This window comes from Cellulophaga sp. HaHaR_3_176, assembly GCF_019021925.1.
In the GTDB taxonomy this organism is placed as follows: domain Bacteria; phylum Bacteroidota; class Bacteroidia; order Flavobacteriales; family Flavobacteriaceae; genus Cellulophaga.
Window position 1 is genome coordinate 1,818,775 of the sequence record NZ_CP058990.1, and the last position, 57,671, is coordinate 1,876,445.

The 57,671-nt window shown below is 30.5% G+C and carries 62 protein-coding genes (1 of these 62 running past the window's edge); 44 read left to right on the plus strand and 18 right to left on the minus strand.

What is annotated here, in order from left to right; translation table 11 throughout:
• The 4 genes from H0I23_RS07900 to H0I23_RS07915 form a co-directional block, all read right to left on the minus strand.
• Nucleotides 1–993, minus strand: the start of a protein-coding gene (locus tag H0I23_RS07900; RefSeq protein ID WP_216785916.1) for a TonB-dependent receptor domain-containing protein. The gene continues 1,239 nt to the left of window position 1, outside the view; 993 of the gene's 2,232 nt are visible here — the first part of the coding sequence; its start codon is at nucleotides 991–993; the stop codon falls past the left edge of the window.
• A 19-nt stretch (nucleotides 994–1,012) separates the two neighbouring features.
• A complete protein-coding gene (locus tag H0I23_RS07905) occupies nucleotides 1,013–2,296 on the minus strand; it encodes a lipopolysaccharide assembly protein LapB (protein ID WP_216785917.1) in 1,284 nt (427 codons plus the stop codon).
• Between the two features lie 110 nt (nucleotides 2,297–2,406).
• Complete coding sequence (locus H0I23_RS07910; RefSeq protein ID WP_216785918.1) at nucleotides 2,407–3,096, minus strand: DUF4331 domain-containing protein; 690 nt, start codon at nucleotides 3,094–3,096, stop codon at nucleotides 2,407–2,409.
• Between the two features lie 28 nt (nucleotides 3,097–3,124).
• Nucleotides 3,125–3,802, minus strand: a complete 678-nt coding sequence (locus tag H0I23_RS07915) for a DUF4331 family protein (RefSeq protein ID WP_216785919.1) — start codon at nucleotides 3,800–3,802, stop codon at nucleotides 3,125–3,127.
• Nucleotides 3,803–3,978: 176 nt separating this feature from the next.
• Between H0I23_RS07915 and H0I23_RS07920 the strand changes: the two genes are divergently transcribed.
• Nucleotides 3,979–5,166: an LETM1-related biofilm-associated protein gene (locus H0I23_RS07920; protein ID WP_216785920.1), complete on the plus strand. Its 1,188-nt coding sequence runs from the start codon at nucleotides 3,979–3,981 to the stop codon at nucleotides 5,164–5,166.
• Nucleotides 5,167–5,259: 93 nt separating this feature from the next.
• On the opposite strand, the gene H0I23_RS07925 is transcribed toward H0I23_RS07920, so the two are convergent.
• The 5 genes from H0I23_RS07925 to H0I23_RS07945 form a co-directional block, all read right to left on the minus strand.
• Entirely contained in the window at nucleotides 5,260–6,015 is a 756-nt protein-coding gene (locus tag H0I23_RS07925; protein ID WP_216785921.1) for a LytTR family DNA-binding domain-containing protein, read from the minus strand.
• A 69-nt stretch (nucleotides 6,016–6,084) separates the two neighbouring features.
• The gene (locus H0I23_RS07930) at nucleotides 6,085–6,402 is read right to left on the minus strand and encodes a 2TM domain-containing protein (protein ID WP_216785922.1); all 318 of its coding nucleotides are present in this window, start codon (nucleotides 6,400–6,402) and stop codon (nucleotides 6,085–6,087) included.
• A complete protein-coding gene (locus H0I23_RS07935) occupies nucleotides 6,380–6,712 on the minus strand; it encodes a 2TM domain-containing protein (protein ID WP_216785923.1) in 333 nt (110 codons plus the stop codon). The genes H0I23_RS07930 and H0I23_RS07935 overlap by 23 nt, the downstream gene beginning before the upstream one ends.
• Before the next feature lie 25 nt (nucleotides 6,713–6,737).
• Complete coding sequence (locus tag H0I23_RS07940; RefSeq protein ID WP_216785924.1) at nucleotides 6,738–7,040, minus strand: 2TM domain-containing protein; 303 nt, start codon at nucleotides 7,038–7,040, stop codon at nucleotides 6,738–6,740.
• Between the two features lie 109 nt (nucleotides 7,041–7,149).
• Entirely contained in the window at nucleotides 7,150–8,481 is a 1,332-nt protein-coding gene (locus H0I23_RS07945; protein WP_216785925.1) for a 2TM domain-containing protein, read from the minus strand.
• Nucleotides 8,482–8,872: 391 nt separating this feature from the next.
• Between H0I23_RS07945 and H0I23_RS07950 the strand changes: the two genes are divergently transcribed.
• Both H0I23_RS07950 and H0I23_RS07955 read left to right on the plus strand, forming a co-directional pair.
• A complete protein-coding gene (locus tag H0I23_RS07950; protein ID WP_216785926.1) occupies nucleotides 8,873–10,450 on the plus strand; it encodes a sensor histidine kinase in 1,578 nt (525 codons plus the stop codon).
• A gap of 1 nt (nucleotide 10,451) precedes the next feature.
• A complete protein-coding gene (locus H0I23_RS07955) occupies nucleotides 10,452–10,856 on the plus strand; it encodes a response regulator (RefSeq protein WP_216785927.1) in 405 nt (134 codons plus the stop codon).
• A gap of 1 nt (nucleotide 10,857) precedes the next feature.
• Here H0I23_RS07955 and H0I23_RS07960 read toward each other — a convergent pair whose 3' ends face one another.
• Nucleotides 10,858–11,319: an Lrp/AsnC family transcriptional regulator gene (locus tag H0I23_RS07960; protein ID WP_216785928.1), complete on the minus strand. Its 462-nt coding sequence runs from the start codon at nucleotides 11,317–11,319 to the stop codon at nucleotides 10,858–10,860.
• Nucleotides 11,320–11,487: 168 nt separating this feature from the next.
• On the opposite strand from H0I23_RS07960, the gene metE reads away from it, so the two are divergent.
• The 10 genes from metE (at nucleotide 11,488) to map (ending at nucleotide 21,597) form a co-directional block, all read left to right on the plus strand.
• The gene (gene metE, locus H0I23_RS07965; RefSeq protein ID WP_216785929.1) at nucleotides 11,488–13,812 is read left to right on the plus strand and encodes a 5-methyltetrahydropteroyltriglutamate--homocysteine S-methyltransferase; all 2,325 of its coding nucleotides are present in this window, start codon (nucleotides 11,488–11,490) and stop codon (nucleotides 13,810–13,812) included.
• Between the two features lie 102 nt (nucleotides 13,813–13,914).
• A complete protein-coding gene (locus H0I23_RS07970) occupies nucleotides 13,915–15,468 on the plus strand; it encodes an NAD(P)/FAD-dependent oxidoreductase (protein WP_216785930.1) in 1,554 nt (517 codons plus the stop codon).
• 10 nt (nucleotides 15,469–15,478) lie between these two features.
• Nucleotides 15,479–15,805 carry a multidrug efflux SMR transporter gene (locus H0I23_RS07975; protein ID WP_216785931.1) on the plus strand — a complete coding sequence of 109 codons (327 nt, stop codon included), beginning with the start codon at nucleotides 15,479–15,481 and terminating at the stop codon, nucleotides 15,803–15,805.
• Nucleotides 15,806–15,952: 147 nt separating this feature from the next.
• A complete protein-coding gene (locus H0I23_RS07980) occupies nucleotides 15,953–16,699 on the plus strand; it encodes a hypothetical protein (protein WP_178984702.1) in 747 nt (248 codons plus the stop codon).
• A 165-nt stretch (nucleotides 16,700–16,864) separates the two neighbouring features.
• The gene (locus H0I23_RS07985; protein WP_254073593.1) at nucleotides 16,865–17,260 is read left to right on the plus strand and encodes a transposase; all 396 of its coding nucleotides are present in this window, start codon (nucleotides 16,865–16,867) and stop codon (nucleotides 17,258–17,260) included.
• Nucleotides 17,260–18,117: an IS3 family transposase gene (locus H0I23_RS07990; RefSeq protein WP_216783348.1), complete on the plus strand. Its 858-nt coding sequence runs from the start codon at nucleotides 17,260–17,262 to the stop codon at nucleotides 18,115–18,117. Before H0I23_RS07985 ends, H0I23_RS07990 begins: the two co-directional genes overlap by 1 nt.
• A 68-nt stretch (nucleotides 18,118–18,185) precedes the next feature.
• Nucleotides 18,186–18,848 carry a hypothetical protein gene (locus H0I23_RS07995; protein ID WP_216785932.1) on the plus strand — a complete coding sequence of 221 codons (663 nt, stop codon included), beginning with the start codon at nucleotides 18,186–18,188 and terminating at the stop codon, nucleotides 18,846–18,848.
• Between the two features lie 91 nt (nucleotides 18,849–18,939).
• Nucleotides 18,940–19,368: a hypothetical protein gene (locus tag H0I23_RS08000; RefSeq protein ID WP_216785933.1), complete on the plus strand. Its 429-nt coding sequence runs from the start codon at nucleotides 18,940–18,942 to the stop codon at nucleotides 19,366–19,368.
• A gap of 340 nt (nucleotides 19,369–19,708) precedes the next feature.
• Nucleotides 19,709–20,716 (plus strand): alpha/beta hydrolase, encoded by a 1,008-nt coding sequence (locus tag H0I23_RS08005; protein ID WP_216785934.1) that lies wholly within the window; start codon nucleotides 19,709–19,711, stop codon nucleotides 20,714–20,716.
• Between the two features lie 116 nt (nucleotides 20,717–20,832).
• Complete coding sequence (gene map / locus H0I23_RS08010) at nucleotides 20,833–21,597, plus strand: type I methionyl aminopeptidase (RefSeq protein WP_216785935.1); 765 nt, start codon at nucleotides 20,833–20,835, stop codon at nucleotides 21,595–21,597.
• A gap of 121 nt (nucleotides 21,598–21,718) precedes the next feature.
• Here the strand turns inward: map and H0I23_RS08015 are convergent, their stop codons facing one another.
• A complete protein-coding gene (locus H0I23_RS08015; RefSeq protein WP_371736672.1) occupies nucleotides 21,719–22,051 on the minus strand; it encodes a Fur family transcriptional regulator in 333 nt (110 codons plus the stop codon).
• A 62-nt stretch (nucleotides 22,052–22,113) separates the two neighbouring features.
• Here H0I23_RS08015 and H0I23_RS08020 point away from each other — a divergent pair, with 62 nt between their 5' ends.
• Nucleotides 22,114–23,115, plus strand: coding sequence for an NAD(P)/FAD-dependent oxidoreductase (locus tag H0I23_RS08020; protein WP_216785936.1), 1,002 nt, complete (start codon nucleotides 22,114–22,116; stop codon nucleotides 23,113–23,115).
• A gap of 276 nt (nucleotides 23,116–23,391) precedes the next feature.
• On the opposite strand, the gene H0I23_RS08025 is transcribed toward H0I23_RS08020, so the two are convergent.
• Nucleotides 23,392–24,603 (minus strand): hypothetical protein, encoded by a 1,212-nt coding sequence (locus tag H0I23_RS08025; RefSeq protein WP_216785937.1) that lies wholly within the window; start codon nucleotides 24,601–24,603, stop codon nucleotides 23,392–23,394.
• A 423-nt stretch (nucleotides 24,604–25,026) separates the two neighbouring features.
• Between H0I23_RS08025 and H0I23_RS08030 the strand changes: the two genes are divergently transcribed.
• The 3 genes from H0I23_RS08030 (at nucleotide 25,027) to H0I23_RS08040 (ending at nucleotide 27,019) form a co-directional block, all read left to right on the plus strand.
• Nucleotides 25,027–25,902, plus strand: coding sequence for an SH3 domain-containing protein (locus tag H0I23_RS08030; protein WP_216785938.1), 876 nt, complete (start codon nucleotides 25,027–25,029; stop codon nucleotides 25,900–25,902).
• Between the two features lie 101 nt (nucleotides 25,903–26,003).
• A complete protein-coding gene (locus H0I23_RS08035; RefSeq protein WP_216785939.1) occupies nucleotides 26,004–26,408 on the plus strand; it encodes a hypothetical protein in 405 nt (134 codons plus the stop codon).
• 23 nt (nucleotides 26,409–26,431) lie between these two features.
• Nucleotides 26,432–27,019 carry a DUF1287 domain-containing protein gene (locus H0I23_RS08040; RefSeq protein ID WP_216785940.1) on the plus strand — a complete coding sequence of 196 codons (588 nt, stop codon included), beginning with the start codon at nucleotides 26,432–26,434 and terminating at the stop codon, nucleotides 27,017–27,019.
• Nucleotides 27,020–27,104: 85 nt separating this feature from the next.
• Here H0I23_RS08040 and H0I23_RS08045 read toward each other — a convergent pair whose 3' ends face one another.
• Complete coding sequence (locus H0I23_RS08045) at nucleotides 27,105–27,848, minus strand: helix-turn-helix domain-containing protein (RefSeq protein ID WP_216785941.1); 744 nt, start codon at nucleotides 27,846–27,848, stop codon at nucleotides 27,105–27,107.
• Nucleotides 27,849–28,004: 156 nt separating this feature from the next.
• On the opposite strand from H0I23_RS08045, the gene H0I23_RS08050 reads away from it, so the two are divergent.
• The 13 genes from H0I23_RS08050 to H0I23_RS08110 all read left to right on the plus strand — a co-directional run bounded on the left by H0I23_RS08050 (nucleotide 28,005) and on the right by H0I23_RS08110 (nucleotide 39,777).
• Nucleotides 28,005–28,400 carry a YbjN domain-containing protein gene (locus H0I23_RS08050; RefSeq protein ID WP_216785942.1) on the plus strand — a complete coding sequence of 132 codons (396 nt, stop codon included), beginning with the start codon at nucleotides 28,005–28,007 and terminating at the stop codon, nucleotides 28,398–28,400.
• A gap of 26 nt (nucleotides 28,401–28,426) precedes the next feature.
• Nucleotides 28,427–29,125: a PspA/IM30 family protein gene (locus H0I23_RS08055; RefSeq protein ID WP_216785943.1), complete on the plus strand. Its 699-nt coding sequence runs from the start codon at nucleotides 28,427–28,429 to the stop codon at nucleotides 29,123–29,125.
• Nucleotides 29,126–29,267: 142 nt separating this feature from the next.
• Nucleotides 29,268–31,964: a DEAD/DEAH box helicase gene (locus H0I23_RS08060; RefSeq protein ID WP_216785944.1), complete on the plus strand. Its 2,697-nt coding sequence runs from the start codon at nucleotides 29,268–29,270 to the stop codon at nucleotides 31,962–31,964.
• Nucleotides 31,965–31,967: 3 nt separating this feature from the next.
• Nucleotides 31,968–32,519, plus strand: a complete 552-nt coding sequence (locus H0I23_RS08065) for a DUF4178 domain-containing protein (protein WP_216785945.1) — start codon at nucleotides 31,968–31,970, stop codon at nucleotides 32,517–32,519.
• 29 nt (nucleotides 32,520–32,548) lie between these two features.
• Nucleotides 32,549–33,346: a hypothetical protein gene (locus tag H0I23_RS08070; RefSeq protein WP_216785946.1), complete on the plus strand. Its 798-nt coding sequence runs from the start codon at nucleotides 32,549–32,551 to the stop codon at nucleotides 33,344–33,346.
• 25 nt (nucleotides 33,347–33,371) lie between these two features.
• Nucleotides 33,372–34,241 (plus strand): DUF350 domain-containing protein, encoded by an 870-nt coding sequence (locus H0I23_RS08075; protein ID WP_216785947.1) that lies wholly within the window; start codon nucleotides 33,372–33,374, stop codon nucleotides 34,239–34,241.
• Nucleotides 34,229–35,785 (plus strand): polyamine aminopropyltransferase, encoded by a 1,557-nt coding sequence (locus H0I23_RS08080; RefSeq protein ID WP_216785948.1) that lies wholly within the window; start codon nucleotides 34,229–34,231, stop codon nucleotides 35,783–35,785. The genes H0I23_RS08075 and H0I23_RS08080 overlap by 13 nt, the downstream gene beginning before the upstream one ends.
• Nucleotides 35,786–35,787: 2 nt before the next feature.
• Nucleotides 35,788–36,093: an S-adenosylmethionine decarboxylase gene (speD, locus tag H0I23_RS08085; protein ID WP_216785949.1), complete on the plus strand. Its 306-nt coding sequence runs from the start codon at nucleotides 35,788–35,790 to the stop codon at nucleotides 36,091–36,093.
• 42 nt (nucleotides 36,094–36,135) lie between these two features.
• Nucleotides 36,136–36,900, plus strand: coding sequence for an ion transporter (locus tag H0I23_RS08090; protein WP_216785950.1), 765 nt, complete (start codon nucleotides 36,136–36,138; stop codon nucleotides 36,898–36,900).
• Nucleotides 36,897–37,460: a rhomboid family intramembrane serine protease gene (locus H0I23_RS08095; RefSeq protein ID WP_216785951.1), complete on the plus strand. Its 564-nt coding sequence runs from the start codon at nucleotides 36,897–36,899 to the stop codon at nucleotides 37,458–37,460. Before H0I23_RS08090 ends, H0I23_RS08095 begins: the two co-directional genes overlap by 4 nt.
• Before the next feature lie 34 nt (nucleotides 37,461–37,494).
• Nucleotides 37,495–38,295, plus strand: coding sequence for a hypothetical protein (locus H0I23_RS08100; RefSeq protein WP_216785952.1), 801 nt, complete (start codon nucleotides 37,495–37,497; stop codon nucleotides 38,293–38,295).
• A 48-nt stretch (nucleotides 38,296–38,343) separates the two neighbouring features.
• Entirely contained in the window at nucleotides 38,344–39,051 is a 708-nt protein-coding gene (locus tag H0I23_RS08105) for a ZIP family metal transporter (protein WP_216785953.1), read from the plus strand.
• 174 nt (nucleotides 39,052–39,225) lie between these two features.
• On the plus strand, nucleotides 39,226–39,777 hold the full coding sequence (locus H0I23_RS08110; RefSeq protein WP_254073671.1) for a DUF2459 domain-containing protein: 552 nt from the start codon (nucleotides 39,226–39,228) through the stop codon (nucleotides 39,775–39,777).
• Between the two features lie 74 nt (nucleotides 39,778–39,851).
• Here H0I23_RS08110 and H0I23_RS08115 read toward each other — a convergent pair whose 3' ends face one another.
• Nucleotides 39,852–40,466, minus strand: a complete 615-nt coding sequence (locus tag H0I23_RS08115) for an FMN-dependent NADH-azoreductase (protein ID WP_216785955.1) — start codon at nucleotides 40,464–40,466, stop codon at nucleotides 39,852–39,854.
• A gap of 142 nt (nucleotides 40,467–40,608) precedes the next feature.
• On the opposite strand from H0I23_RS08115, the gene H0I23_RS08120 reads away from it, so the two are divergent.
• From H0I23_RS08120 to H0I23_RS08135, 4 genes are all read left to right on the plus strand, one after another.
• Nucleotides 40,609–40,974, plus strand: coding sequence for a helix-turn-helix domain-containing protein (locus H0I23_RS08120; RefSeq protein WP_216785956.1), 366 nt, complete (start codon nucleotides 40,609–40,611; stop codon nucleotides 40,972–40,974).
• Nucleotides 40,975–41,040: 66 nt separating this feature from the next.
• Nucleotides 41,041–41,445, plus strand: coding sequence for a hypothetical protein (locus H0I23_RS08125; protein ID WP_216785957.1), 405 nt, complete (start codon nucleotides 41,041–41,043; stop codon nucleotides 41,443–41,445).
• A 123-nt stretch (nucleotides 41,446–41,568) separates the two neighbouring features.
• Nucleotides 41,569–42,300, plus strand: coding sequence for a 23S rRNA pseudouridine(2604) synthase RluF (gene rluF / locus H0I23_RS08130; RefSeq protein ID WP_216785958.1), 732 nt, complete (start codon nucleotides 41,569–41,571; stop codon nucleotides 42,298–42,300).
• Between the two features lie 188 nt (nucleotides 42,301–42,488).
• Complete coding sequence (locus H0I23_RS08135; RefSeq protein WP_216785959.1) at nucleotides 42,489–43,763, plus strand: DEAD/DEAH box helicase; 1,275 nt, start codon at nucleotides 42,489–42,491, stop codon at nucleotides 43,761–43,763.
• 46 nt (nucleotides 43,764–43,809) lie between these two features.
• On the opposite strand, the gene H0I23_RS08140 is transcribed toward H0I23_RS08135, so the two are convergent.
• The gene (locus H0I23_RS08140; protein WP_216785960.1) at nucleotides 43,810–44,640 is read right to left on the minus strand and encodes an alpha/beta fold hydrolase; all 831 of its coding nucleotides are present in this window, start codon (nucleotides 44,638–44,640) and stop codon (nucleotides 43,810–43,812) included.
• Between the two features lie 109 nt (nucleotides 44,641–44,749).
• Nucleotides 44,750–45,133 carry a hypothetical protein gene (locus H0I23_RS08145; protein ID WP_216785961.1) on the minus strand — a complete coding sequence of 128 codons (384 nt, stop codon included), beginning with the start codon at nucleotides 45,131–45,133 and terminating at the stop codon, nucleotides 44,750–44,752.
• 118 nt (nucleotides 45,134–45,251) lie between these two features.
• Between H0I23_RS08145 and xerA the strand changes: the two genes are divergently transcribed.
• The 9 genes from xerA (at nucleotide 45,252) to H0I23_RS08190 (ending at nucleotide 53,559) form a co-directional block, all read left to right on the plus strand.
• Complete coding sequence (gene xerA / locus H0I23_RS08150) at nucleotides 45,252–46,325, plus strand: site-specific tyrosine recombinase/integron integrase (RefSeq protein WP_254073672.1); 1,074 nt, start codon at nucleotides 45,252–45,254, stop codon at nucleotides 46,323–46,325.
• A 76-nt stretch (nucleotides 46,326–46,401) separates the two neighbouring features.
• Nucleotides 46,402–46,794 carry a hypothetical protein gene (locus H0I23_RS08155; RefSeq protein ID WP_216785963.1) on the plus strand — a complete coding sequence of 131 codons (393 nt, stop codon included), beginning with the start codon at nucleotides 46,402–46,404 and terminating at the stop codon, nucleotides 46,792–46,794.
• Nucleotides 46,795–47,056: 262 nt separating this feature from the next.
• The gene (locus H0I23_RS08160) at nucleotides 47,057–48,358 is read left to right on the plus strand and encodes a hypothetical protein (protein ID WP_216785964.1); all 1,302 of its coding nucleotides are present in this window, start codon (nucleotides 47,057–47,059) and stop codon (nucleotides 48,356–48,358) included.
• Between the two features lie 229 nt (nucleotides 48,359–48,587).
• Entirely contained in the window at nucleotides 48,588–48,983 is a 396-nt protein-coding gene (locus H0I23_RS08165) for a transposase (protein ID WP_226989911.1), read from the plus strand.
• Nucleotides 48,983–49,840: an IS3 family transposase gene (locus H0I23_RS08170; protein WP_216783348.1), complete on the plus strand. Its 858-nt coding sequence runs from the start codon at nucleotides 48,983–48,985 to the stop codon at nucleotides 49,838–49,840. Before H0I23_RS08165 ends, H0I23_RS08170 begins: the two co-directional genes overlap by 1 nt.
• Nucleotides 49,841–49,887: 47 nt before the next feature.
• A complete protein-coding gene (locus H0I23_RS08175; protein ID WP_216785965.1) occupies nucleotides 49,888–50,397 on the plus strand; it encodes a hypothetical protein in 510 nt (169 codons plus the stop codon).
• A 224-nt stretch (nucleotides 50,398–50,621) separates the two neighbouring features.
• Nucleotides 50,622–50,816, plus strand: coding sequence for a hypothetical protein (locus H0I23_RS08180; protein ID WP_216785966.1), 195 nt, complete (start codon nucleotides 50,622–50,624; stop codon nucleotides 50,814–50,816).
• Between the two features lie 417 nt (nucleotides 50,817–51,233).
• The gene (locus H0I23_RS08185; protein ID WP_216785967.1) at nucleotides 51,234–52,010 is read left to right on the plus strand and encodes an AraC family transcriptional regulator; all 777 of its coding nucleotides are present in this window, start codon (nucleotides 51,234–51,236) and stop codon (nucleotides 52,008–52,010) included.
• A gap of 61 nt (nucleotides 52,011–52,071) precedes the next feature.
• Nucleotides 52,072–53,559, plus strand: coding sequence for a S41 family peptidase (locus H0I23_RS08190; protein ID WP_216785968.1), 1,488 nt, complete (start codon nucleotides 52,072–52,074; stop codon nucleotides 53,557–53,559).
• A 132-nt stretch (nucleotides 53,560–53,691) separates the two neighbouring features.
• Here H0I23_RS08190 and H0I23_RS08195 read toward each other — a convergent pair whose 3' ends face one another.
• Nucleotides 53,692–54,660 carry an IS110 family transposase gene (locus H0I23_RS08195; RefSeq protein ID WP_216785969.1) on the minus strand — a complete coding sequence of 323 codons (969 nt, stop codon included), beginning with the start codon at nucleotides 54,658–54,660 and terminating at the stop codon, nucleotides 53,692–53,694.
• Nucleotides 54,661–54,957: 297 nt separating this feature from the next.
• Here H0I23_RS08195 and H0I23_RS08200 point away from each other — a divergent pair, with 297 nt between their 5' ends.
• Nucleotides 54,958–57,246: a heparinase II/III family protein gene (locus H0I23_RS08200; protein WP_216785970.1), complete on the plus strand. Its 2,289-nt coding sequence runs from the start codon at nucleotides 54,958–54,960 to the stop codon at nucleotides 57,244–57,246.
• A gap of 28 nt (nucleotides 57,247–57,274) precedes the next feature.
• Here H0I23_RS08200 and H0I23_RS08205 read toward each other — a convergent pair whose 3' ends face one another.
• The gene (locus H0I23_RS08205; RefSeq protein WP_216785971.1) at nucleotides 57,275–57,598 is read right to left on the minus strand and encodes a helix-turn-helix domain-containing protein; all 324 of its coding nucleotides are present in this window, start codon (nucleotides 57,596–57,598) and stop codon (nucleotides 57,275–57,277) included.
• Nucleotides 57,599–57,671: the final 73 nt, after the last annotated feature.

Consider the following 57,671-nt stretch of genomic DNA (forward strand, 5'->3'; position numbering starts at 1 on the left):
AATAGCTCCAAAGCGAGAAATGCTACCATTATCTACTGCTCGTTGTGGTATTTGACCTGATGCATCCCAAGTACTTGTAAAATGTGATGCAGTTAATGAAAACTTACTTGCGTCTTTTAATACAGTCGTATATTTTCCAAAAATATTCAATCTTGAAAAATTTTGTGGAGATTCAAAAGCACCATCAAATTGAGTATATTCTGTTGCTATAAATGCTTGGTCAGTATCAGAATCAATAACATTAAACATTCCTAATGTTCTATTCCATCCAAAATCTCCATATTCAAAACGAACCATGCTTTTATCTATACTTTCTTTTGTTTGAAAATTGACATAGCCTGCTGTAGCAAAATCGCCTTTACTTGCATAATAACTACCCTTACCAAAATCAATCTGGTCTAATGTTTCTGGTATTAAAAAGTGTAGATCTGCATAACCTTGTCCATGCGCATGAGAAACCATATTTACAGGCATACCATCTACAGAAATTGAAATATCTGTACCATGATCAATATCAAAACCTCTTAAAAATATTTGTTCTGCTTTACCTCCACCAGCATGTTGGCCTATAATTAAACCTGGTACTTTTTGTAATAATTCTTGTGATGATCGTACTGGAGCTGTTTTTAAATCTATTTCAGAAATTGCATTTAAGCTATTCAAATTTGGTCTTATAACCACTTCATCAAGCTCAAAAGACTGCTCTTTTAATACAAGTGATATTCGTTTACTAAAATTATCTTTACCACCTATTACAAAATTAATTTTTTCAAAGCCTAAAGCTCCTATTCTTAATGTATCGCCAACTGAATTGTTATCTAATTTAAAGTACCCCAACTCATTACTATGAGTATGATTTTCAGTATTTACATTAAAAATGTAAGCACCTTCTATTGCTTTAGCATCCTTATTAATAAGTTTGCCTTTAAACTCTTGTGCGTTACTTACAAAAGCAAATAGTAAAACGATCATCAATGTTATATTTTTCAACATTTTTTTATCTTTAAAAAGGTTATAGTGCTTCTATTTTATTTTTCATATTAGGTCCTAATTCATATATAGCTCCTAATAACTCTTCTTTTATCTCTGCTGTTTTTTCTAAACTACCGTTCTCTTTATAAATTTCAGCAGCGTTGTATAATATTGCTGGCTCAAAAGTTTTACCTTCGATATGGTTTAAAACAATATTTAATGCTTTTTGTTTTTCGCCTAACTTTAAATAACTATAGGCTAAAAAGCTATACGATTCTGGTGTTGGTCTATTAGCAACCTCTTTTTCTGCTAATTTAAAAGCATTTGATATTTCATTTGCATCTGATAAATACAAATCAATATTATATGCATTATACATATCTCCGTATTTTTTATTCTTAACTCTTAAAAAATATTGATCTAAATTTTTAGCATAATTTTCTTCGTCACCCATAAATTCTGCTATTTCAGATTTCAAAAGGTAATAATCGGGAGCATCGTAATTTTTAGTAATAGAATCTAGTATTCGTAATGCTTCTTTTGGGTTATTTTCATGAGAAAAAACAATCCAAGCAATACCTTTTTTAGCATATGCATTCTGACTATCGATAGCTAATGACTTTAAAAAATTTGAATAAGAATCTTTTATTCTACCAGCATGGCCGTAATAATCTGCCAAATTAGTATATGACCAAAGCATTAAACCTTTATTTTTTTTATTTTCTGCAATTTTTTCGGCTTGCTCCATGTAGTTAATTGTAGAGGCTAAATCACCTTTATAATCATTCCATTTTGCAGCACGTATTAAATACCCAAATTTAGATAAATCTGTAATACTATCTAAATAGTTTTTTGCTAATTTGTAATTACCTAACTCCATGTGCACATCAAACAATAAACTTTGTGTTTCAGTTAAACCTGCTCCAATTTCTCTTGCATTTTCTGCTAATTCTAAAGCTTCTTTAAACCTATGCTGAGAAATATAATTTCTAGCTAAAGCTCTTCTAAAGCCCGACCTGCCTATGTTTGCTTTTTCTACCGCTTTAGTTAAAGCTTGTTCTGATTTTTTTAAAAAATCAATATTACCTGTTTCGTTAAAATAAGTATTGTATTCTCCTGCAACAATACCAAAAGACATTAATTGAATACTGTCTGGTTTTATTTTTGAATTCCAAAGCTCAAAATATTTTGAAGTGGTTTTTGGCTTTTCTGAGACTAAAAATTGATTGTAATCATCTTTGTCTGTAATTTTTTTTAAAGCAGTATCTGAATCTTTACATGAAAAAATCAGTAAGGCTGAAAATATTAAAAGTATATATTTCATTTTGTGGTAATTTTAGAAATGTTTTTAGGGAAAATTAGGTGGTTTTAGGTGTTGTTTAAAAAAATGGGAGGGGTTAAATCCTCCCAAATTCTCCTCTTCATAGCTTCCTTTTATTCAGGGTTACCTAAATAAGGAAAAGTACTTGTTGGGTTAGCAGTAATACTAACACCATCAGATGTCAATCTTGGTAAATCTTGAACACCATCATTATCGGTATCTTGACCACTAAAACGGATTCCATCTTCGCCACCAAAAAATAATATTAAAGAAACATCAATAACATCATCTTGTATTGTTCTACCAGTTAAACCAATAACTGCAGGGTCGTTTAAAACATTCCCATCCATATCAGCATCTTCACCTGGTAAAAAGTAAGTTGTAACATTATTAGGCGCAACTTCTAAAACATCTGCAGCTAAATAACCCGTTAATGTTGCAATATCTAATCCTAAAATGTTATTCTGATAATCTACATCAGCAGGTGTAAAACCTAAAGCAACTGCATAAGCATCATGTAAACCTTCTAATCTAGCTTCAAAACTTGCTTGAAAAGCAGCACCCATTTCTGAAGGTATTGTAACGTTTTGCATATCTTTTGTAGCATCATCACCACTTAAAACTGTATTTACACCAGGGCGTCCCATATGGTCTGCTTGAATGTATGTGCCAGAAAAATCTGCCATCATTTCCATTTCTTCTTCTTCGATAATTTGTACATTATCGTCATCATTATCACATGATACAAAAAGGGTAAGTGCTACTGCATAAGAAAATGCGTAAAATATATTTGATAGTTTCATATTTTTATTTTTTTAGATATTTAATTATTTATTGTTTGATGTTTGATGTTACCCATGTTTTATAAACAACAACTCCTAAAGCATTTTGAGCAGTTGGTGCTCCTAACATTGAATTTGGTATTTCAATAGCAATAGACATTGTATTAGCGCCATCAAAAGTATCAGCAGCATCTCCTGGAGCTTTAAATCCTTCTGGTGTAGCAGTTAAAACCTCATTAAATTGAAAAAAATCAAAAAAGAAAGCATCTTGTCTAGGTCCAGCAAATAATTTAACACCTGTTGATGTATTTGTAGTAATTGCAGTATTTGTAGAAATATCTACACTACCTAAAGGAGAATCTACCATTACTTCACCTGATAAGCCTTTTTGCGTTGGAGTAACTGGTCCAAAGAAATACATTTTACCATCTCTAGGAATAGCTTGTATAACAGTATCTTCAATTAAATCACCATCTAAATCAATATTAATTTCTGTAAGCACATTTTCGTCAAATGTTCCGTAAGCTAAATCTGGTAATACATTAGATTGTAGATCTACAATAAATACAGTGTTATCAGAACCTTCTGTAGGCTCAAAAGCATAAAAATCTGCAATATCAGCAGTAGTACCTGTAGTCGATGGCGCATCAATATGATCGGCAGCAACTAAAATTACACCCGTCACAACAGCAAGTGCAAGTCCTAAATAAATTTTTGTTTTTTTCATGTTACTAATTTTTAGATTATTAATTCAACAACACTTACGAGATCTAGTTTAGCAGGGTTTGGTTTTATTATGTTAAAATTATGTTAACACGTTTTTGAAGAGTCATTTTAAATATTTAAGAAATGATTTACTAAAAGCTTTTGATGTAATTTCGCAATTGAAAAACATATAGTATAATGAACCCTTCAGCAACCGGTTGGATTGATAAGTTTGGACACATTGTAAAGGACTACAATACCCTTTATGATAATTTTGATGAACTATATAATCATTTAAAAAGCTTAGGCTTTATATATGGAGTAAACATTAGCAATCCTGAATTTATAATTCACGAACACCCTTTATCAGACGATGAGAAAGCGAAAGTTAACCTTTTAACCGCTTTATACTTTACATATAGAGAACAGGAGAAAGAAACTGATTTTTCTAAATTTTTAGATTGTATTTTTGAGTTTTATAAACAATTAGGCTTTGGAAAAGTATCTCTATTAAACAAAATTCTTACTGGAAAAAAAACATCTTCGCAATTAGAGTTGCTTATAGACTCTAGAGTTTATTTAGATGATAATGTTATCAGCAAAACTTTTAATAGCATCATTACAAACTCACTTTTGTTTATTGATGTTTTAACTTTTAAAAGGTATTTAACAACAACCGATAACATAAAAGAGCATGCTCAAAAGTTAGAGTACATCACTATCAATATAACATATCACGCATTAAACTCTAAAGAAAAAAATAAAAAAGACGAGAAATTAGCTAGTCTTTTTGCTTCTTCCTTAACATTTATTGATAGTAGTAAAGATAGTTTTGATGGCTCGTACAGAGACCAATTAACTAACGATTTTACGCTTTGTGAAAATCAATATTTTTTTGATGTTGCATGTTTAACTGTTTGGGAAGATTTATCGTTAGATTATAAAGAATCTGACTTTATAATTAATATAGGAAAAGACCTTGGTTTAAATGCTGATTCCATTCTAAAATCGATAGAAGACATAGGTGCTTTTTTTGATAAAAATGCATCAAAAATACCGCACTTAAAAAACCACAATTTGGCGACTCAATTTTATGATAGTATGGCCAAAATTGTAAATAAATTAATTCTAAGAAACAGTAAGCGATTACAAAAAGAGCTTTCTGAAAGTAAAGAATTGGTGACTCTTTTATCTAAATCAACCATGAAAGATTTAACGGAAGAAGAGAAGAAGAAAGTACAAAACCAGTTATTAGATATTTTCAAAAGCATCCCTTCTTTAGCTATTTTCATATTGCCTGGCGGAGCTGTTTTATTACCTATTTTCATTAAGTTAATACCAAAATTACTACCTTCGTCTTTTGATGATAACCGTTTAGATAATTAAACGAAAAAATCATAAAAAAAACCACTATAAGAAAAGCTTATAGTGGTTTTTTTATTTTACACAAAACACTTAAGTCCAGTTATTTTAATAAGACTACTCCAACCACAACTTAAAGTCTTTAACACGCTCTCTACTCACTATTACATCTTGACCATTATATGTATTAAACTTAATTTGAAGCCTAGAATTTGTGTATGAAATGATGTCTTTTATATGTTTTATATTGATATAAAATTTACGACTAACTCTAAAGAAAATCTCAGGATCCAAATCTAATTCCAACCCCTCTAGTGTCGTTTCTAAAAGATAATTTCTACCATCTGTAGTTGCCGCATAAGTCCCTTTATTTTCACTATAAAAACACTCCACCTCTTCTGCATTAATAATTTTTAAATGCTGCCCAACTTTAATCGTAAATCGTTTTTTGTATTCGCGTTCAACAGGGTTTACAAGAAGCTTTTTTATGTCTTCAAAATCAATCGCTATTTTCTCTTTTTTAGGTTGCAAATATTTGTATTTTTCAACTGCAACCTCGAGTTCTTCATCATCAATAGGTTTCAATAAATAATCTATACTATTTAACTTAAAAGCTTGCAATGCATACTCATCAAAAGCGGTTGTAAATATGACAGAACTTTTAATTTCTACAGCATCAAATATCTCAAACGAAAGACCATCTGAAAGTTGAATGTCTAAGAAAATTAAATCAGGGTGTTCGTTGTTTTTAAACCACTCAACAGACTCTTCTACCGAATGCAACAAAACGGACACTTGTATATTTAAATCTGCTAACAGTCTACCTAGCCTTCTTGCTGATGGTTTTTCATCTTCTATAATAATTACATTCATTATTTCTTATTCAATTAGTCGTTAGCTTTACCCGTTTAAAAATCGTTTTTTGTAAATCTGTCTAGTTTTTTATCCTTCCTTATTTTTAAAAAATATAGATGAAAATTTAAAAATAACCACCCAGTGAATCAATAATACTATTCCCCAAAATATTGGTGTACCATATAAATTTAAATCTATCCAATTTAAAATTTGAGGGTTTTTAAGCAAATTTTCACTAAACAAGTTTGCTACGATTCTTTCTTTAAAAATTAATAATACGAGGTTAATAACTACATATATTGTTACATGATCGTAAAAACCTTTAATAGCCTCAACATGCTTATAAGCCCTTTCTAACTTTCTTAGTTCGCCTTTCTCCATATTACCTGTATTTGCTAACATCATTTTGGTTTTCTTCTAAGTATTGTTTAATTTTTCTTTCTTCCCAATCTTTACTAAAAAACAGATTAAAACCAAAAACCTTAGCTCCATGAAAAAAAATACCTATGCCCCAAAAAATCCACGTAGAAAAAGTACCGAAATTAAAAAAAGCCCCTGTAAAGCTTTCTCCTGCACTTATATTAATAACAATGTGTACAGCACTAATTATTATATTTACAACAGCATAAACCATAAGATGCGAGTAAAAGCCTTTTAAATCTTTAATTCGTTTTTCTGCTCTTTCTCTTTTACTACTATTATTGCGTGTTTTCATTTCTAACGTATTTTTTTTGTGAATATTAATTCCATTTTTTTTTAGTATCATCATCTCTCATAAGTTCTTCTATTTTTCGCTGCTCCCAATTTTTACCCATAAATATCTCATATCCAAAAAGCTTTACAGCTTTTAATATTAGAGATATTGAAACACCTAACACCACCCATAAAAACCAAGGGTTGCTCCACTCGTTAAGATAATAGTTAATGCTTCCTGTAATTACAATAGCTAAAATGTATTTAAAAACTTTCCCGTAAAATACTTTAACAGCAGCTACTCTCTCCTTTGCTCTAAAATATTTACTATCATTATCTGTATTACTCATAGGTTTTAATTTTATAGTTTAAAGATCGCACCATACAATTGCTTTTCTAAATATGATATACCGAACTGTACTATTTTGATACCCAATTGGTATATGACTCTTAATAATTTTAAAATTCATCATCATTCATATATTCACGCATCTTGCGTTCTTCCCATTTTTTGCCTAATAAAGGGTTATAGCCAAAGGCACTCATACCATGCGCTAAAACTCCAAAACCCCAACCTAATGCAGGAAAAATCACCCATAAAAAACTAGATGTTTTATAATTTATCAAAGCTAGTATAGGTATTACAATGCAGTACGCCATTAAGTTACCGTAAAAGCCTTTAATTTTTTCCACACGTTCTTTTGCATTTTTATAACGCTTATCATCTAAGTAATTAGCTTGAGTTTCCATATTTGAAATCTGTTTGGTTAAAATAGGAAGCTCAACAACAAACTCTTTTTCTGTTTTAAAAATGTTTACTGTTTTATCTGACAATATCTTATATCGTTCTTGAATGTTTTGCAAGCCCACACCACTACTCTTTTTTACCACTTGTTTTTCTTGCAAATTATTAGAAACAATAAGTCTACCTGATTCTTCTACCACTTTTAAATGCAATGGTCTATTTGAGTTTACTACGTTATGTTTTACCGCGTTTTCAAGCAATAACTGTAAAGAAAGAGGTATAATTTTAGCATTGGGATTTATAGATTTATCTGGTACCGTAAACACAATACTATCTTCAAACCGCATTTTAAGTAACCGTATATATGTTTTTGCAAACTGCAATTCTTCATCTACAGACACTAAATCTTTATTTTTCTGTTCTAATACATACCTATATACTTTAGATAAGGAAGTTGTAAATTTTTGAGCTTGTTTCGGGTCTTCTTCTATTAGACTTGTTAATACATTAAGGCTATTGAATAAAAAATGCGGATCTAATTGATTTTTTAAAGCGTCAAATTTTGCTGAAGCCGTACCCGCTATAATTTTTTGTTCTTTTACTTTTTTATTCTGCGCTGCTTTGTAAAAATAAATAGCGTGAAAAAATATAGTTGCAATTAGCGTTATTAATAAACATACTCCATAAAACCCAGGTTGCTCACCAGATAAAAATTGCACCCAAGTGCTACCTTCTATTACTACCTTCGTAAAAAAACGAATAGCAAATATACCTGCCATACTCAAAAAAATACTTCCTATACCACCAATTAAAAGCCTTAACCTTCCGTATTTTTCCCAAAGTACTTTTTTATTTAAATAGTCAAAATAACTCGTATTTATTATAGTTAAAATAACTGAATACAAAATATAGTTTCCTAAATCGCTAATAAATTCAGCATTAAAAACTACCGTTTCGTTACCTAAAAATCGAAGTCCTATATCTACAAAAGCGATCACTAGGCCTACTAAAATGCCTATTAAAATTATCTTTGTTATATATTTCATATGTGCATTTGTAATTATACTTGCCTAAAATAATAAAAATCAAGGCTTAGCCATTCCAAACTTATTGCTTACCAAGCGCTCTACAAATATTATTATTAAAAAAGAACTATTAAATTTAGAATAACTGAACTGTCCTATTTAATAGATGAAATGTTATTTTTTACATACATATACCTTCTTCTCTTCATAACTAAATGAAAATCAAAACAATACAACTTAAAAAATAAGCATTTATTTTTATAAACAATTTCCTACATTTTTAAGTATATTTATCGCAAAATGTAGTACTTTATTTATGAACTTTTTTTATTTTTGAAGAATTGAAGTTTTTTATCCCCCTAATAAATTTTTCAAAAACAAACCTACATTACTCAGCATTAAAAGGATTTTTATGGGGAAAAAATTGATTGTAATTTCAGTAATAATATTTGTAATTCTTACAATTACAGTATGGTTTGTTGCCATAACAAGAGTTAACATTTATACTGAAAATTTAAATCATATAGAATCTTCTAAATCTGAGAATCGTTTATCTCGGGCTAATACAGAACTATTAAACCTCTACGAAACAAGTAAGAAAAAAGTTTTATTCTTAAGTGATTTGGTTCAGTTAGATTATAATGAAAATTTATCTTTTGAAAAATCAAAAGACATACTACTGCTCTTTTTAAAAAATAATGATGGTTATTTTCAAGCTAGGGTAATAGATAGCTCAGGAATGGAGCTTATAAATATTGAAAATGTTCACAACAATATTACGGTTTTTAAACAGCAAAACTTAGAAAATAAATTTAATCGCTATTACTTTCAAGAAGCTATTAAATTAAAAAAAGGGAAAGTTTACACTTCCGATTTAGATTTAAATATAGAAAACAATGAAATCGAAATTCCGTATCGTCCAACTATTCGGTTTTTTACTAGTTTTTATGATTCTGAACATAAAACAATAGGTGTTGTCGGCTTAAATTTAGATGCTGAAGAGTGGCTAAACTTTGTGGGTAGTGATTATATATCTATTTTAAACTCTAAAAAAGAACTTTACTATTCAAATGAAGAAGATATTAAACTTTATGACAAATCTGCAATAGATTTGACTACAAAAGATGTTTTTGGAAACCCTATTTATAAAAGTAAAAAAATTATTTTAGAAGGTCATAATGATTGGACAATTTATACCAGCCTTAATACTCCTTTAATAAAAAAGAAAATAGATTCATTTAAGAAAACTACTTATTTAATGACTTTGTTTTTAAATCTAGGGATTTTATTTTTCGCTTATACAATTCACAAATTTTATTTCAAAAACAAATATATCTCTTCATTAAACACATCAATAAATTTACGTTTAGAAGAAAGAAATACACTTTTAAAAGAAATACACCATAGGGTAAAAAACAACTTACAAGTAATCACCAGTTTACTTAACCTTCAAGCGCGCTATATAAAAGATGAAGAGGTAAAAAGTATGCTTAAATACAGCCAATATAGAATACAATCAATGGCTTTACTGCATGAAACTTTATATAAAAGTACCGATTTAAGTAAAATCAATTATTCTGACTATGTAAATCAATTAGTAAGTGGCTTAATCGTTTCAATGAAAGGGAGTAATAATAAAATTGACTTAGAATTAGATATTGACAATATTCATTTTAATATCGATACTTCTATACCACTTGGTTTAACTATAAACGAAATTGTAACAAACTCACTAAAATATGCCTTTATAAATGAAAAAGGTATTATTAGTATAAAATTAAAAAAAAATACCAATAACTCTTATTTATTAGAAATTGGTGATAATGGAAAAGGATTCCCAAAAGATGTTACTTTTAGAAACACAGAAACACTTGGCTTAAAACTAGTACATAAACTAGTAGTACAGCTAAATGGGAACATTGAAAAAGACAATACCAAAACCGGCACAAATTACATCATAAATTTCGAAGAAATACAAGAACTATCGTAACATGGCATATAACATATTAGTAGTTGAAGACAATTTTATTATTCAAATGTTTATTGAAGAAATTTTATTAAGCATTGGTAATACCGTGAGCACAGCCAATAACGCAAAAACTGCTCTAGAACATCTTTCTAACCACAAACCAGATCTTATTTTTATGGATATTGGTATTGGTAAAGGACTAGATGGTATTGAAGTAACCACTATTATTAATGAAAAATACAAAATACCTGTAGTTTACCTAACAGGTAATTCTGATTTATCAACACTTGAAAGAGCTCAAAACACCAATCCTATTCACGTTATTTTTAAACCTATAGATGAGAGTAAATTAATAAAAGAGTTTAGCCACATTATCGAAAAAGTAGCTGAATACAACAGACATCAGTTATTAGCGAATAACAGCTAAACTATAAGGGCACGGCATAAGTATGTTTTATAGTACCAATCACAAAAGTACTGTGTGCACTACCTATGTTTTCTACTGAGCCTAAGCTATTTATTACAAAGTCTTGATAATCTTTCATGTTTTTAACCATTACTTTTAGCATAAAATCATAATCGCCCGAAATATTATAACATTCCGTTACTTCATTTAATGACAAAATATCTTCAACAAACTTATTACCAATTGCTTTGGTGTGTTGTTTTAATGTAATGTTACAGAAAACAATTAGTTCTCTGCCTAGCTTTTCAGCATCAAGTATTGCTGTATATTTTTTTACATATCCCTCTTTTTCTAATTTTCGAACACGCTCATACACGGGTGTTGATGATAAATTTACTAACGCAGCAAGCTCTTTTGTCGTGTAATTAGAATTTAATTGTAGGTGTTTCAATAGTTCTAAATCTGTTACATCTAAATTATTCATAGATAAATTTTCTTTTAAAGTGTATTTCAATATCAAAGATCATTATTATTATCTTCAAAACATCAATTTAAAAGTTAAATAAACCTAATTAATTCATTTAATAAGATAATAAAACCAATATATATAATTTTGTAAAGAAAATATATCTAAAACAATACATCACAACAAATGAAAACTACAAATTTAGGGTACCCAAGAATTGGAAATCAAAGAGAGCTTAAAAAAGCTTTAGAAAACTATTGGGCAGGTAAAGAGCCTGTAGAAACATTGTTAGAAACAGCAAAATTAATTAGAAGACAAAACTGGCTATTGCAAAAAGAGCAAGGAATAGACCTTATACCTTCTAACGATTTTTCATTATACGATCAAGTTTTAGATATGTGCATGACTTTAAATGCAATACCAGATCGTTATATTTCTATAAAACACAACAAAAATTTTTCTTCTGAAGATCTTTATTTTGCAATGGCTAGAGGTATTCAAAAAGATGGTGTTGATATTACTGCTATGGAAATGACTAAGTGGTTTGATACTAATTATCATTATTTAGTACCAGAATTTTCTGAAGGTCAAAAATTCTCTTTTGTAAATTCAAAAATAATTGACGAATATAAAGAGGCTTTAGCGCTAGGTATAAAAACAAAACCTGTTTTAATAGGTCCTGTTTCATTCTTACTTTTAGGTAAAGAAAAAAACGGAAACTTTAATAGAATCGATTTATTGAATGAATTGTTACCATCGTACTACGAAATATTAAAGCAATTGACCGCTTTAGACGCTGAACATGTTCAGTTTGATGAGCCTTACCTTGCAACAGAGTTATCAAATAAAGAGCGAGAAGCTATTCGCTTTACATACACACAAATAGCAGATAAATTCCCAGAATTAAAAATAACTTTAGCAAACTATTTTGATTGCTTTGGTGAGAATTTAAATACCGTTCTTGAGTTACCTGTACATACATTACATTTAGATTTAGTACGTTGTAATTTACAGTTAGATGATATTTTAAATTCAAACAAATTAAAATCAAACACCCATTTATCATTAGGGGTAGTTGATGGTAGAAATATTTGGAAGAATGATTTTGAAAAATCTTTAGAATTAATTCAAAAAGCAGTAAACAACATTGGTGAAGATCGCATTTTAATTGCTCCATCATGCTCTTTAATTCATTCGCCATGCGATTTAGAATTAGAAAAAAACGAAGCTAATTTAAGTGCTGAAGTAAAGCAATGGTTAGCATTTGCAAAACAAAAGTTAGAAGAGGTAAAAACATTACGTGATTTTGCTGCTAAGAAAAACTTAGCTACTACAATAGATAAAGTAAAAGCCAATGTTTTAGCAAATAAAAATCGAAAAACTTCAACAACTATACACAACCCAGAGGTAAAACAACGTGTTGAAGCATTAACAACAAAAGATGATCAACGAATAAACTCTTTTTCTGTTAGGCAAAAACTACAACAAACAGCATTAAACTTACCATTATACCCAACAACAACTATCGGTTCTTTCCCTCAAACTAAAGAAGTTCGTAGCCAAAGAGCCAATTTTAAAAAAGGCAATATTTCTACTGAAGACTATAATACTTTTCTTGAAAAAGAGACAAGAGAAACTATTAAATTTCAAGAAAATGCAGGCTTAGATGTACTGGTACATGGCGAGTTTGAGCGTAATGACATGGTCGAGTATTTTGGAGAAAAACTAAACGGATTTGCCTTTACTAGTTTTGGTTGGGTACAGAGTTATGGTAGTAGATGTGTAAAACCACCTATTATTTTTGGTGATGTATCTAGAGAAAATCCAATGACGGTAGAATGGTCATCATACGCACAATCGTTAACCAAAAAACCCGTAAAAGGTATGTTAACAGGCCCTGTAACTATTTTACAATGGTCATTTGTTCGTAATGATCAGCCACGCTCACAAACTTGTGCTCAAATAGCATTAGCTATACGTGATGAAGTGGTAGATTTAGAAAAAGCTGGTTTACAAATTATACAGATTGATGAACCTGCGATACGAGAAGGTTTACCATTGCGAAAAGCAGATTGGGAAGTATACTTAAATTGGGCAATTAAATCGTTCCGTATATCGGCAAGTGGTGTACAAGATCAAACTCAAATACATACCCACATGTGTTATTCTGAATTTAATGATATTATTCAAAATATTGCTGATATGGATGCTGATGTAATTACTATTGAGTGCTCAAGATCGCAAATGGAGCTTTTAGATGTTTTTCATGAGTTTAAATATCCTAACGAAATAGGACCTGGAGTTTATGACATTCACTCTCCAAGAGTACCTGAACGTTCAGAAATGGTAGCGTTGATTGAAAAGGCAAATAAACTAATTCCTGCAGAGCAACTTTGGATTAACCCCGATTGTGGCCTTAAAACCAGACATTGGGAAGAAACAAAAAAAGCCTTAATTGAAATGGTAGCAGCCGCTCAAGAATGTAGAAAAAAGGTAGCTGCAATAGCATAAACCTTATACTAAACAATACCACAAAGCGCATCTCTAAAACAGAGATGCGCTTTTATTTTTTCTACATTTAGTTTTTCATATAAATTCGAGTAATTTTGTGCTATGGTTAGAACATTTCAGCTCCGCGTATCTTTAAAAGAAGAAACTATAGAAGGCATTCTTAAAAAGAAAGCGGCAAAGCATGTAGGCGCTCATGAAAACGATATTGTAGTTAAGGTACTCCGAAAATCAATCGATGCTCGTAAACCGCGCATTTACTTTAACTATAAACTACAAGTTTTTATTAGAGAAAAACCATCTGAAACACCTGAGTATTCTTTTGAATATAAAGATGTTTCGAAAGCCAAAGAAATTCATATTATCGGTTTTGGCCCCGCAGGTATGTGGGCAGCATTGCGTTGTTTAGAACTAGGTTTCAAACCTATTGTTTTAGAGCGTGGTAAAAATGTAAGAGACAGACGTAAAGATTTAAAAGCAATTAACCAAGATCATATTGTTGGCGAAGACTCAAACTACTGCTTTGGAGAAGGCGGAGCTGGCACTTATTCCGATGGCAAATTATACACACGTAGTTTAAAACGTGGTGATGTTCGTCGGGTTTTTGAAAGCTTAGTACACCATGGTGCTACTGATCAAATTTTGGTAGATGCTCACCCACATATCGGCACCAATAAATTGCCTAAAATTGTAGAAAACATGCGTGAAACCATCCTTAAATGTGGTGGTGAAATTCATTTTGATACTCGCGTGGTAGATTTTACTATTACGAACAATAAAATAAAAGCCATTCAATTACAAAATGGTAATGAAATGGCTGTAAATAAAGTTATACTAGCCACAGGTCATTCCGCTCGCGATATTTATTATTTATTACATAAAAAAGAAATAGCATTACAAGCAAAATCATTTGCAATGGGTGTTCGCGTAGAGCACCCACAACATATTATAGATAGTATTCAATACCATTGCTCTGGTGATCGTCATGAGCTTTTACCTGCAGCATCATATAGTTTAGTAGAACAAGTAAAAAACAGAGGAGTTTATTCTTTCTGTATGTGTCCTGGTGGGTTTATTGTTCCTGCTGCTACTGCACCTGGCGAAGTTGTTGTAAACGGTATGTCGCCTTCTAAACGAAATAATTTATATGCAAACTCAGGTATTGTTGTTGAAATTAATGTTGATGAAGATTTAAGAAAATACGAGCAGCATGGCGAACTAAGAGGTTTAGAATATCAGAAAGATTTAGAACGGTTGGCTTTTACCGCAGGTGGGAGAAACCAAACTGCACCTGCACAACGGTTGACAGATTTTGTGGAAGGTAAACTATCAAACGACCTTAACCCTACCTCTTACCAACCAGGTCTGAAATCGATGCCATTACACTCACTATTACCAAAATTGATAGGCAGTAGATTGCGTGGTGGTTTTCAGGCTTTCGGAGAAAAAATGAAAGGGTATTATACTGCAGAAGCTAATATTGTTGGTGTAGAATCAAGAACGTCTTCTCCTGTAAACATCCCAAGAAAAGATAACTTACAACACCCTGAAATTGAAGGTTTATACCCTTGTGGTGAAGGTGGTGGTTACGCTGGTGGTATTGTATCGGCTGCTATGGATGGTGAACGCTGTGCTGAAGCTGCAATTGCAAGTTTATAAATGTATAGAAATGAACTGGATTTTATTAATTATTGCAGGTCTGTTTGAAGTTGCGTTTGCTGCTTGTTTGGGTAAAGCTCAACAAGCAACCGGTAACGATACAGCTTACTGGTATATTGGGTTTTTAGCATGCTTAATGGCAAGTATGGCACTACTTATGAAAGCAACTCAAGAGCTACCTATTGGCACAGCCTATGCTGTTTGGACAGGTATTGGTGCTGTAGGTACGGTACTTTTAGGTATTTTAGTATTTAAAGAACCCGCTACCTTTTGGAGGTTATTTTTCATTACTACATTAATTGCTTCTATTATTGGGTTAAAAATAACTTCTCATTAAGTAACTGATTGATTTATAACAACTTCTCAATTCATATACTTTAAAAAAATAAAAATTCTCTTATATTAACTAAACTTATAAAGTAGATATATCCGTAATTGTACGGATATCCGCATGTTACCAACAAGCTGAACAAAAATCCTGCTAATGAACAAACTTTCCTCTGAAAACCTAAATCTTCTGCCAAACCCGAATGAATTACAAAAAATTTGCAAATCCATTTCTGCTTTGGAAGCTATTATCTGTCCTGAATGGGAATACAGATATTATTCTTACCAAAAAGATTGGAGTGAAACAGAAGAATTTTGTGAAATGAGAAACGGACAAGGAGACCAAATGCTAATGGTTTTTAGCAAAAACGGAACTTGTATTAACGGATTTGCTCACGAAAGCGAAATGAATGGTTGGAAAAACATTCCAATTGAAGAAAAAAAATCTTTTGTCGAGAAAATATTTAGCTCAAAAAAAGAAACCAAAACGGAATTGACTCAAATAATTCCAAAAGGAGTTGTGGACAATTTGCCAAAAGTATTTAATGACTTTATATACGGAGAACCTGTAAAAAGTATTGGAACAACTTTTTGTATTTGGCAAACTGAATCAGATAATAATTGGAAAATAGGAGAAATCAATTTACCTAAAGGCGATTACAAAGATGGTTCAAATGATTTACTTCAGTTATTAGATGGAAAACCGTTGACTTACAAAAATTGGGCGGAAGAATATTACGAGGAAAATTTTGAGGAACACGAACTCAAATTGGAACTTGTAGAAAAGATTTATAACGGAATTATAATAACAAAAGAATTGGTTCTAGAATTAAATCCAGAATTAGATGATTTTGAACAATTGCAATCGGATTTAAACGAAATCGGATATGAACATAAAATATAAAAGCCAGTTGGTAACACCGTGTATAATTAATTGCTAGGTTCTTCCCTACTTGCGAATATTCCTGCGGAATATTCACGGGTTCGTAAAAGTTTACTAATTTAGTTGCTAACCACGCAACTAACCATACACAAAACCGTTGGTATTAATATTGACCCGTCCTGAAATATGTATACAAAACACTTCAAGTATATGTATAAAAATGATGGATATGTAAAACGCTATAGTGAGAGCTTTAAGCTCAAAGTCTTGGCAGAACTTACCAAAGGAAACCATTCCAAAAGACAAATTGCATTAACTTACGGTATTCAATCCAGTACTATAAACGTATGGATCAAAAAGTATGATCGTAAAGATTTAATGAATACCCGTGTAACCGTGCAAACAGACGATGAACTTTCCCGTATCAAAGCCCTTCAAAAAGAGCTCAATCAACTTAAGGACCTTCTCATTAAAAAGGACCTGGACAAACTGGTGACCGATAGCTATCTCGAGGTAGCGGCCGAGAACCTAGGCTATAGAGATGTTGAAGAATTAAAAAAAAACTTAAACATAAAGCCCTAATGAAAGTAGCACCGATAAACCGTAATGAAAGGCTCTATTCAATTTGTACTATCTGTAATGCCTTTGATCTGAAAAGAGATGCCTATTACAAATTCCAAAAACGTTTTGTTATCAAAAAACAGATAGAACAAGATGTAATCCAACTTGTTCGGGAAAGTAGAAGAACACTACCTCGAGAAGGTACCAGAAAACTCATGAGATCATTAAAAAATGAGTTTCAAAAGTACGACCTTAAAGTCGGTAGAGACCAGCTGTTCCGTATCCTAAGAGAAAATCGATTACTCGTTAGAAGAAAAAAATATTCTTCTAGAACCACAAATTCATATCATAGGTTTTATAAGTATGGTAATATTATAAAAGACTTGAAAATCAATAGACCTAATCAAGTCTGGGCTTCCGATATAACCTACATCAGAACCATTAAAGGATTCTGTTACCTAGCATTGATTACAGATATGTACTCACGTAAAATCGTTGGATATGACCTAAGTGATAGCCTAGAACTAAAAGGGTGTGTCAGAGCTTTAAATAAGGCTATTTACAATGCCAAGAATATTGACCAACTTATTCATCACTCGGACAGAGGTATTCAATATTGCAGTAATGTCTATACTCAAATATTGAAAAGAAAGAAAATTAAAATCAGTATGACTGAAGAAAACCATTGCTATGAAAATGCCCTAGCAGAAAGGGTAAACGGTATTCTAAAAGATGAATTCTATCTTGACCAAACCTTTACCAGCGTGATACATGCGAAAAAAGCAGCCAAAAATGCAATCAAATTATACAACTCTAAAAGATTGCATTTATCTTTAGATTATAAAACACCTAATTACGTGCATCAATATGCCGCTTAAAACTAATATTAATCTGTAGCCGTATTTTAGGACGTGACATTTTCAAAAATACAGTACACATTATTTCTATGCGATTTTTTTATTTAGGAGAAACTAGAGAATTAAGTATAATTGGGCATTACCCTCAAACTATGCGGACTAAAAATGTAGGATATAACGTAGATGCATTTAATTCTGAGCGTAAAGTAAAAGCAGACATATTCCCCGATTTTGAGCCAAAGTATGGTTTGGATTTACAAATGGGAGCCAATGCTACTGATGCACTAGACAAATCTACTTTACCTTATGGTTTTGTAGTAAGTGAAAAGCTTAAAAAGCTTCTAATGAATTTTATGTTACCGCCTCATCGCTTTTACAAGATCGATGTTTACGGTACTGACAGAACATACTACTGGTTTCATTATATCACGAACATTTGGAATTATATTGACTTTGAAAATACAGAAATCGAAGTCATTCATAAGTTTAAATTTGAAGTAGAGGAAATAAAAACATTTAGTTCTTTTGAAGAAATCATGACCTTTAAAAAAAGTTTGCCACGTCAAAATACCATTCGATTTGGCTCAATAAAATTGAGAAATAACTTTCCAAATTATGACTTATTTGAAATGACTGGTCCTAAATATTATACTTTGATAAGCAATAAGTTGAAGCAAAGATTTGAAGAAGAAAAAATTACAGGAATTGGCTTAAAAGAATACACCAAAATAAAACTAAACCAAAAGCTTTAGCTTCGTGCGAAGACGGAAACGAAAAGTTTCCTTGCTACCGCACTACGCTTAGCTAAACCGTTGCCAGTAATTAAACCGAACCAGAAAAACTATGGAAATTACATTAGAATATTGGAATGAATTAGCAAAACAAACTCTCCTAATTACTTCTTTATTAAGTGGTTTTTCAATTACGGTAGTAGCGAATCTATTGGTTTCTGACAAAAATGATAAACTGACTAATCGAATTTTGAAATCTGCGACTTTATCAGCTGGTTGTTTTCTTGTAACTGTTTTTGCAATGGTTCATATAATAATGACGACAACACCAGGTGGATATATTAAAAACGTTTCAATAGATGATTTTCAAATTGCTAGAATAATTGGAATGTTAACCTTTATGATTGGACTTTTCTCTCTATCTACTATGATCGGATTATCAGGTTGGACGAAATCTAAAAAAGTGGGCATATTTACAACTGCGATTGGTATACTGACATTAATAATGATATTTATAACGATGACTAGATTTAACACCTAAATACTGAAAACCTATTGAATAAAAAAGAACTACTGGCAACAATGGCTATAATTAATACGGGTTTAGCTGTTTAAGATATAAAGCTGGAATATCAGCTATCACCACCAAATTTTTAAATTTGGCTTTTAAGATTGATAAGTTAAAAATAAAATATAAAAATTCGGCTCTGTATTAATCCGAAACGAAAGTGCTTATTAACTGCCCTACTTGCCACAGCCGAGCTCTTGGTAACAATTTCACAGCTCATCCTTAGAAAACCACAACTGAGAATCCTATTTTTCTATTAATAAGATTTGAGATTTATTATTGCTGTAAATAATAAATTAAAAAAAATTATAATATGAAAATTTTAAATAAGATTGGAAAAATAATTGTAATAAGTTGCTGCATTTATGCAATAATATCCTTAGCTCTAATTTGTTGGCCTATAAAGCTTGAAGAAAATGTCAAAAATTATGATTATAGCTCAATAAAAACTCAAACTAATACACATTTAGGAGTTGAACAATGGACAAAAATGAGAGATAATAAAAAAATTTTTAATCGAGTTTATAAAAGTCAAAGTAAAGACATTATGATACTAATTCATGGTTCCGGATCTGACAGCAGATATTTGGCAGATATTGCCAATGCAATCGCTAATAAAAATATAGCAACTGTAATAACACCCGATATGAGAGGACACGGAAGAAACACAGGTAAAAGAGGTGATATTGATTTTATTGGGCAATTAGAAAATGACATTGAAGATTTTATTCAATTTAGTAAGAACAATTTCAATGCTCATAATATCATTCTTGCTGGACACTCTTCAGGTGGTGGGTTTGTATTAAGGTTTATTGGAAATCCAAAAAACAAAAAAGTAGATAAAGCAGTTTTAATTTCACCTTATTTAGGATATAAAGCACCGACAGTAAAATCAAATAGTGGTGGTTGGGTAAAAGTAGCCTTGAAAAGAATAATCGGCCTTTCGATGCTTAATAATGTGTCTGTAAAAAACTTTAACCATTTGCCTGTGTTATTTTTTAACCGCCCAGAAACAATGAATGACAGTCTACAAGTTCCGTCTTACTCATATAATATGACTATGAATTTTGACACAGAAGACTATCAAAAAGAGATAGATAACATTAATATACCTTGCATGGTTTTAGTTGGAAAAGAAGACGAAAGTTTTTATTCTGAACAATTCCTCACTGTATTTGAACCTGCCAAAAAATTTGTTCAGGTAAAAATTATGGAAAATGTAAAACATTTGGATATTGTAAAAAACAATAAAACATTCGGATTAATTCAGGAATGGAATAAAAAACAATTAAAAAATGTTGCCAATACGGTGTATCATTAATTGCTTGATCATTGCCGACTTACGTACATTCTTGTGAAATATTCTATCTGTGATTTATTTGCTAAATTTAAAACTTAAAACACGTAAAAAACTACAGAGGCAAATAAAAAAACAATATGTCAATAACAAAGGAAGCCGAATTAATCGGAATGAAAAAAATAAGTGAAGTTGTTGGAACTACGCTAAAATTAATGAGAGAGTACGCTAAAGTTGGTATGTCAACTAAAGAGCTCGATGAATATGGCGGTGAAATTTTAAAGAGTTATGGAGCTAAATCTGCACCTTATGAGACTTATGGTTTTCCTGGTTATTCTTGTATTAGTATAAATAAAGAAGCCGCACACGGAATACCTTCAGAGAAAAAAATATTAAAAGAAGGAGATTTAATTAATATTGATGTATCTGCAGAACTAAATGGATTTTGGTCTGATAATGGTGGCTCTTTTGTTCTTGGAAAAGACATTCATAAGCATCAACCTCTTGTAGATGCTTCTAAAGATATTTTGCGCAAAGCAATAAACAATATCAAAGGTGGAGTGAAAATATCTGATATTGGATATTTAATAGAAACTGAAGCAAAAAAATCTGGATTCAAAGTCATTAAAAACTTGGCTGGTCACGGAGTTGGTAGAAGTTTACATGAAGAGCCGGAAAATATATTAAACTACAGAGTTAAAAGTAATAGAGAACGATTTAAAAAAAATACAACGGTTGCAATTGAAACTTTTATTTCAACAAAATCTACTATTGCGGTTGAACTGAATGACGGTTGGACTTTAGTAGGAAATAAAGGTGGGTTTGTAACCCAACACGAACAGACAATATTAATTACAGACAAGAGCCCTATTATTTTGACAGAATCAAATGGAATGTGGAATTAATCATTTGGTAAAATAACCTTATCTGAACCCATTAAAACTTACGAACAGTCATTACAAACCCAAGTTAGAACACAGTTAGCGTTTTGGACTTCATAACCATTGGGAAATGAATATGCTACAGCTACTTGCAAGCATTCAATGGAATCATACAACAAATATCGAAAATGAAAATAATGTTGAATAACCGCTGCTTTATTCTTACATTTTTTTTATAAATAACAAAGTGCTTTTTCCCATCCTTTGCAACAATTTTATGAATGATATCGGCTTCACAAAATCTATTTAAAACTCTATAAATTGTAGCCCTATTGATATCAATAGTCAATGCCCTTTCAATTGCATCTTGACTTAGCGCTTTCCTTGAACTTAAAAGCAACTTCAATATTGCCTCTTTTGTAGGCGTATTTCTTCGATTCATATTTTTTATTGCAACTAAGTTGCAATAACACAACATATATATATATATATTTGGCAAAAATTACTATTGCGACAAAATCGCGTTTAAAGTTTTGTTTAATGAATAGAAGAGAACTTATAAAACAACTTGGAGTATTTGGTTTAGCATATACATTACCAGGGTCTTTATCGCTCTTCGCTCAATACAATAGCAGCATGGATACAAAAGAATTTGAAGTAATAATTGTTGGTGGGAGTTATGCAGGGCTCTCTGCCGCAATGAGTTTAGGACGTTCATTGAGAGAAACATTGATCATAGATGCGGGAAAACCGTGTAACCGCCAAACACCACATTCTCATAATTTTCTGACCCAAGACGGAAGTACACCAAAAGAAATAGCTGAAATCGCTAAAAACCAACTAGCGATATATGACAGCATCAAATTTTATAACGGCCTTGCCGTAAGTGCCAAGAAGATTAAAAAAGGTTTTGAAATCACAACTTCAAATGGTGATGTTTTTACAGCAAAAAAATTGGTTTTTGCTTCAGGAATTAAAGACATAATGCCTGATATACCTGGATTTTCTCAATGTTGGGGAATTTCAGTAGTTCACTGTCCTTATTGCCACGGTTACGAAATACGAAATAAAAAAACTGCTATAATCGCTAACGGAGAAAGAGCATTTCACCTTGCATCTTTAGTGAACAATTTAACAAAAGAAATTACAATCATCACTTCGGGAACGAAGGAATTCAAAGAAAACCAACTCGATACGTTAAAGCAGTACAATATTAAAATTGTAGAAAAAGAAATTACAACGCTTGAACATAAAAATGGGCAATTAGAAACTATTGTATTTAAAGATGGTAGTAAAGAAAATTATGAGTGTGCATATGCTTCAATCCCATTTGAACAAAATTCTAGCATACCAAAACAATTAGGCTGTGCATTTACGGAACACGGCCATATTGAGGTCAATTCTATGCAGAAAACTACAGAAGAAGGCGTTTTTGCTTGTGGCGACAATAGTACGTTAATGCGCTCTGTAGCAATAGCAGTTTCTGGAGGAAACATTTCTGGAGCTGTTGTTAATAATGAATTAACACAGGAAATTTTTTAATATGGATGAAATATTATAATAAACATAAAATCAGAATGTCACTCAGAAGAAATTCTGCAATTTTTAAAAAATAAGTATCCAAATCTGAAAATCAATTTCGACTCGGAAGATTTCAACAAACCACATCTTTACGGTCATTATATTTTAAGAATTGAAAAAGAAACCATTGATATAAATTGAATTTAGATACCACTTAATGGCTAAAGAATTAAGCTATTTTAAGAAACAAAAAAACCGAGTCAAAACTCGGTTTTATATAAATTAAGTAATCTTATTTTAATGTTCTATATCGTATGCTAATATTGTAAATTGATATGGTGTTATAGCTAATTGAAACTCTTTAGTAAGCACCATTTCTTCTAAATTGTATTGTATTATTTTTTCTTCAGAAGGTATAGATATGTATAAGGAATTATCAAAATAATCTATATTACTAATAACAGAATCGTGGTCAGTAGATTCTGTATCCATTGGAACAGGTACTTGGTCTGCATATATTACAGCTTTAGAGGCAACATCGGTAACTTTAAAATCTCCATTTTTAGTTAAACTTAATACTTCTTTTTTGTCTCTAGAAACTATACATTTAAATAAATCTGTAGTTTCATGTATTGGACTAATTTCTTCACTATCTATATCAATAAAATAGGCTCCTTTACTCGTTGTATAGCCAACAAAAATATTAGAAGAATTGGTAGCTAATATACTTCCAAACCACTCATTATCTTCAAAATTAGTTGGGTAACTAATAATTTTTTGTTCACCAGTATCATTAACAACTAATACCCCTGTATTAGAACCAAAAAGAGCTGTTGTATTGTTACCCGCACTACCGTGAATTCCAGATGTACTTAAACTTTGTTCTTCTTGTGATACAATTTCACCTTCTTGATTTATAATGTGAACTTTTTCTGGTAATACAGCTCCATTTCCTAAATTGGTAACTGCTATGTTTCCATTTCTAAAAATTACCATTGCTCCATGATGCGCTGTGGTTCCTGTAGAAATACTTTTAACTAGTTCATTAGTTTCTATTGTTTTTTCATTAAAAAGACTAAGGGTTGCATCTCCGTCGTTATAAATAGCAACGTAATCTTGTTCAGATTTAAAATGTGTTGGTTCTGAGCTTTCAAATTTTACCGCAGCAAACCCTGTTTCTCCTAAATCATGACTGTGATCTCCATGATCTATTTCTCCACCAATATTAAATGTTTCTGTAAAGTTGTTATCTCTATGAGTAATAACACCATACCTGCCAGATTCTGTAGCATAGATGCTACCTTTTGCATATGATGCCTGGTAAGTTTTAACTTCTTCACTATCCAGATTTATAAAATTTAATGTGGGCGAATTAGTATCAGAAATTAATAAAGAGATATTTTCATGGGTTTCATGATCTTCTTCAATACTAACTGCATCATCATCTTTTGAACAAGCCGTAAATAGAACTGTTAAAGCTAAAAGAGGTAAAAAAGTAATCTTTTTCATATTTTGTTTTTATTTGTTGGAGCGCAAATATATAAAAACGAATCATTAACGCAACAAAGTTGCATTAATTTTCAAAATAACAATTAGTTTAAAAAAAACTCTATTATAAATTTCAACTTGATAAAATAAGACTTAGAATTTAAATGGTAACAACCTATATCCAAAGTCCTAATAAATTAAAAGGAAAATATCAAATACCCGATTATTAAATTATATACCCCATAGAAGATTTAGAAAGTGGAATAGACCTATATTGGGAAAAAGAACAAGAGTTAATTGTTGAAAAAGCCAGCAGGTAACAAAACGTATAAAAAATAAGGGCTTCGGGCTTAAATGAAAGGTTTGTGTATATTTATGAAGTCCGCAAAATCTTATAGATTTTAATTTAAAAAATAAAGCCTTGGCTCAACCGTTAATAATAATATGAAAAAATTATTTTTCACTTTTTTAATAATCATTACAATTAATACATCATTTGCGCAAACTGAACTATTGGTTAAAGCTAAAAATGGATTAAATATTCGATCTGAGTCTAATTTAAAATCTGAAAAAGTTGGAAAATTTAAATACGCTGAAAAAATAGAAGTCTTAGAAAAAACAGATATATATTTTGAAATAATTGATAATGAAGAAATAATAAAAGGACAATGGTATAAAGTAAAAGGCAAGTCCCTTACCGGCGAAATTGTTACCGGTTATGTGTTCAGTGGCTTTTTAACAAATCCTAAGCAAAAAGACACCTTTGAATTTATTTTTTACGATGATAATTACGACCATTTTTATTTCACTGCAAAAAAAGAAAAAAAGACATACAGTTTTATAACAAATGGTGAAGAAATAAATTTCTTAAGAGGTGATATTATTGAAATAGAATGGAAAGAGGTTTTTATTATCAGTGCTGGAGATGAAGATATAAAAGAATTAAACAATCGTTTACTTAGTATTAAAAAAATTAAAAATGGTATTGTTTCTAACTTTAGAAAGATTTATAATAAAGAAATTAAATATCATTATACAGATAATTATTCGCAATGGTATTTAGATTATATCTATTTAAATATTGAATATTATATAGCCAATTCAAAAAATAAGTTGATTAGAAACTTAATCGAAAAAAAGGAGCAACTTGAATATTCAATAGAAAATAGAAATAGAAATGGTACAAATTATTTAGTTATTGGATTAAGTCATTCGTCTGAATTTAAGACATCACCTTTACAATGGTTATACTATAATGAGAAAAACAGCAAATTTTATGAATATGACCTACCAAATGATGAATTGATTGAATATAAATAATACAGTTTAGTTTATTAGGAATCGTATTTTGTGAACTTTACTTATGTTCAGACGCACAAATTATAATAAAAAATAAAAAACACCTGGTAAAAATTGAAATTATGGAAAAACCTTGTTCAATAGCTCCAACTAATAAAAAAGAATATATCTCTAATCTTGGGAAGGTATTAGTTGAACAAAATGGGAAAAAGAAATATTACAAACCTGAAGAAGTTAAAAAAGCTCATAAAAACAGAAACAGGGATGATTATTTTGATATAGATTTTGAATGTTATGGTATGAGTATTTTTTGTTCTCATTCAGATTTTGATACGTACCATCAAGAAACTGGTGAAGTATGTGATTATGTAGCTATGAAAACCGAAATGCTATCTGGATTATCTGTTTCTACAAATGCTGACTGGACTGATATATCTGATTTAAATATTGATGCTTCTTGGTTAGATTTTGGAGATGTTTTTGAAGGTATTGGAGAGTTTATTGGTGGAATATTTGATGGCTTATAATGAAGTTTAAATTTAGTTGTAAAATGATAAAAACACTCTTAATACTATTATTTTTTAATATTACTTTTTGTTTTTCACAATCAGAAACCGTCCAAATTGGGTTATCGGAAAGTGCTCTTGAGTTAATTGAACAAAAAGTTGTTTATGACCCTAGCTACTTTTCAATTGATTACCCTAATGGTGACGTACCTAGTGGTAAAGGTGTTTGTACAGACGTTATCATTCGTGCATATCGAAAAATTGGAATTGATTTACAAAAAAATGTCCATGAAGATATGAAAGCTAACTTTAGTGCTTATCCAAAAAATTGGGGCCTTAAAACAACGGATAAAAATATTGACCACCGAAGAGTTCCGAACTTAATGACCTATTTTAAAAGAAAAGGAGCCGAAAAACCTATTACTAATGAAGCGGCAGATTATGTACCAGGAGATGTTGTTTGTTGGAATTTAGGTGGAGCAATAACTCATATAGGAATTGTGGTTGATAAAAAATCTGCAGATTGTAAACGAAATTTAATTGTTCATAATATTGGTGGAGGACAAGTTTTATCAGATTGCTTGTTCGATTATAAAATTATTGGGCATTACGCATTTGAAAACAATCAATAAAGTTATACTACGCTGCATTAACTATTTGAAATTATAACAACACGAATTAAGCGCGACTATAAATGCAGTATAGAACTTAAATTATCTATTTTGATGATAATCGCTTTAACTCAGCATCTAACTGGTTTATTCTAGCTTCTAACTTCGAACCAAATTTTGGGTATTGTTTTAAAAATATATACGAAACCTTCCAGAAATATACAGAAACATCATACGGTATTAATACTGGAGGAATATTAATATGATCGGCTAACAAATTATATCCTGTATCTGAATTATCGTATCTTCTAACAAACAATTCTTCATCTAAGAGTACAATTACAACATCTCCCTGAACAAGATCTTTTGGCTCTACATATTCACCAATAACAACATCGTTAAGAAATAAGCCTTCACCATTAGATTCCATAAATAAATCTTGAACGGTATAAGCTAATAAGTGAGAGCTAGCCTCTACAGGTATCGTAATTTTAGGTAATGAGCTATAAGTTTGCGAGATTTTAAATTCTTCAATAAAAATTTTACTATTAAGTGCATTAACAAATGGTACTCCTGAGAAACCTGCTTTTACAATTTGATTTACATCTGTAGTTATATCACCATCAAAACTCAATAATTTGTTAACAGTAATATCTTTTGTTAATATATCATCAATAGATATACTAAAATAATTAGCAACTTTTATAATCGTATCAATCTTAGGTTCGCTCCTACCCTCTTCATAAGCGCCTAAAGTGGCTCTTTTTAAGTGAAATACATTTGCAAAAGCTTCTTGACTTAATCCTTTTATTCCTCTAATTTTTTTTATATTTTTCCCGAAGAATGACATAATTTAGCTAATTAAATTTGCAATTAAGATGATAATGGTTATATTTGATACATCAAAAGTAACAAAATTTAGAGAAAACAAAGATAGTTCTAAAATAATTAGCAAAAACTTAAAGAATCGAAAACTCTGAAAAGTTAAAAAAATTCGTAAAAACCTATGAAAGAACAATTTAAAATTATTAAAAATTACTTACTTGAGTTGAACTATAATATTACTCATGAAAACGAGAAAGATGGAATTTTAATGATCCAAAATCACGATGAAGGTATCAACAATTTAATTATAGGAATTGCTAATCCTATTTTAATAATTGAGCAGTATATTTTTAAAATTACAAAGCCTAGTGAAGATATTTTTAAACAATTATTACAGAAAAACAGAGATATTATACATGGTGCTTTTGTTTTAGATGAAACAGGAGAAAAAGTAATTTTTAGAGATACTTTACAAATTGAAAATCTTGATTTAAACGAATTAGAAGGTTCTATAAACTCTCTAAGTTTATTATTGAGTGAATATTCTGAAAACATAATTCAGTTTTCTAAAGCCTAATTACAAACAATTAACAAGAAAAAATTATGAATATATTTAAAAGACTATTTAACGTAGGTAAAGCTGAAGCTCATTCGGCTATTGATAAAATGGAAGATCCTATTAAAATGACTGAACAAGGCATTAAGGATATGAAAGGTGATTTAGGCGAAGCTCTTGAAGGGCTTGCTCAAGTAAAAGCAATGCTTATTCGTTCTCAAAATGAAAAAGTACAGTTTGAAACAAAAGCTAAAGATTACCAAAACAAAGCCATGTTAATTTTACAAAAAGTTGGTAAAGAAGAACTTTCTAATGTAGATGGAGATCGATTAGCAACTGAAGCTTTAGTTAAAAAAGAAGAAAACACAGAACACGCAAACCGTTGTACTGTTGAAGTTGAGAAATTTTCTCAATCAGTTTCTCAATTAGAGACTAATGTAAACGTTTTAAGAAATAACATTAGCAAATGGGAAAATGAATTGAAAACACTTAAAGCTCGTGTAAAAGTTTCGAAAGCTACCAAAAACTTAAACAAGCAAATGGCAGCAATTGATAGTTCTAGCACTGTAAATATGTTAGAAAAAATGAAAGAAAAAGTTACCGAAGAAGAAGCGCTAGCTGAAGCTTACGGAGACATTGCTAATGAATCTAAAAGTATTGACGAAGAGCTTGATAAGGTTTTAGATGGTAAACAAATAAATGCAGAAAACGATCTTGAAGCACTTAAGAAAAAAATGGGGTTATAAAATTGATTTAATTTTATAACTTCAGTAAACAACAAGCTCTTCTTTAACTAAAGAAGAGCTTGTTGTTTACTTTAATACCAATATTTCAAAAAAAATTACGTTACTAGTAAACCTTTAAAAATTAGTTTCAAACTGTTATAATATGCATGTTAATTCGGCAACGAACTTTTTTAATTACTTCAAAGATTGTTATAAGCTAGACTATAAAGAGTTTACTGTAAATAACATACTAAATAATAAGTATAAATTTAAATGGTTTGTAAAGGATAACGAGCAGCTGATCAATCAAAGATCTCCTATAATTTATTATGACAATAAAGATCTTGAAAAGCTCGAGAAAGAACTACACTTATACAAGTTAGAAAAATCGTTGTATTATGCTAGTTTTTATTTTATAGGTAAAGAAACACCAACAGGGTTAAGTACTGACCCTTTAATTTGTAGTCCCTTAGTATTGTTCCCCTGTGAAATTATAGAAAAAGATGACGATAAATTTATTAGAATAAACCAGAGTGATTTTTTATTAAACACCTCTTTTTTAAATAAAATTGCTAAAGATGATGTTTCAAAAGATAAGTTAGAGAATAGGCTAACGGAGCTATTTTCTGATAAAATTGAAGATGCTTTTGAAATAGAAAAAGCTTTCAATTCATTTGCTCAAAATATAGATACGTCAGCGCTTGCCTTTTTTCCTCAAAACTGGAACATTACAAAAATTAGGAAGCAACTTAAAAACCATACCACCGAAGATCCTTTTAAAATTGTTCCGGCTAGTGGAACTGTATTTATTGAAAAATCAATTTCTTCAACAAAAATCATTAACGATTTAGAAAGTATTGCAAGTAATAATGAGTTTAACACTGCTTTAAACGAATTGTTCAACCAAAAAACAAATACAAATAGCCAATCAGAAACTTACCTTGAAAACAGACTGAATCCGGAGCAGCTAAAAGCACTTTACAACAGTCAAAAATATAATAACTCGGTAATTATTGGCCCACCTGGCACAGGAAAATCATACAGTATAAGTGCTATTGCTATAGATGCTATACTTAAAAAAAAATCAGTGCTTGTTGTTTCTAAAACAAAGCAGGCTGTTGAAGTTATTAGAGAAAACCTGATAAAAGATTTTGAGTTGAATGACTTACTTATTCATACCTCTGGCAATCGGTTTAAAATAAGCTTAAAAACTAAAATTCAGAAAAAAATCAGCGGTATTATATCTAGAAGTAATACTGACTCAAGTAACATACATTCTTTACATAAAAGATCAAAGTCACTTATTACAAAGTATGAAAAGATAGTTGCGAAAGAATTAGAGCTTTCGAACCTAACTTTCAAAGATAAATTGACTTTAAAAGAAAAAATTCATCTAATACTATTACAATTTATTAAAAATGAAAATCTTGCTTTTTTAGATACAATACATTACGCAAATGTAAATACAGGCCTAATTGTTAGTGAGCTTAAAAAGTATGTAAAAAAAATAAGTCTTGAGCAGAGTAATGAAAAAGCTACTAAAAACAGACAAACATTAGTTCGCTATCATGATGCATTATCTGCATCTAGTTTTAGTGAATCTAAAAAAATAATTGAAGAACTAGATTTTAAAAAAATTCTTGACGTTTTTCCTCTTTGGTTAGCTCATTTATCAGAATTAAACACTGTTTTTCCATTAAAAAAAGAAATCTTTGATTTAGTAATTATTGATGAAGCAACACAATGCGATATAGCCACTGCCCTACCTGCTATTTATAGAGCAAAACATGTTGTTATATGCGGAGATCCAAATCAATTAAGGCATTACTCATTTATAAGTAAAGCCCAACAGTTAACTTTATTAGATAAGCATAAGCTACCTAATGATCCTATTTTTGATTATCGTAATAGAAGTATTTTAGATATTTACATAAGTAAAGTTTCTAACCAAGATCAAGTTACTTTTTTAAGAGAACATTACAGATCAACACCTTCATTGATAGAGTTTAATAATCAAGAATTTTACGATCAACAATTAGAAATAATAAAATCGACAACTGAGTTTACCTCTAAAAAACAAATTGAAATAAATTATATTAATGGTGAGCGTAACAGCCAAGGTGTTAACATAAAAGAAGCTGACAAGGTAATTGAAAAACTTACCGAACTTATTAAACTGCACGAAGGCAATACAACAGTACCTTCTTTAGGTATTATTACACCATTTGCAAACCAAGCAAAACACATCAATAAATTAATTGGTGACATGTTTGATATAAAAATAATTAAACGCTTTGATTTACTTTGTGGTACACCCTATAATTTTCAGGGTTCAGAAAGAGAAATTATTATTATTTCTTTTACTGTTTGCAAAAACACGCACCACTCTGCTTATAACCATTTGAATAAAAGTGAAGTTTTAAATGTAGGTACTACCAGAGCTAAATCTTTTCAATACATCTTTACATCTATAGCGAAAAAAGATTTAAAACAAGATTCTTTATTTTTGAAGTATTTGAGTTTTATTGAAAATTATCAGTATCAGAATAAAGAAAACGAATTATCTGAAGATGTTTTTCAAAAAGAAATTACATCCTATTTGAAAAGTATCGAAATTGAAGAAATTAATTGCGGATACCCTTATGCTGGGTCTATTTTAGATATATTTTTCACTCATAAGGGTGAAAATTATTTTATTGATCTTATAGGTTATCCTGGTCAATTTTATAGTGCATTTACTATTGAACGTTACAAAACTTTTGCTAGGGTTGGTATAAACACAATACCACTACATTATAGGTTTTGGAGTGAAAATAAAATACAAGCTAAAGGAAAATTAAAACAGCTTATAAACAAATAACACATGGGAATATTTGATTTTTTAAAGAAAAAAAAGGAAGAAAGACATTACGATCCTACCAATATAACTGTTAGAGACTTAGGTAAAGGCTATATTTTTGAATATGGTATAGAAACTTGGACCGTTACTGCATTATTTGAATATGATTGGGGTGATAATTATTTTACGCGTGAATTTGTAATCAAAAATGGCACAACTGAAAAGTTTTTACATATTGAAGATGATGGAGGTTTGGTTGTTACTTTATCTGAAAAAGTAAAATTAAGAAAACTTGGCGAAGATGTATGTGACTACATGGAGTCTAACCAGAAACCTCCGAAAAAAATAAATTATAAAGGTGTTACGTATTATTTAGACGAGAAATCACCTGGTTATTCTAAAGAAATTGACGCTGCTAATTGGGAAGAATTAGTAGCCTATAATTATTTAGATGAAGAGGAAGAAAAAATACTTTCTATTGAACAATATGACAACGAAGAATTTGAAGTAAGTAAGGGTATTATTATTAAAGAAATTGAGATTTCTAACATTTTACCTGTCGCAGATAAATATTAAACGTTAAATTTGATTTTAAACCAACTACAATGAAACTATTTAAAACTATACTTTTTACAAGTATGCTTCTGCTAATTGTATCATGTGGAGAAGAGCGTAAAAAATACCTCAAATCTCCTTTAGACACTATTATCACAACACATATTGACACACAGAATTACAGTGTAATTCTTGCTGATATGGACTACAAAGAAGATACTGATAAATATTTTCACAAATATAAAATCATTGTTGAAAAAGCTAAAAACACTACAGAAACTGTTGAAGATGATTTTGATATAAAAACAACAGAATGGCAAGAAGTTTCTGCCATTACTTTTGAAGATTATCAGGAAGATTTAGGCATGACTATATTATCTAAAAAAGAAGGGGTTTTAGATAAACAATCTACGCCTGCAGGTTATAGCAATTATGTAGGTAACGAAAAATATGGCCGTTGGCAAACACAAAGCAATGGTAGCTCTTTCTGGGCTTTTTATGGCCAATATCACTTTATGAGTTCACTTTTTTATGGTTCTAGCCATAGATACTACAGAAACGATTATGATTACTATAGAACCAATCATTACGGAAGAAGTAGCTATTACGGTAGAAATAAAAATTTTGGTACTTCTACATATAAAAATGCAAACTCAAGCTGGAATTCGAAACCTAAAACATTTAAAGATAAGGTTAGAACTAATGTAACGAGAAGCTCTTCAGCTTTAAAATCAAAAGGCTACAGCTCAAGTAAAAGTTACAAAGGTTCAAGCCAAACTTCAAGAAATACAAACAGGTATAGTAATTCAAGTTCTTCTCGCTCTCGAAGCGGAGGTTTCGGAAAATAATAGGTAATAAAACGCTAGAAAAAACATGGACAAATACGTAGATATTTTAGATTTATCACATTCATTGGGGTACATCTTAAGTGGGTTTATCATTTTTATTATTGGAAAATTAGCTTACAAACTTTTACACCCAAGTATTAATATTCAAGAAGAACTGGTTGAAAAAGATAACTTCGCTTTTATCATTTCTTATGTAGGTTATTTTGCTGCTTTAATTATCGCTATTGGTGGCGCTATTGTTGGTGAGAGTTTTGACTTTATTACAGATATTCAACATATTTTTATTTACGGAATTTTTGCTATTTTACTATTATTATTAGCTGCTTGGGTTAGTAATAAAGTAATTCTGAATAAGTTCGATTTAAAAAAAGAAATAATTACTGATAAAAATGAAGGTTCAGGAGTTATTGAAGCGGCTATATACATCGCTAACGGTCTTATTTTATATGGTGCGTTAGTTGGTGAATCTGAAACATTAATAGAAGGACTTTCTACATTTTTCATGTATTGGATTATTGGTAATGTTGTTTTAATTATTGCTTCTAAGATATTTATCGCTTGGATGGGTTATAGCATTCATGACGAAGTAGAAAAAGACAATGTTGCTGCTGGAGTTAGTTTTTCTGGTGCAATATTAGCTATCGGTATTATTACCATGAATGCTATTTTAGATCCTTTTGTAGATTGGACAACAACATTAATTGATATTTCATTACAAACAGTATTAGGGTGTATTCTACTTCCTATAATGCGTATGTTTACTGATAAAATTTTATTGCCAGGAAGAAAACTTACAGATGAAATTATCAACCAAGAAAAACCAAATGTCGGTGCAGGGTTAATTGAAGCCTTTGCTTATGTTGCTTCTGCTATATTAATTACATGGAGTATCTAAAAAAAAACTCTTTCATATTAAAAGCAGCCATTTTTGCAACAGGTTTTGCAGGAATTGTAGCTGAATATACCTTATCTACATTAGCTACCTATTTTATTGGAAATTCAATTTTTCAATGGACAATGATTGTATCTCTAATGTTATTCTGCATGGGGTTAGGTAGTCGATTAAGTAAGCTAATTACTAAGAATTTAATTCAGAATTTTTTAATTCTAGAAGCTTCACTATCATTGATAGTCGCTTTTTCGTCTGTATTGGTATATACCCTTGCTTCTGTAAGTGAATATTACGGCATTGTAATTTATTCTTTATGTATGCTAATCGGATTATTAATTGGCCTAGAAATTCCGTTAGTCGTAAGAATTAATAAAGAATACGAAGATCTAAAAAGCAACATTTCATCTATATTAGAAAAAGACTATTATGGAAGCCTTATCGGAGGTGTGTTTTTTGCTTTTATAGGCTTGCCAATTTTAGGCTTATCTTATACCCCATTTGTACTCGGAATTATTAACTTTCTAGTAGCCCTGATTGTTTTTTATCGTTTTAAAGACAAAATTAAAAAGCGGCAAACATTACAATTAAAAGCAGTTTTAACCATTGTATTTGGTGTTTTAATTACGGGGATCGCTTTTACAGAGCCTATTATACAATGGGGAGAGCAAAAAAAATATAAAGATAAAATTGTCTATTCTGAACAAACTAAATACCAAAATATCGTTTTAACCGAATGGAAAGATGAACATTGGTTGTATTTAAACGGAAACTTACAATTTTGTTCTATTGATGAAAAAATGTATCATGAGCCTTTGGTTCACCCAATCATGCAATTACATCCAAATCCGCAACGTATATTAATACTTGGTGGTGGCGATGGTTGTGCTGTCAGAGAAATTTTAAAATACCCAAGTGTCGAAAAAATTGATATGGTAGATTTAGATCCGAAAATGACAGATTTAGGAACCAATCACCCTGTGTTAATAAATATCAACCAGGGAAGCATGAATAGTGAAAAACTTCAGATTTACAATAAAGATGCATACATACATTTAGAGCAAAATGTCACTGCTTTTTACGATGTTATAATTGCTGATTTGCCTGACCCTAGAAATATAGAACTAGGTAGGTTATACTCTCATGAGTTTTATTCGCTTTGTAACAGAAAGCTTAGACCGAATGGTTTAATTATTACACAAGCAGGTAGCCCTTATTTTGCTACAAAGGCCTTTAGTTGTATTGATGAAACAATTAAATCTGCTGGTTTCACAACTATAAAATTACACAACCAAGTAATTTCTATGGGAGAATGGGGATGGGTTCTTGGAACAAAAAATACCACTATAAATTCTGATCAATTAAAACAAAAAGTTCAAAAAATTAAATTCGAAAATGTTCAAACGAATTGGATAAATAATGAAGCTATGCAATTGATAACATCATTTGGTAAAGATTTTTTCAAATTAAATGATAGTATTGAAGTTAATAAAGTACACAACCCTGTTTTATATCAGTATTATTTAGATGGTAATTGGGATTTATACTAAATATGAATACAAATTATAAACATACCGAAGCAAATATATACAACCATAACTTTTGGTCTACCTGTACAGACCCTGATGAGTTAAAAAAAGTATATAGCAAATTATTAAAGGATGCCGGTTTCACAATCATCCTTTTTAATGAGCACCATTTTCCTGTGCAAGGGTATACTTGTTTTTGGCTGTTGGCGGAAAGCCATTTAGCAATTCACACATTTCCTGAAAGCAATAAAAGTTATATTGAATTAAGTAGTTGCAACGAAGAAAAACTAATATCGTTTATTAATAAAATAGATGATAAAGAAGTGTAAAGCACTTTTAAATAATGCGTTTTACGTAAAACATTGAATAAAATGAAAAAAAAAGTAAGTGATTTTATTAATTACAACAAGTATTTCATCAAATTCATTTATACGCTTATTGTACTAAATATACTAGCTTTAATACTTGAATCGTATGATGAATTGAGGACTAAGTTTAATCTTGCTTTTTATTTTTTTGAACTGTTTTCTGTTATCGTTTTTACTGTTGAATATTTTATACGAATTTGGATTTCTGACAAAACAAAAGAAAATAAAAGAGAACGGCTTAATTTTGCCTTTTCTACTAGCGGAATTATTGATTTATTAGCTATTCTCCCCTTTTATTTACCCTTTATTTTTCCTTTTGATTTAAGGGTTATTCGAATTCTTCGTTTATTTAGGCTACTTAGAATTTTTAAACTTGGTAGATATTCAAACTCTTTGAAAACGATTAAATACATTTTTAAAGAAACAAAAGCAGAATTAACCATTACAATTTTTGTAACTTTTGTGTTGATGATTTTATCATCTACATTAATGTTTTATATAGAGCATGATGATCAACCAGAGCAATTTTCAAATATTGGAGATGCCTTTTGGTGGTCGATAGCCACATTAACTACTGTTGGGTATGGAGACGTTTACCCTGTTACAGGTTTAGGTAAATTACTGAGTGGTGTAATTGCTTTAATAGGTATTGGTTTTGTAGCGCTTCCTACGGGTATAATTAGTTCTGCCTTTATCAGTAGAATTCAAACTAAAAAGAAAAAGAAAGAGTGTGACTGTCCGCATTGCGGAAAAAGTTTTGAATTATGATTCCGATTAAAAACAGTATCACATTTGTAGTCTTTATTTACATTGTTTATGGAATTAGCCTTTTTACGCCCATTGCTAATTATGGTATTATACCCCGTAGTGTAAACGGACTTATTGGTATCATTACATCTCCTTTTTTACATGGTGGTATTTCGCATTTAATTTCAAATACAGCGCCGTTAATTATATTACTTACTGTACTTAATTATTTTTATCCTAAAAAATCGGTATCTGTAATCTTGTTTACCATTATAGTGGGTGGAATACTTGTTTGGGTATTTGCAAGAAATGGAAATCATATTGGAGCTAGTGGACTTATATATGGCCTTGTTGCTTTTTTAGTTGTAAATGGGTTTTTAGAGAAAAAGTTCGTTCCTGTACTAGTCTCTATTGCTGTTGCGCTAGCCTATTGGGGTTTAATTTGGGGTATACTTCCATCATTAGAAAGTTACATATCATGGGAAGGCCACCTTTTTGGTGCTATAGCTGGTGTTTTAATTGCGTTTATGCTTAATAAAAACAAACCGAAATCTTCGTTTATTAAAACAAATAGACGTTAAAAACAAACAACAATATTTTTAAAGCGTACTAAAAATGATTAAATTTTTAAAGTTTGTATTTAACATTTTACTTTTTTTAGTATTAACTGTACTAACTCAAATTGGAGGTATAGTCTATTTCATAAGTTTAATACTTTCAAAAAAAATAAATACAAAGCTAAAATTAAAAACATTATTTATTTTTATTATTTTTTATCTAGTATCAACACTAATAATAGTCCCATTAATCGCTCCTATTTTTGGTCGTGAAAAAATAAAAAACTCTATAAAAATTAACCCTACAAATTACATGACTGTTTTATTAAACAGAAACTATGTGCAACCAAAACTGAATGAATTATTAAGCGATACTGAAAAAAAATTAGCCAAAACTACTATCGAAATTCATTATTTAGATGCTAATTTCCCGTTTATAAATAAATTTCCTTTACTACCTCACTTAAGCCATAATGATGGTAAAAAAATTGATATAAGTTTAATTTACGAAACAGAAAACGGAACAGTATCAAACAAACAAAAGGCCACCAGCGGCTATGGTGTATTTGAAAGCCCAAATTCGGGTGAGTTTAATCAAATTGAAAAATGCTTAAAAAATGGATATTTTCAATATGATTATCCTAAGTATTTAACTTTAGGTAGTATTAATGATAGTTTAGTTTTTTCTGAAAAGGGAACAAAAAAATTGATACAGGCTATTTTAAAAAATCAAACATTAGGAAAACTATTTATTGAACCTCATTTAAAAAACAGAATGAATTTAAATGATGATAGAATACGATATCATGGATGTAGAGCTGTAAGGCACGATGATCATATTCATCTGCAATTAAGATAAAATGTGTAAATTCTAATAATTAATTTTCACTATCATAAGCCTAAACGCATGTTAACATCAATAATTTTATTTTCTGCATTTGCAGGTATTACAGTTTTTATTGGTGGGTTATTAGCTAATTATTTTAATCATCATATAAAAGAAAGCCCTGTAAAATATGAAATTACCCATACACTTATGTCGTTTGGTGCAGGTATTATTTTATCAGCTTTAGCCTTAGTTTTAATACCTAAAGGCATGGAGCAATTAACTTTGCTACCTATGGTTCTCTCTTTTTTGTTTGGAGCCATACTTTTTATGTTACTAGACCGGTATTTGGCAAAAAAAGGAGGTCAGATAGCGACTCTTTTAGCCATGATAATGGATTTTGTACCAGAATCGATTGCACTGGGTGCTGTATTTGCTTTAGACCAAAGTATGGCCACATTGTTAGCTATATTTATTGGCTTACAAAATTTGCCAGAAGCATTCAATTCTTATAGAGATTTAGTGGAGAGTGGTTTTTCTGCTAAAAAAACACTTGTCATATTTTTTGCATTAAGTTTTTTCGGAATTATAGCTGCTTTAATAGGTCATTTTCTTTTAGCTGACTCACCTAATTTAACAGCCCATTTAATGACATTTGCAAGCGGAGGTATTTTGTATTTACTAATTCAGGATATTATACCCGCAAGTAAATTAGACAAAAACTATTTAACATCATTAGGTGCAACACTTGGTTTTACAGTCGGAATTATAGGTGAGAAAATTATTTAAAAAACAAAAATTCAATGCCTAAATAAAAAATTCACACCCCTTCTGATAAAACAAATTCATTTTAATTCAACCAAATAAATGAGAGTAACAAAAAAAATATTGAAGTGGTTACTATACGTACTTCTCATACCAATTAGCTATTTAATTATAGCATTAATAAGTACCTCAATAACAATGAATAGAAAAGTAACTGATGTAGTTTCTAACAAAACTATTTATCTACATACAAACGGGGTACATTTAGATATTGCTCTGCCAAAAGAAAATGTAAGTACTTTAGTACTAGCAGATTTAAAACATAGTACGGCAGATAATTACATATCATTTGGTTGGGGTGACGAGAATTTTTATGTAAACACTCCAACCTGGGGAGATTTAACTTTTAATAATGCCTTTAGTGCAATGTTTTTAAAAAGTACAACACTAATGCACGTTACGCCATACCAACAAAAAAGTGCAAATTGGATAGAAATAAAGGTTAGTGAGGCTGAGTTACAACTATTAAATACTTACATACTAAATACCTTTAAGACAGATAAAAATGGAGCTAAAATTATATTAAAAGATCAAGGTTACTCGTCAGTAGATAATTTTTATAAATCGAAAGGAAGCTACTCTTGTTTAAAAACTTGTAATAGTTGGGTTAATATAGGCTTTAAAAAAAGTGGTTTAAAATCTTGTTTATGGACTCCTTTTGATTTTGGCTTAATTCATAAATATGAATAAAGAACAATGTGTACGTTTAGAATCTATTTTATCAAAACCTACACGCTATTTATTCTATATTTTTCAAGATAAAATTAAAACCATTTTTTACTTAAAAAATCTATTTCTTTTTTAGACGACGCTAACATCTCTTCTATTTTATCTGGGTATTGTTGTAAACCAAAAGCTGTAATATTTGTAGCTGGTATTCCCATAAGTCCAAAACAAGCATTTACCAATGGTGTTGCAAAGTTTACACTTTTTAAGGGCTCTATATTAAAATCACTCCCACTAGTCATTAAAACTAAAGCTTGTTTATTTTCGCATAAACCTTTAGGTCCCATTTCAGTCTGTGTAAAAGTTATACCTGCTTGTATTACAACATCTACCCAAGCTTTAACTGTTGCTGGCACAGACATATTAAATATTGGACTTGCTAAAACAATAAAATCAGCTTCTAAAACTTGATTTACCATTTTATCATTTTTAAACATTACTTGCTGCTCTTCTTCAGTTAACACAACTCCTCCAAAATTACGCTTAACGTATAAATTTAGTTTTTCTTCCAATAATAAATCAGGAGCATTTTTTGTTAAATCTAATACTGTTATCTCTGTTTTATCTTTAGTAGTATCAATAAAATAATCTACAAGTTGTTTGGTGTTAGAACCAACGCGTGGCGTATAACTTACTATTAATGTTTTTGTCATTATTTATATCTTAAATTTAAATAGAATCTGTCTGATTTTTATTATTTACAAAAGTAATATACATTTGGTATACAAAGTATACTGCTATACTCAAGTATACCAGTATACTTGAGTATAGCAATAAAATTGAAAATAATTAAAAATGAAAACCAATAAAAATCAAACTACAAATTACACGCCTACAGAATGTAAAACTTTTATTTTGCCTGTAAGAGATGTTATTGATTTGATTGGTGGAAAATGGCGGTTGCCAATTATGACTGCTTTATCATTTAAAAAACATCGATTTAAAGAATTAGAACGCCAGATCGAAGGTATTACTCCAAGAATGCTATCTAAAGAACTTAAAGATTTAGAAATAAATGGTTTAATTAATAGAGATGTGTTTGATACCTCCCCTATTACTGTAGAATATAGCCTTACAGATTATGGAAAATCTTTAGACAATGTCATAGAAACTATTAGAGAATGGGGCCTTACGCATCGCAAAAAAATAATAAATAAATAACTGCTTTGCCCCTTCTATTTTTAAATAAGACCTACTAATTGTTTAGATTATTATAAATTGAATATAATGATTGAAAAAAAAGATTTAATACTACGAGAAATACAAAGATTAACCCTGTTAATAAAAGAACTTATAACTAGCGTGATTGATATAGAACCCGAAAAAATTGATGCTGTAGTAAATCAAATCGATGATGTTTTAAAGGTTGAATTCAATTTATCTTTGAACGATATTTCAGAACTCTCTAATAATGATTTGCTAATTAAAATGCACCAGATAAACGAAGTTCATGTTGATAAATTAATTCTATTATTATTTCAAGTGATAAAAAAAAGTGATCAAGCTAGCACATTTAATAAACCTGAATTAATCAAAAAAAATATACTCTTAATTAATTATTTAGATGAGAGTTCTAAAGTATTTTCGGTAGATAGAATGCATATGAAAAGTGCGCTCAAACAAACACTATAAATAAATAGCTAATTAAACTATTTAAGTGTTACTATAATTTTTATGTATGCGGCTTTATTATTGATGAAAATCAATTAGCGAATACCCAACTAATCACGTAATTTTGCGTTTTAGATAAAATAAATGGAAAACAAACAACCTACCCGAATTAATAAATATTTAAGTGAAGTTGGTTATTGCTCGCGTAGAGCGGCTGATAAACTTATTGATCAAGGTAGAGTTACCATTAATGGTAAGGTACCAGAAATGGGTACTAAAATTACTTTAGCTGACGAGGTTCGTGTTGATGGTGATTTAATTAGGAAACCAAAAGAAAAAAATACTTACTTAGCTTTTAATAAACCTGTTGGCATTGTTTGTACTACAGATACTGGTGTCGAAAAAGACAACATCATTGATTTTATCAATTACCCAAAACGTATTTTCCCTATCGGAAGATTAGATAAGCCTAGTGAAGGTTTAATTTTTTTAACTGATGATGGCGATATTGTAAACAAAATACTTAGAGCTCGTAACAATCACGAAAAAGAATATATTGTATCGGTAAACAAACCTATAAATTCTGATTTTTTAAGAAAAATGAGTAGCGGTGTGCCCATTTTAGATACTGTTACAAGACCTTGTAAGGTACAACGAGTAGATAATTATACCTTTAGCATTATACTAACACAAGGTTTAAATCGCCAAATTCGTAGAATGTGTGAGCATTTAGAATATCGAGTTAAGCGTTTACAACGTGTACGTATTATGAATATTGAATTAGATGTAGAAGTTGGTAAATGGCGCCATATAACGGATAGTGAACTAAAGGAAATAAATCGTTTAGTATCTGATTCTACAAAAACACATGAGTAATTTGTTTTTAAAAAACTGAGTTCCTGATTCATTTTCTGACTTTAGTTTAGTAAAAGCACCTAAAAAGATCCATTTGCACCAAAAAATATTCTCAAAATGATCTTTTGAGCCAAAAAATCATCACAATAACCTGTAATTCTTATATATCCAATCTATTAGGCTACCTTTGCTGCTTATTATAAAAATACATGACATTTAAAGAATTAGGAATAGCAGAACCTATATTAAAAGCATTATCGCTAGAGGGTTACGAAAATCCGACCCCAATACAAGAACAATCTATTCCAATATTACTAAAAGGTAAAGACCTTTTAGGTGTTGCACAAACCGGAACTGGAAAAACTGCAGCATTTGGTATTCCGATACTACATCATTTATATACAAACAATAGCGGACTTGGTAAACGCAAAATAAAAGCCTTAGTAGTAACACCTACGCGTGAACTTGCTATACAAATTGGCGAGAGCTTTACAGCCTATGGTAAATTTACAGGTATAAAAAACACTGTGATTTTTGGAGGCGTTAAACAAGGCAAACAAACTGATGCACTACGTAAAGGTGTTGAAGTTTTAATTGCCACACCTGGTCGATTATTAGATTTAATGAATCAAGGTTTTATATCGTTACGCGATTTAGAGCATGTGGTTTTAGATGAAGCTGACCAAATGCTAGACATGGGTTTCATTCATGATGTAAAAAAAATCATTGCAAAATTACCTACAAAAAGACAATCACTTTTCTTTTCGGCAACAATGCCAAAAACTATAGTTGAGCTTTCTCAGAAAATTTTAGGTGAGTTTGAACAAGTTACAATTAAACCACAACAAGCTACGGCTGAAAAAGTAGAACAAGCAATTTATTTTGTACCTAAAGGTGATAAAGCTAAATTGTTAATTCATTTAATAGCAGAAAAAGAAGCCAAAGCAGTACTTGTTTTTTCAAGAACTAAGCATGGCGCTAACAAAATAGTAAAACTACTTGACAAAGCTGAAATAAGTGCAGCTGCTATACACGGAAATAAATCTCAAACAGCACGACAAAATGCGTTGAAAGATTTTAAAGATGGTAAATTAACGGTTTTAGTAGCAACAGATATTGCTGCTCGTGGTATTGATATTGATGCACTATCGTTAGTTGTAAATTACGATTTACCAAATGTACCAGAAACTTATGTTCACCGTATTGGTAGAACAGGCCGTGCAGATGCTAGTGGTGTTGCATTATCTTTTTGTGATAGAGAAGAAAGACCTTATTTAAAAGATATTCAAAAATTAATAAAGCAAACAATCCCAGTTGTTGAAGACCATCCCTTTTTAGATGATGGTAGTAGACCTAAAGAGCCAGATAATGACTCTAGGCCACAAAGACCAGGGCAACAAAATAGATCTAGAAATAATAGTAGATCAAAAAGTTCTAATAAAAGCGGTAATAACCGAAATAGAAATAGAAATTCAAGAGATTAAAATAAAAAAGCCAGTTATATGTAACTGGCTTTTTTTATATGCTTTTTTAACTTTTAAGAAAGTTAATTAAATGTTCGTTAAGCTCATTAGGGTGTGTAACATTTAACCCATGGGGGGCACCTTTAATAATCTTATATGTGTTATTTTTAATTCCTTTAGCTGCTTGCTCAGCTGATGTTTTTATAGGTACCGTATTATCGGCATCACCATGTATAATAAGTGTAGGCACATCTACATTTTTTAACTCCTCTCTAAAATCTGTATGCATCCAAGAGAGCGCTGTTTGTATCGTTGCCCGTGGCGATGCAAAAGAGGCTATATTAAAATCATAATCTAGTTGCGCTTGGCTTACTTTACTTTTATTATCATCGTAATTATAAAAACCTTTACTAAATTCTTTTAAAAACCCTACCCTATCATTTTGCAAAGCATCAATAATACCTTCTAATGCTGATTCTGGCACACCATCTGTGTTATCGTCTTGCTTTTTCACTAAAGGTATAATAGAACTAATTAATGCTGCTTTTGCTATTTTATCAGCCCCATAATCCGTTAAATAACGTACTACTTCACCTCCACCCATAGAGAAGCCTACGAGTACAACATCTTTTAATTTTAAACCATCAATTAGCGCATTTAAATCACTTGCTAAGGCAGAATAATCATACCCGTTCCAAGGTGATGAAGACGTTCCAAAACCTCTTCTATCGTACGAAATACATCTGTAACCAGACTCTACTATTTTCCAAACCTGTTGTTCCCATGATTTTCTACTAAGTGGCCAACCATGTATTAATAATACTGGTTGCCCTTCTCCGTAATCTTCATAAAATATATCAACATTTTCTTTTGCTACTTTATTTGTTATAAATGGCATATCTTTTTCGTTTTAATTTGCATTGAAATTAGGTATCAAAAAAAGAATTTATTGTCGTTATCGAAATGATTATTATTCTGTTTACGATTTTAAAACAACCCTGTTTAATTTAAGATCTCTTATTCATATAAGGTTGCCATGTAACCAATACATATTTACTTACCCCATTTTCCTTACGTTTTAAAAATCCGTATTCATACACAAAAAAATAAACATCGTTTTGCTGATTTTTCCAGAAATGAGTGAAGAAATTCGGATTAAAACCTAATATTTTTAAAGCTTCTGTTCTTACAATAGATTTTCCACTTTTATTAAATTGTTTTAAAAGTTTTCTATTGGTTTTCAATTGCTTATCAACCTTTAAATAAAAAGCTTCTTTATTTTGTCGGTTTTCATACTGGTTAATAGATTTACATTGTGGTGAACAATATTTTTTATCAGATCGTCCTTTTATTAAAGAATCACAAACAGGGCATGTTTTTGGAACACTCATTACTAAACGTATATTAACCGCTTAATATACATTTTATAAATCAATTTCTAGTTATTATTGTTACATGAACCCACTAAAATCTATAACCTTATATCATCTCATGATCAAAGATTGCAAGATGATTGGTATAAAATTTAAACCTGATAAGGTAATTCAGGCACTTATAAAAAGTTTATCAAACCCTAAATGGAGTGAAACTTACAATATGGTTTACACCCCTAATACTAATGAAAATTTAAAAGAAATATCTAATGTCTTTAGTGGTGTGATATGGATTAATTATAATAAATTTTTCACGAATAAACCCTTACATACAAATAATGATGATGTTGATGTAAATTGGTTTAGAAATAGGCCTAAAGTTATGGGTTATAGAATATGCCCTGAAGAATATTTATTAAAATTAGAACTAAAAAGATATGCTAACAATACGGTTCGCATCTATGTCAACTTTTTTGAAATGTTTATTAATCATTATAAAAACAAAGACTTACATGCATTAGATGAAAGAGATATTAGAGCTTTTTTGCAAATACTTATTCATAAAAAAATGTCTAATTCATATATTAATCAAGCAATTAATGCCATAAAATTCTACTATGAAATAGTTTTAGGAATGCCTAATCGGTTTTATGAAGTAGAACGACCTAGAAGGGAATATAAGTTACCAAAAGTAATTTCTAAAGAAGAAATACTTGAGATGATTAATTGTACTAATAATATAAAACATAAGAGTATTATTAAATTATTATACGGATCTGGTTTACGCAATAGCGAACTTTTAAATTTAAAAATAAACGATATTGATAGCAAACGTATGCTTATTAGAGTCGAAAATGCTAAAGGTAAAAAAGATAGGTATACGATACTTTCTGAAAATGCTTTAAAAGATTTGAGAATTTATTACAAAGAATGGAAACCTAAAGATTATTTATTTGAAGGTGCCAAAGGAAATAAGTATAGTTCTGAAAGTGTATTGAGAATAGTAAAGAATGCAGCTTTAAAAGCTAGAATTAACAGTAATGTATCTCCTCATATATTACGCCATAGTTTCGCTACTCATTTATTAGAGACTGGCACAGATTTACGTCAAATACAAGTACTTTTAGGGCATGGTTCTAGTAAAACTACAGAAATTTACACATACGTAGCTACAAAAACTTTTAAGACAATTAAAAATCCCTTAGATTAGTAGTACAGATAAAACAGAAATAACCGTAATTGTACGGTTATCCGTACGTTGTAGCCAATTAAAAAAAATAAATATTGTGAGTTGGGATATAGTTTTATTAAAGGAAAAATTTGACACGAACGATAAAGATTATCTACCACCTACTTTAGGTAAGAGAATAGAATTAATCTCACAGCTTACCAATATTTTACCAAATCTGGATTTTTCAGATGAGAGTTGGGGAATTATGGAAGGAGATGGATTTTCGATTGAATTTAACATTGGAAATAATGAAGATGTCGACTCAATAATGCTACATATTCGAGGAGGTGGGAACCCGATAAAAATAATTCAGAGTATTATGCAAGAATTTAAATGGGAATCTTTGGATTGCTCAACTGGAGATTTTATGGAATTAAATAACGTCTCAAACGAAAGTTGGACTAAATTCCAAACTTGGAGAGACAAGATTTTTAAACGAGATAAATGAACTTGAAAAAAGCAGAATATACCGGAAATGAAAGTAAACTAAAAAACTGGCTACAACAGGGTATAAAAAACATAAGGCTTTTGTGTTAACTCCAAAGTTATGTAATTATTTAAAAAGTCGCTAAATATAAAATTTGGCATTTATAGAACAAAAAATAAAAGCAAAATATTTATATTTAGCTAAGTTATAAACTGAAACGAAAGTGCTTATTAACTGCCCTACGATTTCTTATACTTAACGTTGTCATCAAGCTAAAAAATAAATGAGTAAGGAGAAAAAAATAGCTGATTTACCATCTTATAAAAAAACTCACGATAATTTTAAAGGAGCGCATACGGTTGGAAAAGTCATAAAGGCTTTAAACTTTCTCGGAATAAAAGACAAGGGACTAAATGACGCTTTTTCTAAACTTCCCAACTTAAAAGATGTTGAAAATATAATTTCACTACCTGATAGATTTAACTCTCAATTTGCCAAAATTGGGTGGATTGCACACGAGTCAATGAATTCTACATTAATAGAAAAAGCTGTTGATTTAGCAGAAAGTGGTCAAAAAGAAAACGCAGAAATAATTTTAGCCGAACACTTTACGTCTACCGAAATAAAATGGCTTCAACATAGATTTAGAGTCTTGCCTGCTTTCTCAATTCGTTTTGAATTAATAGAGCAAGCGTACAAAGACACACTTGAAGAAAGATTTAAATCTTGTGTCCCATTATTATTGACCATTATTGATGGAGCAGTTAATGACATAAGTAAAAGCAAAGGTTTTTTTTCGGAAAACACAGAATTAAAAGCCTGGGACAGTATAGCATCGCACAGCAGCGGACTGTCAGCAATTAAGGAAATTTTCAACGCACCAAGAAAAAAGACTAATACAGAAGAGATATTCTTACCATACAGAAATGGAATTCTACACGGTAGAGATTTAAAATTTGATAACAAACATGTAGTTGGAAAGTGCTGGTCCACTCTATTTGCAATTAATGATTGGGCTAGAGCGCTTAAAGAAGAAAAAGAAAATCCACCAATCCTGCCTATAGAGCCAACATCTATAAGTGAAAGTTGGAACGAAATAAGAAAAGTAATTACTGAATATCAGGAGTGGAAAGTTCAAAGTGATACGAAATGGAAAGAACTGGAAAATTGGAAACCGAGAGAAGAAATCAGTATTGAACTAGCAGACTTCAAAGAATTCAGTCCAGAAAAAACTGCATTGGAAATTATAGAATCTTGGAAAAAGAAAAATTATGGTAGAATAGCTCAACTGATTCATCGAATTAGTGACAAAGAGATAAATATTGGTGTTGAAGCAGGTAAAGTTAGAAGGGATTTAGAGAATAAGAAACTGAATTCTTTTCAAGTAAAATCAATTTCAGACAAAGGTGCTCATGCTTCAGAAATAACTATAAACATTGATTACGACTTGAACGGCGAAAATAAAATGAAAGAGATTGTAATACGCCTAATTTGCACGGATAAAAATGGAGAAATGGGAATGAATGGTAAAGAAAATATGACTTGGGAATTTATAGATAATTTCTTCTCTACATTAGACTTCTGAAAAAAGCCAGATGACAACAAAACCTAAACGTAATGCGGACTTTAGGGCATAATCGAAAGGTCTGTGTATATTTATAATGTCGCTAAATCTTATGGATTTAGCTTTGAACAAAAAAAGAAAAAGCGAAACCCAAAAATTTTGCTTAGCGCGAGACAGGAAATCCGCTGGATTTCCGCCCCGCACTAAGCATAGCCGAACCGTTAGCCACAATATTGACCCGTCCTGAAATATGTATACAAAACACTTCAAGTATATGTATAAAAATGATGGATATGTAAAACGCTATAGTGAGAGCTTTAAGCTCAAAGTCTTGGCAGAACTTACCAAAGGAAACCATTCCAAAAGACAAATTGCATTAACTTACGGTATTCAATCCAGTACTATAAACGTATGGATCAAAAAGTATGATCGTAAAGATTTAATGAATACCCGTGTAACCGTGCAAACAGACGATGAACTTTCCCGTATCAAAGCCCTTCAAAAAGAGCTCAAACAACTTAAGGACCTTCTTATTAAAAAGGACCTGGACAAACTGGTGACCGATAGCTATCTCGAGGTAGCGGCCGAGAACCTAGGCTATAGAGATGTTGAAGAATTAAAAAAAAACTTAAACATAAAGCCCTAATGAAAGTAGCACCGATAAACCGTAATGAAAGGCTCTATTCAATTTGTACTATCTGTAATGCCTTTGATCTGAAAAGAGATGCCTATTACAAATTCCAAAAACGTTTTGTTATCAAAAAACAGATAGAACAAGATGTAATCCAACTTGTTCGGGAAAGTAGAAGAACACTACCTCGAGAAGGTACCAGAAAACTCATGAGATCATTAAAAAATGAGTTTCAAAAGTACGACCTTAAAGTAGGTAGAGACCAGCTATTCCGTATCCTAAGAGAAAATCGATTACTCGTTAGAAGAAAAAAATATTCTTCTAGAACCACAAATTCATATCATAGGTTTTATAAGTATGGTAATATTATAAAAGACTTGAAAATCAATAGACCTAATCAAGTCTGGGCTTCCGATATAACCTACATCAGAACCATTAAAGGATTCTGTTACCTAGCATTGATTACAGATATGTACTCACGTAAAATCGTTGGATATGACCTAAGTGATAGCCTAGAACTAAAAGGGTGTGTCAGAGCTTTAAATAAGGCTATTTACAATGCCAAGAATATTGACCAACTTATTCATCACTCGGACAGAGGTATTCAATATTGCAGTAATGTCTATACTCAAATATTGAAAAGAAAGAAAATTAAAATCAGTATGACTGAAGAAAACCATTGCTATGAAAATGCCCTAGCAGAAAGGGTAAACGGTATTCTAAAAGATGAATTCTATCTTGACCAAACCTTTACCAGCGTGATACATGCGAAAAAAGCAGCCAAAAATGCAATCAAATTATACAACTCTAAAAGATTGCATTTATCTTTAGATTATAAAACACCTAATTACGTGCATCAATATGCCGCTTAAAACTAATATTAATCTGTAGCCGTATTTTAGGACGTGACATTTAAAAAATGGTAGATAATTTCAAATTAACAACCGAAGGAGTGTTAATAATTGCGTCCTCAAATTCTTTAAAAAGGAAATATGAAAACGAGGAATTTGAATATGATTTTCCAGATGGAATTAATCCATTAATGATGGACAATTCAATAATCGCAATAACAAATTCTGGTGGAGATAATTTATTAGTAAATTTCTTATTAGAAAAACATATTGACGTTACTAAATTTGACAAGGTTATTGAGCAATCAATAGAATTATCAGAAATTGACGAGTTATTAATATTATCGCATACAGATTTCACAATGATATGTAGTAAAGATGGTAATTACAAAAATGAGAAATGTTGGCCCATAAAATTTTCAAACCCTATTGAAAAGGGCAAATATCTCGTCCAGATTGCTATAATTGATGTTGAAGAAGATTTTGAAAAATACAACGCATATTTTAAAGTGACCATTAATTTAATAAAGAAAACGGAACAACTAACGCCAAATTTTGTATGTGAATTGTGCGAGTAAAACTGCTTACAACACAACCTATAAACAATACGGGCTTCGGGCTTAAACGAAAGGTTTGTGTATTTTTATAAGGTCGCGAAATCTTTGGGATTTCGCTTTGACATAAAAAAGAAAAAACAAAACACAAAGATTTCGCTATGTGCGTGGCGGAAAGCAAACGCCAGTTTGCTCCCGTACTGTTCATAGCTAAACCGTTGTCATTAATAGCTCAAAAAAATAATAAAATGAAAAAAAAAGGAATAATAGTTCAAGTAGTTGGTTTACTAATAATGGGAGTTGGTATTGGATTACAACTAGCTAAAACTGAAATGTATTATTTATTTGTTACGTTTTTAGGACTTTTTGTCGTGATGGCGGGACTTTTCATAATAACTGCTGCAAAGAAAAAAGAAGACGCTATTAAAGACAACAATAAATAATCAGATTCCTGAGCAAGCTTGCGGAGATGTACTTTACTCGAACGAAATCGTTGCTTTGTGGGACTTTTTAGCTTGTTTACCCAGATGGACATCAATCAGTCGAAATTGTTGCGAAAATGGACTTTACTCGGACGGGAAAAATAAGGAAACGCAATCGTTAGTGCTTACTCGTGCATGTCGCTACTAATGACAACAAAATCTATAAACAATACGGGGACTTGGGCTTATTCGCAGGATTTGTGTATTTTTATGAAGTCCGCAAAATCTTTGGGATTTTGCTTTGTCGAGAAAAAAAAGTAAAAACAAAACCAAAAGATTTCGCTATGTGCGTGGCGGAAAGTAAACGCTAGTTTGCTCCCGTACTGTTCATAGCAAAATCGTTAGGCAACATTTGATAGAAGCACCGAGAAAACAAGAATGATATATGATAATTTAGAATATATAAGCATTGAAAACCAAAAAACTAGTTTTCCAAAACATTTTCACGAAACGTTTTGTATTTCACTTATCCACACAGGAGTTGAACAAATTGATTTTGAAAATCAAAGTCTTTTTACTGAAGCTGGAAGTATATCAATTACCAATCCCTACGAAATACATTCTAATCCTGTAATTGAGGACAAATCACTCCTTAATTTCGACACTATCTATATACCTAATGAATTGATGCAAGCGGTTTTGAATGGGGAAAACATCAAATTTGTAAACCGACAAATTAAGAGTAAAAAAGCTAACCAATTGTTCTTGAAACTAAAAAACGCTTTGGACACAAAAAATGATAAAGTAATTGAGTTTACTCTATCACAATTCGTTAATGTCTTGAAACTTTACTCTCAAGAAAATGAAAAAGAATACTCAGGGTTAAATTTCGATAGCTTTAGTAAAATTAACAACTACATTGAAAATCATATTTACGATAAAATTCAACTAAATGAATTATCAAAAATAGCAAACATAAACAAATTTGGATTTGCTAAAAAATTTAAGGCTTCAACAGGTATGACACCAATGAATTATATTTTAATGAGGAAAATATTTTCTAGCAAAAAAGCGATTAATTCAAGTTCAGAACTTACCAAAATAGCATATCAATACAACTTTACAGATATGGCTCATTTTTCTAAAACTTTTAAACGTTTTATAGGGGTTTCACCAAAAAAATATAAAGAAAGTATAATTGCAAAAATAAAATAACCAATATTATACAAGTGGTTACAATCTCTTAAAATTACATTTGGAGAAAAATAATATCCAAATGAATAAAGTAATCTACTTATCTCTTTTCTTTTTATTGGCTTTACTTTCCTGTCAAAACGAAAAAAGAACTAACAAAAATTCGAAAAATTCATTAGCTGAACTTAATATCGAAAAATTCTCTAAACTCGAACTTATCAAGGATTACGATTTAATGATTACGGCTTTAAAAGACATCCATAAAGGAATTTATTGGTATTCAACAAAAGAACAATTTGACAGCATTGCTAAAAAGCAAAGAAAACAGATTAAAGACAGTTTAAATGCTATTGAGTTCTATAATATTATTACACCAATAATATCTTACACAAAAGAAGGGCATTATAATGCGTCTTTATCCGAAAAAACTACTGATACCATAGAAAGTAATGGCAAATATTTACCTTTTTGTATAAAAACATTAAATGAACAAATCTATATTTTAAATAATTACAAAAATCATAAAACTCAGGGGTTAAAATTGATAAGTATTAATGGCAAACCAATAAAACAAATAACAAAAGAAATATTTAAAAGAAAATTCTCAGATGGAAATATTGAAAACTCTAAATATAAAGATTTAGATGATGATTTGTTTTCTAAGAGTTATGCCATAAATATTGAGCAACCAGAAACCTTTGAAATAGAATTATCTGATAGCGAGAATAATAAATTAATTAAAATAAACATTAACTCAGTCTCATACAAAGAGTTTATTGAAGAGTGCCGAAAAACATGGAACACAAAGCCATTTAATAAAAGAGAACCTTATTTATCTTTAAAAACAGAAAATAATTTATCAATATTAAATTTAAATACTTTCGATGATGATGATCTATATAACCAGGAATTAAACTTTAAAGATTTTATATCTAATTCATTCGATAAAATAATAGAATCTAATGTCAACAATCTTATTATCGATATTAGAAAGAATACTGGTGGAACTGAAGGTAATGAAGATTATTTGTTTTCTTTCTTAACCAATAAACCCTATAATAAATATAAATATGTCGAGGCTTCAATTTTTGATTTTCGAAAATATATAAATTACACCTATGAGGACGATTGGATAGAAACCGAAAAGGACTTAACGAGTGAACATAAAATTAATTCTGAAGGAAGGTTTTTAAGAAAAAAAGATATCGAAAAACAAGAACCAATTAAAGAAACGACATTTTCAGGAAACGTATATATACTAACTAGCAGCTCTACTTATTCTGGAGCTGCTGAATTCTCTAGTTTAATGCGTGAACACACAAATGCAATTTTTATTGGAGAAGAAGTTGGAGGAGGATATTTTGGCAATACTAGTGGCTATGGACTAGATTTAATATTACCGAATACAGAAATTGAAATTCATATTCCAATATTACAATTTGTTTTGGATGTTGAAAAAGGAATATTTGGTCGTGGAGTAATCCCTGATTTTAAAATAACTCAAACAATTAAAGAACATTTGAATGGAATTGATGCAGAAATGAAATTTGCAAAAAACAAAATCGAATAAAAAAAACGTTGCCTAACAAAGAACTGAGGTAAAAAACAAACAAATTCTTCAATAATTTGAGACACTAATAGTTTAGGCTCAAAGATTCAATAACTTGATTCTTTGAGTTTTTTTATGCTATGTATTCTCTATTTATCTTGGCAATACAGAAACGTAAGTTTCATCATACGGTCTTCCTGATTTTGCAATAGCAAAGCATTGTTTAAGCAGCTTATTTGCTACAGCAATTAATGCAACTTTCTTGCTTTTACCTTTATTTACTATGCGCTCATAAAGTTCTCGGCAGGCTTTATTATGCTTACAGGCATTAAACGAACATAAAAATAATAGATTGCGCAGTTTTCTATTACCGACTTTACTTATCCGTGATCTACCTTTAACACTACTGCCAGACTCCCTTATAGTAGGCGTAATTCCAACGTAACTGCATAACTGTGCTGCGTGTTCAAACTTTGAAAAACCATCGGTTATAACAATTAAAAATAAAGCTGTTTTTTGACCTATTCCAGGAACAGATCTAAGCAAAGTTAGTTGTTCTTGCTGGTCTTGTTTGATTAATGATAGAAGCTTCAATTCGATAGCTAAAACCTCTTTATCTAGATGCTTTTTATTACGTTTCAATGAACGATACACATACTTTGATGGTATCCCCAAAGTCTCTTCACCGTGTATCTTGTTCTTGGTTGCTGTACGATGTTTTAGATAAACATCTAACAATCTAAACAACTGTAAACATTCACTTTGTACATTTGTAAGGGCATTGTAAATAGGGACTTCATTGATTAAAGCATAGTCACATATCGCTTTAGCATCGCTCTTATCTGTCTTTACTTTTGCTAATTTCATTTGAATAAAGCGTTTAATTGATAACGGATTTACTACAGAAACTACAATTTTACTTGTATACAAAAATTGAGCAAGGCGATAATGATAATAACCGGTAGCTTCCATAACCACCAATGAATCTTTAGGTAATTCCTTAAGAAACTTAACAAATCCTGATTCATCATTTTTGTACTGATTATGGCCCGTAAGATTTCCAAAAACATCAAATACATCTTTGCTGATGTCAACTCCAAAAGTTTCTTTATATTTATTCATAAGAAAATGATTTATGAAAGAACTATCTACTGGCTTCACAACAACTTGAAATCGAGATCTAAAGTCTCACAGAACTGATCGTGATTTAGTAGTAAAAGAGAGAGGATTACGGGTGTTGTCGAAGTACAAAGCTTCACCGTGTATAGTAACCTTAATTCTCTCTTTTGTTCTTTCTTGTTATAGCAACAATTTAATGAGAATCAAACTTAAGCTGGCTATAGCAAATAGAGCATAAAGCACTATATTTAAAGGTTTGCGTATTTTTATAAAGTCTAAAAAATAAAAACTAATTAAATTATGAATAAGATTGTAATTTTTTGTTTTATTATCTCTTTACCTTCAATTGCATTTTCTCAAACTTTTTTGCCTTCTAAAACGTATACACCACCAGCAGTAGACCTAACAGATAATGTATTAACAGAATCGGAATTAATTAATCTATTAGATATTGAATACAGTCCTGAATTAAAAGATATTCAGTTAGATTACAAGAGTGGTAATACAGAAATAGCTCTTAAAAAATTAGCCACTTACTTTAAAGAAAAATTTTCTGAAAGATATTATTTTAGTTGGAAAGAGTTTGATTCTAGATTTAATGACTATAAAAAACTATATCCTGAAGCAGAAGCTGCACATTTAGAAAAAGCCACTCTTTATATGGAATCATATCCTTCATCTGCTAAGTGGAAAGCACCATTTAAAAACTTAAAAGGAGAGGTTGTTACTAATTATCCGTTGCGCCATTTTACACGTCAACACCAAGCAAAAGATATTGCTTTAATGTATTCTTACACTAAAGATAAAAAATACCTCAATCGTTTACCTGACCTAGCAAAATCTTTAAATACAGCATATGATAAACGTTTAGTTGAATCAATTAAAGATGGTAACGGCACATACGAAGCTTATCGTGGTGGAAACAGGATGGTAAACTGGTTGTTTGCACACCAAGTATTATTAGCTAGTAATGACTATACCTGGCAACAACAAATTGAATTAATTCGCACATTTTTACATACAGCTTCTATATTTTATCAAAACCATACAAACTACGTAGAAGGAAATCACCAAACAAAAGGTGTTACTGCTTTGGCCTTAATTTCAATGCTTTTTCCTGAAATTAAAGGAACTGATAAATGGCAAGAGAGAGCCTTTAAACGTATTGAAGAACATTTAGAAAAAGAGGTTCATACTGATGGATTTCAATTCGAACGCGCTACTAGTTACCATAGCGGTGATATTCTAAATTATTTTTACACCTACCAACTAGCAAAAATAAATCATATTAAATTAAGACCTATTTGGGAAAGTAGAATAAAAGGCCTTTTTGATGCTTTAGTAAAAGTAGCTATGCCTGATAAAAATGCCCCTGCCTTACAAGATGGTGGTGGCCGCTTAGGCTTTATGAATATTAGCGGGACAATGGCTTTGGGTACTGCCCTATTTGGTGACTCTGGTTATAATTATTTTGCTTCAACTAATGTATCAGCTTCACATTATTGGTTTTTACAACAAAATCAATTAGACAAGCTAAAGACGGTAGAAAAAGCAACTCCAAACATAAGTTCTGTAATATTTCCTGAAACAGGTTATTATGTAATGAGACAAGGGTGGAAACCTGATGATTTATATATGATTATTAATGCGGGCTTAACACCTGAGAAGCCTGACCATCTTCATGGTGATATACTTGGAATAAATGGATATGCTAACGAAACCATGATATTACCCACTTTTACCGTTGGGTATAGTGATAAAGATTATCCTGAATTTAAAAACTCTTGGACAAAAAATGTTGTTCAAGTAGATTCTATACTACACGGAAGGGGTTGGATACCAAACGCTGGCAGAACGGGCTTTGGCAGCTGGGAAAAACTTCCTGTACCTAAAGTACTTGGGTGGAATAGCAATTTAGACTTTGATTTTTTTGCAGGTTCTCATGATGGGTATAATCATGTTGGTATAAAAACATACAGGAGTGTTTATTTTATTAAAGATGGTTTCTGGATTGTAAATGATCAATTAGTTTCTGATACAGGGCTACATACCATGCAGCAAATATGGCAAGGAAATTATACTTCAGAAATTGAAAACAAACATATTAAATCGACGTTTACCAATGGTTCTGGCCTTGATATTGTGCAATTGGGTGATGTTGCCGATAATATATCTCAAGCTTCAATACAAGAAAAAGTAAGATCTGTTTTTGAAAAGCGTTTTGAAGGTAAAGCTAACCTGATTACTCTTTTACTTCCGTTCAAAAACAAAAGTATAATTACTAATACAGATAACTTCATAGTTAATGGATGGCAAATATTCTCGGAGGGAAAACATCCTTCAAAAGTAAAATCAGATGCGAAAGTTATTCTTAAAAAAGATTCTAAATATCTGTTTATAGGAGCTTCTGAAGTAACAATCAATAAACATAAAATTTCAACTAAAAATCAAAAAACTGATTTATGGATTGAAGTCAGTAAAAAAGAACTTTCTGTAATAAATTGCGGAGTTACATTTGTCAATATAAAATGTGGTAATCAAACTAAAGAGGTTAAATCAGGAGCATCTTTTACTACAAAAAATAATTAAAGACTTTTCATAAATATATAAGATGCTGTTACTGTGCTACAGAATAGCCCCAATTTGCAATTGATTGAATTAAAGGAATTAATGTTTTCCCGAAATCGGTTAATGAATATTCTACCTTTAATGGAGGTTTTGTTGTATATACTTTACGCTTAATAATTCCATCTTCTTCCAAGGTTTTTAATTGTAAACTCAACGTGCGTTCTGTTACCGTTGGCATTTTTTTTCGCAACTCGCTATAACGTAATGTTCCTTCAATTAGATAATATAAAATAACTACCTTCCACTTACCTCCTATTACTCCCATTGTTAAACTAGCACAACATGGGTATTCTTTTCCTTTAAATTCATACATAATTTATACTATCCTTTTTGACCGTTATTGCAAAAATAAATTACTATACATATTTTTGCAACTATAGTTTTTA

Excerpts from the sequence above, each read along its gene's own strand:
- H0I23_RS07905 (WP_216785917.1), bottom strand. The coding sequence starts at position 2,296 with ATGAAATATATACTTTTAATATTTTCAGCCTTACTGATTTTTTCATGT.
- H0I23_RS07910 (WP_216785918.1), bottom strand. The coding sequence starts at position 3,096 with ATGAAACTATCAAATATATTTTACGCATTTTCTTATGCAGTAGCACTT.
- H0I23_RS07915 (WP_216785919.1), bottom strand. The coding sequence starts at position 3,802 with ATGAAAAAAACAAAAATTTATTTAGGACTTGCACTTGCTGTTGTGACG.
- H0I23_RS07920 (WP_216785920.1), top strand. The coding sequence starts at position 3,979 with ATGAACCCTTCAGCAACCGGTTGGATTGATAAGTTTGGACACATTGTA.
- H0I23_RS07925 (WP_216785921.1), bottom strand. The coding sequence starts at position 6,015 with ATGAATGTAATTATTATAGAAGATGAAAAACCATCAGCAAGAAGGCTA.
- H0I23_RS07930 (WP_216785922.1), bottom strand. The coding sequence starts at position 6,402 with ATGATGTTAGCAAATACAGGTAATATGGAGAAAGGCGAACTAAGAAAG.
- H0I23_RS07935 (WP_216785923.1), bottom strand. The coding sequence starts at position 6,712 with ATGAAAACACGCAATAATAGTAGTAAAAGAGAAAGAGCAGAAAAACGA.
- H0I23_RS07940 (WP_216785924.1), bottom strand. The coding sequence starts at position 7,040 with ATGAGTAATACAGATAATGATAGTAAATATTTTAGAGCAAAGGAGAGA.
- H0I23_RS07945 (WP_216785925.1), bottom strand. The coding sequence starts at position 8,481 with ATGAAATATATAACAAAGATAATTTTAATAGGCATTTTAGTAGGCCTA.
- H0I23_RS07950 (WP_216785926.1), top strand. The coding sequence starts at position 8,873 with ATGGGGAAAAAATTGATTGTAATTTCAGTAATAATATTTGTAATTCTT.
- H0I23_RS07955 (WP_216785927.1), top strand. The coding sequence starts at position 10,452 with ATGGCATATAACATATTAGTAGTTGAAGACAATTTTATTATTCAAATG.
- H0I23_RS07960 (WP_216785928.1), bottom strand. The coding sequence starts at position 11,319 with ATGAATAATTTAGATGTAACAGATTTAGAACTATTGAAACACCTACAA.
- metE (WP_216785929.1), top strand. The coding sequence starts at position 11,488 with ATGAAAACTACAAATTTAGGGTACCCAAGAATTGGAAATCAAAGAGAG.
- H0I23_RS07970 (WP_216785930.1), top strand. The coding sequence starts at position 13,915 with ATGGTTAGAACATTTCAGCTCCGCGTATCTTTAAAAGAAGAAACTATA.
- H0I23_RS07975 (WP_216785931.1), top strand. The coding sequence starts at position 15,479 with ATGAACTGGATTTTATTAATTATTGCAGGTCTGTTTGAAGTTGCGTTT.
- H0I23_RS07980 (WP_178984702.1), top strand. The coding sequence starts at position 15,953 with ATGAACAAACTTTCCTCTGAAAACCTAAATCTTCTGCCAAACCCGAAT.
- H0I23_RS07985 (WP_254073593.1), top strand. The coding sequence starts at position 16,865 with ATGTATACAAAACACTTCAAGTATATGTATAAAAATGATGGATATGTA.
- H0I23_RS07990 (WP_216783348.1), top strand. The coding sequence starts at position 17,260 with ATGAAAGTAGCACCGATAAACCGTAATGAAAGGCTCTATTCAATTTGT.
- H0I23_RS07995 (WP_216785932.1), top strand. The coding sequence starts at position 18,186 with ATGCGATTTTTTTATTTAGGAGAAACTAGAGAATTAAGTATAATTGGG.
- H0I23_RS08000 (WP_216785933.1), top strand. The coding sequence starts at position 18,940 with ATGGAAATTACATTAGAATATTGGAATGAATTAGCAAAACAAACTCTC.
- H0I23_RS08005 (WP_216785934.1), top strand. The coding sequence starts at position 19,709 with ATGAAAATTTTAAATAAGATTGGAAAAATAATTGTAATAAGTTGCTGC.
- map (WP_216785935.1), top strand. The coding sequence starts at position 20,833 with ATGTCAATAACAAAGGAAGCCGAATTAATCGGAATGAAAAAAATAAGT.
- H0I23_RS08015 (WP_371736672.1), bottom strand. The coding sequence starts at position 22,051 with ATGTTGTGTTATTGCAACTTAGTTGCAATAAAAAATATGAATCGAAGA.
- H0I23_RS08020 (WP_216785936.1), top strand. The coding sequence starts at position 22,114 with ATGAATAGAAGAGAACTTATAAAACAACTTGGAGTATTTGGTTTAGCA.
- H0I23_RS08025 (WP_216785937.1), bottom strand. The coding sequence starts at position 24,603 with ATGAAAAAGATTACTTTTTTACCTCTTTTAGCTTTAACAGTTCTATTT.
- H0I23_RS08030 (WP_216785938.1), top strand. The coding sequence starts at position 25,027 with ATGAAAAAATTATTTTTCACTTTTTTAATAATCATTACAATTAATACA.
- H0I23_RS08035 (WP_216785939.1), top strand. The coding sequence starts at position 26,004 with ATGGAAAAACCTTGTTCAATAGCTCCAACTAATAAAAAAGAATATATC.
- H0I23_RS08040 (WP_216785940.1), top strand. The coding sequence starts at position 26,432 with ATGATAAAAACACTCTTAATACTATTATTTTTTAATATTACTTTTTGT.
- H0I23_RS08045 (WP_216785941.1), bottom strand. The coding sequence starts at position 27,848 with ATGTCATTCTTCGGGAAAAATATAAAAAAAATTAGAGGAATAAAAGGA.
- H0I23_RS08050 (WP_216785942.1), top strand. The coding sequence starts at position 28,005 with ATGAAAGAACAATTTAAAATTATTAAAAATTACTTACTTGAGTTGAAC.
- H0I23_RS08055 (WP_216785943.1), top strand. The coding sequence starts at position 28,427 with ATGAATATATTTAAAAGACTATTTAACGTAGGTAAAGCTGAAGCTCAT.
- H0I23_RS08060 (WP_216785944.1), top strand. The coding sequence starts at position 29,268 with ATGCATGTTAATTCGGCAACGAACTTTTTTAATTACTTCAAAGATTGT.
- H0I23_RS08065 (WP_216785945.1), top strand. The coding sequence starts at position 31,968 with ATGGGAATATTTGATTTTTTAAAGAAAAAAAAGGAAGAAAGACATTAC.
- H0I23_RS08070 (WP_216785946.1), top strand. The coding sequence starts at position 32,549 with ATGAAACTATTTAAAACTATACTTTTTACAAGTATGCTTCTGCTAATT.
- H0I23_RS08075 (WP_216785947.1), top strand. The coding sequence starts at position 33,372 with ATGGACAAATACGTAGATATTTTAGATTTATCACATTCATTGGGGTAC.
- H0I23_RS08080 (WP_216785948.1), top strand. The coding sequence starts at position 34,229 with ATGGAGTATCTAAAAAAAAACTCTTTCATATTAAAAGCAGCCATTTTT.
- speD (WP_216785949.1), top strand. The coding sequence starts at position 35,788 with ATGAATACAAATTATAAACATACCGAAGCAAATATATACAACCATAAC.
- H0I23_RS08090 (WP_216785950.1), top strand. The coding sequence starts at position 36,136 with ATGAAAAAAAAAGTAAGTGATTTTATTAATTACAACAAGTATTTCATC.
- H0I23_RS08095 (WP_216785951.1), top strand. The coding sequence starts at position 36,897 with ATGATTCCGATTAAAAACAGTATCACATTTGTAGTCTTTATTTACATT.
- H0I23_RS08100 (WP_216785952.1), top strand. The coding sequence starts at position 37,495 with ATGATTAAATTTTTAAAGTTTGTATTTAACATTTTACTTTTTTTAGTA.
- H0I23_RS08105 (WP_216785953.1), top strand. The coding sequence starts at position 38,344 with ATGTTAACATCAATAATTTTATTTTCTGCATTTGCAGGTATTACAGTT.
- H0I23_RS08110 (WP_254073671.1), top strand. The coding sequence starts at position 39,226 with ATGAATAGAAAAGTAACTGATGTAGTTTCTAACAAAACTATTTATCTA.
- H0I23_RS08115 (WP_216785955.1), bottom strand. The coding sequence starts at position 40,466 with ATGACAAAAACATTAATAGTAAGTTATACGCCACGCGTTGGTTCTAAC.
- H0I23_RS08120 (WP_216785956.1), top strand. The coding sequence starts at position 40,609 with ATGAAAACCAATAAAAATCAAACTACAAATTACACGCCTACAGAATGT.
- H0I23_RS08125 (WP_216785957.1), top strand. The coding sequence starts at position 41,041 with ATGATTGAAAAAAAAGATTTAATACTACGAGAAATACAAAGATTAACC.
- rluF (WP_216785958.1), top strand. The coding sequence starts at position 41,569 with ATGGAAAACAAACAACCTACCCGAATTAATAAATATTTAAGTGAAGTT.
- H0I23_RS08135 (WP_216785959.1), top strand. The coding sequence starts at position 42,489 with ATGACATTTAAAGAATTAGGAATAGCAGAACCTATATTAAAAGCATTA.
- H0I23_RS08140 (WP_216785960.1), bottom strand. The coding sequence starts at position 44,640 with ATGCCATTTATAACAAATAAAGTAGCAAAAGAAAATGTTGATATATTT.
- H0I23_RS08145 (WP_216785961.1), bottom strand. The coding sequence starts at position 45,133 with ATGAGTGTTCCAAAAACATGCCCTGTTTGTGATTCTTTAATAAAAGGA.
- xerA (WP_254073672.1), top strand. The coding sequence starts at position 45,252 with ATGATTGGTATAAAATTTAAACCTGATAAGGTAATTCAGGCACTTATA.
- H0I23_RS08160 (WP_216785964.1), top strand. The coding sequence starts at position 47,057 with ATGAGTAAGGAGAAAAAAATAGCTGATTTACCATCTTATAAAAAAACT.
- H0I23_RS08165 (WP_226989911.1), top strand. The coding sequence starts at position 48,588 with ATGTATACAAAACACTTCAAGTATATGTATAAAAATGATGGATATGTA.
- H0I23_RS08170 (WP_216783348.1), top strand. The coding sequence starts at position 48,983 with ATGAAAGTAGCACCGATAAACCGTAATGAAAGGCTCTATTCAATTTGT.
- H0I23_RS08175 (WP_216785965.1), top strand. The coding sequence starts at position 49,888 with ATGGTAGATAATTTCAAATTAACAACCGAAGGAGTGTTAATAATTGCG.
- H0I23_RS08180 (WP_216785966.1), top strand. The coding sequence starts at position 50,622 with ATGAAAAAAAAAGGAATAATAGTTCAAGTAGTTGGTTTACTAATAATG.
- H0I23_RS08185 (WP_216785967.1), top strand. The coding sequence starts at position 51,234 with ATGATATATGATAATTTAGAATATATAAGCATTGAAAACCAAAAAACT.
- H0I23_RS08190 (WP_216785968.1), top strand. The coding sequence starts at position 52,072 with ATGAATAAAGTAATCTACTTATCTCTTTTCTTTTTATTGGCTTTACTT.
- H0I23_RS08195 (WP_216785969.1), bottom strand. The coding sequence starts at position 54,660 with ATGAATAAATATAAAGAAACTTTTGGAGTTGACATCAGCAAAGATGTA.
- H0I23_RS08200 (WP_216785970.1), top strand. The coding sequence starts at position 54,958 with ATGAATAAGATTGTAATTTTTTGTTTTATTATCTCTTTACCTTCAATT.
- H0I23_RS08205 (WP_216785971.1), bottom strand. The coding sequence starts at position 57,598 with ATGTATGAATTTAAAGGAAAAGAATACCCATGTTGTGCTAGTTTAACA.